The sequence below is a fragment of the Nocardia transvalensis NBRC 15921 genome, assembly GCF_000308875.1.
Classification (GTDB): Bacteria; Actinomycetota; Actinomycetes; order Mycobacteriales; family Mycobacteriaceae; genus Nocardia; species Nocardia transvalensis.
This window is the reverse complement of sequence record NZ_BAGL01000028.1, coordinates 1-56,327: the sequence shown is the minus strand read 5'-3', so window position 1 is coordinate 56,327 and position 56,327 is coordinate 1. Positions and strand designations below refer to the sequence as shown.

The window sequence follows — 56,327 nt, the reverse complement described above, 5'->3', positions numbered from 1 at the left end:
GACCATGACGCGCGTGCGAAGAGCGACGTTTCGCAGCGCGTCGTCGACCACGGCATCGGGCGCCGGACGCGGCACCGCCGGCGGCGGGGTGATCGTCGGCAATTCGTAGGCCGGATTGGTCGGCATGTGGCCATCGGCGTGCGCCCACGCATAGAAGACACACAAGCTGGACCGGTACGACGCCCGCGTCGACGGTGCCCAGTCATGCTGTGCCATCCACGTTCTTAGGTGGGCCTTGGTAATCTCGAAGGGATCAGTCCTCGGATGATCGACGGCGAATCTCCGCAAGTGGTAAATGCGGAGGTAACGGGTGGTTTTCGGCCTCCCCGCCGCCCGCAGGATTTCCTCGAACTGATAGATCGGGCCGACCCATTGCGCGGGTACGGCCAACATATGGCTACCTCTACGGCTCATGGGTACCGGTTCTAGTTGATGCGACAACCGGCGATTGGTTGAATTCGGAAATTTCGCCATTGTTTTCCATTCAAATGGGGATGGATACCGACCGGTCGCGAAACACAACGGCGTGTTTCCAGATGGAATATCAGGTAACGCGGCGAGTATTACACTGTAAGAGTCCGACCTTAACGGGAAATTGACGGCATCAGATCGTGAAATTGATGGCCATTCCGCACCGCGGGCACGTGATCGACGGCTCGACAACGGCCGCCCTCACGCGAAGCCCTCGATCCACCTGCGGGCCTCGGCGACGGTGCGCATCCCGACACCGGCTATCGCCTCGAGGTGCGCCAGCGCGACGGCGACGGGCATGCTGCCGGTGATGCCGTGCTCGGCCTCGGCGGCGGTGTCGGGGTGCTTGCGCAGGTCGCTGCTCATCGACGCCATCGCACGGGCGACGGCCTGGCCGTCGCTGTCGTCGTCGAGTTCGGCCAGGGCGCGGGCCTTGCACCAGGCGATGTGCTCGGCGCGAGTGGTCACGGCTGGGCCTCCTGTCGTTCGGCGCGCACGGCCCGCCAGTCGGTCGTTACGCCGCAGGTTCTCGGGGGCAGGTCCGGTGATACCGGCTGGCTGTGCGCGGTGAGACCGGTCAGCCACTGCGTGCGTGCGATGTCGTGATGCTCGTCGCACGCGAACACCATGAGGTCCAGGGAGCCGTACAGGCTGCCGTCTCGCGGGCTGTAGCCCTCGACGCAGTGCGTCGCGTCGCGGTCGCAGACGCGGTCCGGCGGCACGCGTTGCGCGTCGCGGGCGCGGCGTTGCGCGCGGTAGTGGTCGTTGGCCGCGTCGAGTTCGCCGGCCGCCTCGTCGAGCAAGGCTTTCGCGGCGGCGATCTTCCGCTGCGCCGCCGACCGGGCCGCGGCGGCGACCGCGGGCAGCCGGCCCTCGCCGGGATCCCAGCTTTCGTGCAGCCAGTCGACCGCGTCGCCGAGTTCCCGCCGCGCGTCGGCGACGCGACCGCGGGCGTTGAGGAACAGGGCGGCCTGTTTCGGCAGCGGCAGCGGCCCGGGAATGTGGTTCACGACTCCTCCAACGGTCGGTGCCAGACCTGCACGAGCAGGAATGGATCGATCCGCCCGAAATACCACCTGCGGTGGTCGGTGTGGTCGGTCTGATCGAGGCCGAGCGCGTCGCGCCACTGCACGGCGACCGTCGCCGGGTCGGCGTGCTCGACCGGAGAGACGTAGGCGACGACCGCCAGCGAGCCCTGGTGCTCGCGCGAGCGGTCGGGCCCGCAGGTCCACGACAGCGGCGGCAGCTGCGGCGCGAGACCGTTCATGTAGGTCCCTGCCGCGTCGGAGACGCTGCGGAAGAAGCTGAACCAGTCGAACGCAGCCTGCGCCGGCGGCGCGGCGGTCACCGCGCCGCTCCATTGCGATGCCACGACCGGAGCACGACCCGAGAACCCGGGTAGTGCGTCTGGTGATTTCCGGTGTGCTTGGTGCGGCGGTCGCAATCCCACCGCAGGCCGCGCTCGTCGGTGTCGGTGCTGCGGCAGGTGCGCTTGGTCGTGGTCATTCGCCCGGCCTGTCGTCGGAGGTGATCGGGGTGATTTCCACGGTGTCGCGGAACGCCTGGAAATGCGCGGCGGCGTCCATGGCCACGTACCGCATGTCCGGGACCAGGTCGTTGCCGTCACCCCATCCGGTCGGTGTGTAGTAGGGCAGGCCGGTGACGGCGTAGGTGTCGGCGAACTGGTCGTCTTCGGCGACGGCCACGATCAGCGGCAGGTCGCCGGGGAACGAGGCGAGCGCGTCGCGGGCCTGCGCCACGGTGCACGCGACCCCGGCCGCCGGCGGATCCGGCATCAGCACCGCCAGCAGCTCCGCGACCAGGCGCCGCGCGCCGCCATCGCGGAGCCGGAGCATGTTCCCGGGGGAACCGAACTGGACCACGATCTCCCCGCTGGCCGTGCGCCGGCGGGCGGTGATCTTGCCGGTCGAGATCGGGTCGGAGACGACAACGAGGTTGGCTTCGTCGACCGGTGCCGGATCGACCGCCGGCCTTGCCTCGGGCGGCGTCGCGGCCGTCATGCCGTCGCCCCGGTCGGCACGGACACGAGCAGGGGCCGCCGACTGCGGTCCGGATAGCGGCGTGATGTACGCTGTACGTTGTTTCGCAGAGTGCGCAGGTCAGAGACTCGAGACTCTAAATCAGCGGGTTCGGGGTTCGAGTCCCTGATGGCGCACCCTCACTGAGGCCCTGGCGAATATGTTGCCGGGGCTTTCTCAATTCTACCGGCCACTGCCGGATTCTCCGATGCTTCACGGAGTGTCGTGAATGATTCGGGCCAGGCGTGGCGGGGCGAGATGTGCTATCGCGCAACGGGGCCCGCGTATGCTGCGGGCTCGCGGTGTTGTTTCGTCGAATGCGGCTCGTCGGGTGGGTTCAGCTGAGGGCGCATCCGAACAGTGCGTTTTGGAGCAGGCGGGGAGGTCCGGGCCGGCGGGTGGCGGAAGTGGTGGCGGGTTTCGTACCAGTAGGTGGCTGCTACGCAGGCCCATCCGGCGAAGGCGGCGATGGCGGGGACACCGGCGATCAGGATCAGCAGGGTGGTCATCGCGGTCAGGCGGGCCGGGTGGGGGTCAGGGCGCCGTCCATGACCTCGGTCCACCAGTGGTCCAGGGGGCTGGGGTCGGGCCAGCGTACTGCTTGTGTGTCCGCGGAATCGGTTGCGGGAGTTGGTATGTGGTCCACGGCCGAGGTGTGGTTCAGGGGGGTGGGTGATGGTGTGATCACGATGGTCCTCGAACGTCATCGGGCGAAGGGGCCGGGTGAGCCCGGAAGCATTCGTGCCGACCGGGCTCACCCGCGGATAGGAAGAGTCTGAACTCGGACGTCTGAACTCGGTGTCTGCTATAGGCATCACCTCGCTCTGCCGCCGGCGTACCGCCGCGGCCGCGCCGGGTCAGGCGCTGATCGCGTGCTGGTTGTCGTGGCGGCTGATCTCGATCTTGCGGGGCTTGGCCTTTTCCGCGACCGGGATGACCAGGCGCAGGACGCCGTCGCGGTAGTCGGCGCGGATGGCGTCGGTGTCGAGGTTCTCCCCCAGGAACAGCTGACGGCTGAAGACCCCGCGGGGGCGTTCGGCCGCGATCATCGTCCGCTCGGAGTCCAGCTTCGGGCGGGCGGCACGCACGGTCACGACGTTGCGTTCGATGTCCAGGTCGAGGGACTCCGGGTCGATGCCGGGCAGGTCGAGTTCGACGAAGAAATTGTCGCCCTCGCGCCAGGCGTCCATCGGCATCGCCACCGGGCGCGCCGGCGTGCCGAACACCTGCTGCGTCAAGCGATCCAGGTCCCGGAACGGATCGGTGCGCATCAACATGGTCGCCACCTCCACTCACTCCATTCTCATTCGATCGGAACTCAGATAACCTCTGTCATCTGACTTAGATCTGTTTTAGCACTCGACTGAGGAGAGTGCAAGCAGTGTGCTGAGGTAATCTGGCATCACGAGAGAGGAACGCAGATGCTGCCTGATCGAGACGACAACTCGCCCGGTCATCGGCCCGGCCCTGCGCAGGCGGTGTACGGGATCTCGGTGGCCGCGGAGCTGGCCGGGATGGGAGCGCACTCGCTGCGCCTGTACGAGGACCACGGGCTGGTCACCCCGGCCCGCAGTGCCGGGGGAACCCGCCGCTACAGCGACGACGACCTGGCGCGGCTCGCGCGTATCGCCGCCCTCACCGGGCAGGGGATCAACCTCGCCGCGATCGCGCGCATCCTCGACCTCGAGGACACCAACACCGCACTACGCGACAGGAACGCCGCGCTCACGGCCGAACGCGACCAACTCCGCGACCAGCGCGATCCCTCATGACCGGCAGCCCGGCTCGGACAATCCAGGGTTACCAGGGTGTGTTCCATTCCCGGGAGACCTCGGGTGGGTCGTCGACCGGGGGCAACGGTGCGGGTGTACGGGTGACGGGCCAACCGGCGGCACGAGCGAGGGCGGCGAAGCGGATGGCGTTGTGGACGGCCGCGCCGCCGGGGTCGTTGTTGAAGTAGACGTACACGTCGCGGCTCACGTCCCAGGTTTCGCCGAGGCGGCGCACCCAGTCGGCGAGAACGTCCTCGTCGTAGCACGGCCACGGCGTGCCGGTGCCCTCGTGGAAGCGCAGGTAGCCCCACTCCGCCGTGCGCCACAGCGGAGTGACGGGCCGGTCCAGCCGGTCCGCCCAGCACAGCGCCGCGCCACGCTCCGCCAGCACGGCGCGCACGTCGCCGGTCCACCAGCTCTCGTGGCGCGGCTCCACCACCACGCGCACATCCGCCGGGATCAGCCGCAGCACGGCCGACAGACGGTCCGGTGCGGCGGACAGGTTGGGCGGGAGCTGAATCAGCAACGGGCCCAGCTTGTTTCCGAGTCCGCGCGCCGCGTCGAGCATGCGCTCGAGCGGTATCTCGGGGTCGAGCAGCCGCCGATGATGGGTGAGCACGCGGCTCGCCTTCACCGCCATGACGAAGTCGTCCGGGGTGCGGGTGCGCCAGCCCTCGAAGGTCGTGCGCGCCATCGGGCGGTAGAAGGCGGCGTTCAACTCCACCGTGGCGAACGCGCCCGCATAATGCTCCAGCCACCGCCGCTGCGCGACGCCCTTCGGATAGAACACCCCGCGCCAGTCCGCGTACTGCCATCCCGACGTGCCGATGATGATCGCCATACCCGCGGCCTTCCCGCCCCAGCCCGCCGCAATCTCACCCGTCACGCCTAGGGGGGCACCGAAAGGATCTCGGTCGCCGTCGTTTGTGGCCGGGGGCGCCGGGTACGGCGTCGATGATGGCCATCAGCCCGGCCATCCCTGCCGACCAGGAGATATCAACCATGGCAGCACAACGCATCGACAGCACCGCGGACGTCGTCGGCTTTCTGCTGGACCAGCACAACCGGATTCGTCACCTGTTCGCCGAAACCGCCGAGGCGGCAACGCCGGAGGAGCGGGAGCAGAAGTTCTACGAGCTGCGCCGGCTACTGGCGGTCCACGAGACCGCCGAGGAGGAGATCGTTCATCCGCGGGCCCGCCGCGAGATCGACAACGGCGAGGCCATCGTGGACGCCCGGCTACAAGAGGAGAACAAGGCCAAGAAGGCCTTGTCCGAACTCGACGATATGGACGTGTCCTCCCCCGAGTTCGGGGTGAAACTGGCCGCCCTGCGTGACGCCGTGCTCAACCACGCCGGCCACGAGGAGAACGAGGAGTTCGAGCAGCTGCGCACGCAGCTCCCGCAGGACGACCTCGAGCGCATGCGCGCCGTCGTCGAATTCGCCGAGAAGACTGCCCCTACTCGCCCGCACCCGGGCGTCGAGTCCGTGGCGGCGAACATGTTCGCGGGCCCGTTCGCCGCGGTTCTCGACCGCGTCAAGGACGCGATCACCAAACCGAGTCACTGACAGCGCATCCGGCGTCGTCGTCACCGGACGGGTTACCCGCCGGGGAGCCCGCATTCGAGGAGGAGGAATAGGGGTCGGGTGAAATTCTCTGTCCACCAGGGGTTTTCGCAGAACTGCTCGGGAGTGGGGTGAGGTTCGCGGAGGGTGGTGAGGGTGAAGCCCGCCGAGGTGATCATGGCTACGTGGGTTTCGAGGGAGTGGAAGGTTTGGATCGAGGGTGCCGGAGAGAGGGTGCCCGCGACGTTGAATCGCTGCTCCACAGTTCGAGTGCCGAAGTAGGCGTCGACGGAGAAGGAGGCGTCGCCCGCGGGGGTGCGGGCGACGCGGGCGGCGTAGAAGCAGGGGTGCATGCTCAGCAGGAGTAGGCGGCCGGGACGGGTCAGGACGCGCAAGCGGCGGGCGCGCCGCTACGGGTGGGGATGGAGGCCCTCGCGGACCTCGGTGAGGGTGCGGGTGAGCAGCTGGCGGAGTTGGGCGGTCATACGGGTGGAGTCGGTGGGTTTGGCGGTGACGGTGCGGTCGCCGAAGGTGGCGTAGCGGCCGTCGTCGGCGAAATCGATGACCTGGAAGTCCTTGCGGCCCTGGATATGACGGTTGTCGGGGCTTCCCCAGGGGTAGACGGCGATGTGGACGGTGGCGGTGGTCGGGCGGTCGAAGAACCGGGAGTACTGCTCCTTCGGGCCGATCACCCAGGGATCACGGATGTGCGGGTCGGGGCGGTTCAGGTCTTCGACCGGAATGGACAGGGGCTTCCCTTGTCCGGCAGCGCATTTGGGGAGCGCGGCGACCACGGCGGCCGCGACACGGTCCGCCGGGACGAGCAGCAGATGAACGTCGCCGCCGACCGTGTCGTCGGAGCCGGGTTCTTGGACCGCGACGGCCCCGAAGCGGTCACGCACGGCCCCGTGGACCCGGATCCTGCGTTCGTGGTTACGACCGTGGAATCCGGCCACCTCGACGCGGGCCTCCGGCGCGAGCAGCGTCGTGACGGCGCTCTCCAGGTCCTCGTTCAGCTGGGACAGCACGACGCGAGCCGTATCGCTTCGAGTGCGGACCACCTCTTCCCAGGTGCTCTCGGTGACGAAGCGGTGCACCAGGGGGTACGGCAGCACGTCTCGTCCGGTGGAGTCCCACAGCACCCGGAACTCGACGGCGCGGAACCGCCACCGTCTGCCTCCGCTCATTCGCCCAGCACCGGAGGCACGGTCTTGGGCAGCGTGGGCAGGCCGGTCAGCTCGTCGCCGTGTTCCTGGGTGATGAGGTAGTCGGGAATGCCCTTGGTGCGCTCTTCCTCCTCCTCGCCCTTGCCGCGGCCCGCGGCGCCCGCGCCCATGCCGGGCATGCCCGCGGTCCCGGCGCGGCCCGCGGCCGTGCCCACGCGCGCCCCGACACCGGCCCCGGCTCCCGGCTGGGCGGCGAAGGGCGCACTACTGCCCACGCCGCCGGGCACGCCCGAACCCGCGCCCCCTGTGCCACCGCCGATTCCGCCGGACCCGCCACCGACTCCGGAGCCACCGACACCGCGCGGCACGGACGACCCGGCGGCATTCGGATCGAGACCGGACGGCGTCGTCGCGGACGACGGATCGGTGCGCGTCTGATCCCCGGAATTCCCGCTCCCCTGCTGCTGGCTCGAATCCGGCGAATTCGACTGCGAATTATCGGAATTCGGGTTCTGGGTGCCGGAATTCTCGTCACCGGGCTTCGGCGTCTGATCGCCGCCGGAGGTGTTGGGACCACCGGACCCGTTCGGGCCGCCCGGCTCGTCGCCGCCCGGCTTCCTGGCGGTGGCGGCTGGTCGCCGCCAGGGACGGGGGGCTTCTGCTCGTTCGGCTTGGGGATCACCGGAACGTTCGTATCGCTCTCGTGCACGACCGGGGCGTAGACCGTCTTCAGCACACGTTTCGCCTCGGTGTAGGCGTTGTAGTAGGCGGAGTCGTCGTTCTTCCAATGACGCCCGGCCATCCAGTGCCGGAAGTTGTCGATGCCCGTCCGGTGCTCGGGCACGTGCGGCACAAGGTCTTTCGTGGGCTCGAGGCCCGTGCGCAGTTCGGAGAGCTTGTTACTCGTCAGCGCGGCGGCCTTGGCGACCTGGGAGGCCTGCGTCGTGTAATCGGTGACCGCCTGCGCGGCGGCCGTGCGCGACTCGCCGCGCCAGATGCCCTCGTCGGTGGCCTTCGCCATGGCCTGCTGGAACGTCTGCAGCGAGGTCGTCTCGTTGACGCCGATCTTGCGCCACGCCTCGATCAGGTCGCCGACCGCCTTCAGGTCGATCTTGTCGACCTTCGTGCGCAGCGCGGCCAGATCGTGCTGTTCGAAATTGTCGGTGGTATGCACGGACTGCGGCCGGAAGGCGCCGTCGTAGCCGATCCGGCCGGCGTCGCCGCGGACGGAGTCGCGCTGCCGGTTGTACCTGTCCTGCACCGTCGCCGGGCTGGTCGCGTCGGGGATCTCCTCGCCGGCCATCCAGCTCGTCAAGGAATGCCCGATCTGCGAGGCGACGGTGCCGAAGTTCGGAATTCCCATATAAGAAGACGACACTGCCCTACCCCCCTTGGATCAGATCTTGCCGTACGACTCTCTGACCTTACCAAACAGGCCTCGCATCACAGTTTGACCTGCTCTTCGAGGCTCGAGTAATCTCGAGCCAGTGGCTACGAAGGACGGCGCCCGAGCCAGGCGTCACTACGGCGGTCGCACCGCCGAGGAACGGGCCGGACAGCGGCGAGCACGGTTGCTCGAGGCGGCACTCGAGCTGTACGGCACTCAGGGATTTTCGGCCACCAGTATCGAGCAGTTATGTTCCGCGGCAAGCATTTCCACGCGCAGTTTCTACGAGGAGATGGGCAGCCAGGAGAATCTGCTCATCGCCCTGGCCGACGACATCACCGGCCGCGCGGCCGCCGCGGCGCTCGCCGGACTCGGCGAGACGGCCGATCTCCCGCTGGCCGAGCGCATCGCCCGCGGGTTCCGCGCCTATCTGCAGATCACCTGCCGCACACCGCAATCCGCGCGGGTCTGCTACGTCGAGGTGGTCGGGGTCAGCAGCACCGTCGAGGAGTGGCGCGGCGAGTGGCGGGCGCGCATGGGCACGCTGTTGCAGCGCGAGGCCGAGCGCGCGGTATCCCACGGCGACGCCCGCGCGCGGGACTACCGATTGTTCTCGATCGCGGTGATCGGCGCGGTGAACTCGCTGGCACAGGAGCTGGCCCGCGGCGACCGGGATCCGGCCGCGACCCTGACCCTCGACGAGATCTGCGACGAGATAAGCACTTTCGTTCGTGGTGGGGTCGCCTGATTCCGGCCAAAAGCATGCCGGAAAATAGGAGGGACCATGCCGGAAAATGGGAGGGACCATGCCGGAAAATGGGAAGGACCCGTGCCGGAAAATGGAAGGACCGCCACGGACTAGGCTCGACCCCACCCTCCGATACGAGTCCGCCATGACCGATTACGCACACACCGACCATGCCTCGAAGGGCCGCGCCGACAAGGCGCGGCGCTTGGCGGCCTATATCTGGCAGCGCGGGATCAGCGGCGCGGACCTGCTCGCCCTGACCGCGGCAGGCCGCCGCAAGCTCGCCCGCGCCGCCGACACCAATCCGCCCAGCACCGACGAGACCTGGGCGATGGTCGCTCGTCTGCTCGACGAGAAGGACGCCTGGGCGGCGCGGCATCCGGACCATCCGGAGGCGCGGCGCGCTCACCTCGACGAGAAGATCCTGTGGGTGAAACCACCGGTCACACCGTGGATGCCGCCCGCGCACCCTTGACAGCAAGAAATGAACGGGGTTTCACTTCTTGATGTGACCCCCGACTACGAGCACCACTCCGGCACCCGCCCGGCGGCCTGGCGTGAGGACGCGACCGCCGGCACCGACTCGCCGTACGCGAATCTGCCCGCACCGGACACCGACATCGCCTACCGCACGCTGACCTACGAGGTGACCGGTCGCATCGCGCGGATCACCTTCGACCGTCCCGACCGCGGCAACGCGATCACGGCCGACACCCCGATCGAACTCGCGCACGCGGTCGAGCGCGCGGATCTGGACCCGCGCGTGCACGTCATGGTGGTGTCCGGGCGCGGCAAGGGCTTCTGCGGCGGTTACGACCTGTCGATCTTCGCCGAGGGCGGCCTCTCCCCCACGGCCTCGGCGCAGCCCACGGCGGGGACCGTGCTGGATCCGGAGGTCCAGGCGCGCAACCACAATCCGTGGGGCACCTGGGATCCCATGGTCGACTACCAGATGATGAGCCGGTTCAACCGCGGCTTCTCCAGCCTGCTGCACGCGAACAAGCCCACCGTGGCCAAGCTGCACGGCTTCGCGGTCGCGGGCGGGACCGATATCGCGCTGTTCGCCGATCAGATCATCTGCGCGGACGACACCAAGATCGGATATCCGCCCACGCGGGTGTGGGGCATTCCGGCGGCCGGCATGTGGGCGCACCGGCTGGGCGATCAGCGCGCCAAGCGGCTGCTGTTCACCGGCGACTGCCTGACCGGGAAGCAGGCCGCGGAATGGGGCCTGGCCGTGGAGTCCTGCCCCGCCGAGGACCTCGACGAGCGCACCGAGCAGCTCCTGCACCGGATCTCGCAGATGCCGGTCAATCAGCTGATCATGGCGAAGCTGGCCCTCAACAGCGCGCTGCTGGCGCAGGGGGTGGTGAATTCGGGGATGGTCAGCACGGTGTTCGACGGGATCTCGCGGCATACGCGCGAGGGCTACGCCTTCCAGTTGCGTTCCGCCACTGCCGGTTTCCGCGAGGCCGTGCGGGAGAGGGACGAGCCGTTCGGCGATTGGAAGCGGGCGCAGTTCGAGGAGGGGACGGGGGAATAGTCCTCGTTTTCCGGCGCGGAAAAAGGAGGAGGCGGTGCCGGAGAGGGCGGCGATGTGATTCAGATGTCCCCGAGGGTCGTAGTGCGCTCGGCCGTGGCCGCCACCCTGTCGGCCAGGGATCGCACTGCCTTCGCCTCAACTTCAGTCATGCCATCGATAAATAAGTGCCGGACCAGCTCGACGTGGTTCGGGGCCGCCTTCTCCAAGGCTCGGCGGCCCGGCCCGCTCAGGCGGACCAGGATTCCGCGGGCGTCGTCGGCGGCGGGTTCCCGGGTGACCAGGCCGCGTTTGTCCATGCGCGCCAGATGCTTCGACAGGCGGCTCTTGTCCCAGCAGATCTCGGCGGCCAGGTCCCGGGCCCGCAGGCAGCCGTCCTGCGCCGCGGACAGGGCCACCAGGATCTCGTAGTCGGGCATCGACAGGCCGTCGCGCGCCAGTCCGGCGGCCATCGCCGCGTCCAGGCGCTGCCGCATCCGGATAAACGCCGACCAGGTCTGCTGTTCCTCGTCGCCCAGCCATCGCACCATGGGAATGATCCTAGTCAGAGTTTGGTTGACATGGACACCAACCCGCCGAGGAGGTCCCCATGCCCGCCGTCACCGTCGACAACATCCTCGTACTCCCGCGGCTGCCGCGGCCCGACGAGACCCTGCGGCAGCGCGCGGTCCGGAGCGTCACCACCGCACACCGCCAGCGCGAGGGCGCGGGCTTCGAGGTGCGGCGACCGTTCCCGAGCCCGGAGCTGCGCACCGCCGACCCGTTCATCCTGCTCGATCAGATGGGCCCGGTCGCCTACGAGCCGTACGAGGCCAAGGGCGCGCCCTGGCACCCCCACCGCGGCTTCGAGACCGTCACCTACATGCTCGACGGCACGATGGTGCACCACGACTCCAACGACGGCGGCGGCACCATCGGCGAGGGCGACACCCAGTGGATGACGGCCGGGTCCGGCATCCTGCACGACGAGCTGCCCGCCGAGGAGCTGGTGATCTCCGGCGGCGTCTTCCACGGCGTCCAGCTGTGGGTGAACCTGCCGCGCGCGCTGAAGATGGCGCCCCCGCGCTACCAGGACCTGCGCGCGAGCGAGCTGACGCTGGTGAGTTCTCACGACGGCGGCGCGCTGGTGCGCATCATCGCCGGCGAGGTCGGCGGCTTCGAGGGCCCCGGATCCACGTACACCCCGATCTCCTACGCCCACGCCTCGATCAGCCCCGGCGGACGCCTGGAAACAGGCTGGCCGCAACAGTTCTCGTCGATGGCCTACGTGCTGGCCGGCAGCGGCAGCGCGGGCGCGGAGGGCCGCCCGCTGGCCGAAGGGCAGCTCGCGGTGTTCGGTCCCGGCGACGCCATCACCGTGACCGCCGACAACCGCCAGGACACCCCGTCCGGCGACCTGGAAGTACTGCTGCTGGGCGGCGAGCCGATCCGCGAGCCGGTCATCCAGTACGGGCCGTTCGTGATGAACTCGAAGAGCGAAATCATCGAGGCCATCGAGGATTTCGAGGCCGGGCGGATGGGCCGGATCCCCGCCGAGCATTTGGTGGGCAAGAGGCTCGGTGAGTAGATTTCACAAGCGGCTCTCGGCCTCCCGTTTGACAAGAGCCCGGGCCATCAGAACAGTAGACTCGGCGGTTCCCGGCTCTGCTACCGCGGGGAGTGCGGCCGGCCCGTCGTAGTCAACCCCTTAGACATCGAGGAATACATGAACGTTCGCAGGCTAGTAGTGACCGCCAGCGCGGGACTGATCACCCTCGCGGCTCCGATCACTCTCTCTGCTCCGGCCTCCGCAGACGGTTTCGTCCCCTCCGGCTCGGCCGGAACCGGCTCGTCGGGTATCGACGACGCCATCGGCGCCACCGGATCGGCGGGCCTGGCCCAGACCGGTTCGGCGGGCGGCACCTTCAAGAACTGCGACGAGGCCCGCGCCGCGGGTCGTGCGCCGCTGTTCCGCGGCGAGCCGGGCTACTCGCCCCACCTGGACCCCGACGGCACCGGAATGGCCTGCCCGACCGTCTGATCGGTCCCGAGAACACCGACACCCGGTGTGGCATCGCGCCACACCGGGTGTCGTGTATTCGGGCTCAGCGGCGGAAGATCCGGAGCAGCAGCAGCAAGAAGACCAGCACGCCCGCGCCGATCAAGCTGTACTTCACCTTCGGCTCGCTGACCTTCGCGACCACCGCCTGCTTGGTGTTGTCGGCGATCCGCTGCGGATCCGCCCGCACCGCGAGCTCGTCGAGTGTGTTCGCGAGCCGGTTGCGCGCGGCTTCGATCTCCCGCTCGATGCTCTCGGTTTCCTTCGCCACGTTTGTCTCCTGAAGTTCTGTTCGTCGGTCGGCGTGCGTCGCTAGGGGACGAGTCTATCGGTCGCCGGGATACCGCCGCCGTTGTCACAGGCGTCGGTTACCGTGGCTGGCTATGACCGAGAACCGACTCAGTCCCGGCGACACCGCGCCGGTGTTCACCCTCCCCGATGCCGACGGCAAGGACGTATCCCTCGCCGACTACCGCGGCCGGAAGGTGATCGTCTACTTCTACCCCGCCGCCAGCACGCCGGGGTGCACCAAACAGGCCTGCGACTTCCGCGACAGCCTGGCCGAACTCGACGGCGCCGGCATCGACGTCGTCGGCATCTCCCCCGACAAGCCCGCGAAGCTGGCCAAGTTCCGCGACAACGAGAAGCTCACCTTCCCGCTGCTGTCGGATCCCGACCGCGAGGTGCTCGGCGAGTGGGGCGCCTACGGCGAGAAGACCATGTACGGCAAGAAGATCACCGGCGTGATCCGCTCCACCTTCCTGGTGGACGAGCAGGGCAAGATCGAGCTGGCCCAGTACAACGTCCGGGCGACCGGCCACGTGGCCAAGCTGCGGCGCGACCTGTCGGTGTAGGAGAGACGAGAACGGCCCGGGACGCGATGTCCCGGGCCGTCGGCATGCTCACGGTCAGACGCGCGGCACCATCAGCGCCGCCCACTGGACCATCATCCGCCAGTGGTTCTCCCACCACTGGCCGAATTCGGCGGTACCGACCGCCGGGGGCACCGGCTCGCCCGGGAACAGCAACGAACTGTCGGGCGACCCGACGGGCACGGTCGGGGCCGGGACCACCGAACTCGGAGCCGCCGGTGCCACCTCCGCGTCGGTCTGCTTCACCAACTGCTGCGGATGCCCGGAATCCTCGGCGTCGGAATCGAATCCGCGGATTCCCGACCACTGCGGCCCCCAGCTCACGGCGGAGGGGTCGAGGGTGACCACATCGGTGGACGCCTCCTCCGCGGGCGCCGCCTGATCCGACGCGCCGGGTTCCGTGCCGTGCTGTTCCGCGGACTGGCGGCCCGGCGCCGCGACGGCCGCCGGGAAGGCCCTGTGGGTCTGGGCCGCGATGCGGGCATCGGTCAGCGTCGGCGCGGATTCCGTCCGCGACTTGCCGGACGCCTGATAGACGCCGCCGACCACCAAACCGCCCGCCAGCACGCTCGCCGCCGCGAATACCGCCGTGGTGGCGTGCGACCGCCGGGAACGCCCGCCCGTCGCGACCACGCTCGCCTCCTCGGGCTGCGCCACCAGTGCCGCGCCCAGGGCCGAGCCCGCCACCGCGACCTTGCACGGGACGACCGAGGCCCCGAATCCCTTGCCGAGCGCCGCGGTGACCGCCGGGTCGCCCGCCGCGGAACCGATCAGCACCACCGCGTCGGGGCTGACGCCGGCCGCCTCGAACTGGTCCCACGCGGCGGTGACCGCCGGGCGCATCGTCTCCGGAGTCACCGTTCCGGCCGTGGTGAGACCCGCGACCACCCGGACACGGTCCGGGGAGATCAGCGAGAAACCCTGATAGCCGGGCACGACCTCGCAGATCACCAGGTGCTCGAACCCGTCGACCCAGCTCATCGCGCGGGCCAGCGCCAGGTGCGCGGATTTGGCCGAGACCAGCGAGGCCGTGCGCCACGACGTCGACGCGAGGCCGGTGACGACGGCGCGGCGCTCGCCGGAATCGCGATAGGTGACCGCGGCCCCGGCGATCTCGTAGTCGGCGCCGATCTCGGCCTCGAGGTCGTCCAGCACGGTTTCCACCGCTCGGGCCAGGCCCCGCGGGTCGTCACCGGGGATCCGCTGGGTCCGCTGGTGCAGGATGCGCTCGGGCAGGTGGCCCGCCCCGCCGAGGAGAGCCACCGCCCGCACGGCGCCGCGCTCTGTGGACACGCCGAATGTCACCACTAATCGAGCCACCACTGGTCAGCCTTCCGACATATAAGGGGACGCATACTCGGTTATGTGTTCGTCACCACACCGAGCACCGGATGGGTTATGAACCGGAGGCAAACCCGAACCCGACGGCGGCGCCGCGTGTCATCAGCGTGTCGGTACCGTTAGCCTGGGTAGGTGGTGGAAGCGCGCACGGCAGCGAGGTCGAACCGACGTGCGGACCCCGCATTGGAATTACAGGACGACCCGCAAGAGCTCATGCCGCGGCGCCGTCCCACCCAGGAACGCAGTAAACGCAAGTTCGACGCCCTGTTGCAGGCATCCCGGGAACTTCTGGTCGAGGTCGGTTTCGAATCGTTCACCTGCGAGGAAGTGGCCGCCCGGGCCGAGGTGCCGATCGGCACGCTGTATCAGTTCTTCGCGAACAAGTACGTCATCGTGTGCGAACTCAACCGGCAGGATCTGGTGGCGGTCTCGCGCGAGCTGGCCGACTTCCACGGCGAGATCCCGTCGATGGACTGGCTGCGGCACATGAACAAGCTCGTCGATCATCTCGCCGATCTGTGGATGACCGATCCGTCGCGGCGCGAGGTGTGGCTGGCGATGCAGTCCACCCCGTCCACGCGGGCCACCGGCGCCATCCACGAGAAGGAGTTCGCCGAGGTGGTACAGCAGATGCTGCGCCCCCTGATGCCCCGCACGCCCCGCGCCCGCCGCTCGATGATGGCGCAGGTCCTGGTGCACGTGGTCTATTCGATGATGAACTTCTCGGTCCAGGACGGCCTCAGCCACGAGGCCGCCGTCGCCGAGCTGAAGCGGCTGATGGTGGCGTATCTCCTGGTGGCGGAGAAGGATTCGCGTAGTGGGGGGCAGGGGGAGGAGTAGGCCCCGGCCAAAAGCATGCCGGGGCAACAAAGGTTCTCGTTTCCGGCACGCTTTTGGCCGGAATCCCCAGCGCTGTCAGGACTCGATGAGGTCGGCTAACTCGCCCGGATCCTCCAGCACCACCATCGCCGCCGCCGTGTCCCCATCGTGAGTCAACGACAGGTGGACCCGGACTCGGGGGAGGAATTCGGCGGCGAGGCCGTGGAGTTTGATGCTGGGGCGGCCCCAGGCGTCGTTGACGACCTCGATGAGCGGGTAGGGGTTGTCGCCGATCTGCGGGCTGCGGGCGAAGCGCGAGGAGGCCCACGCCTTGAGCACGGCCTCCTTGGCCGCCCAGCGCGCCGCGTAGCTGCGCGACGGGTCGGTGCCCTTGCTCTCGCAGTAGCGCCGCTCCCCCGCGGTGAAGCTCTCCCGGAGCATGGTGGTCCCGGCCTGCTTCAGCTGCTCGGCGAAGTCGGAAATGGTCACCAGGTCCAGCCCGATCCCCAAGATGGTCACAGTGTCGCAACTCCTCACTCGTCGATTCGCACGGAACATACCAGCGCGATGCCCGATTTCCGGGGACAACGGGACAATGCGCTGGGCAAGCGCCATACGACGAAACCGCTGCCGCGCATACTTCCTTGCGCGGCAGCGGTTTTCATCGGATTACGTTACCGGCAGGCGGGACCGCCGTCGGCGACGTAGGTACCGTCGGCCGCCAGCCGTGCCCGCTCCGACAGAAGCATGTCGGCTTCCAGCTGGCGGATCTGCGGCGCGGGGGTGCCGTCCGCACCCAGGCGGCGGTCGGCCGGGCGCTCGTACAGCGGGGCGCCGCCGCACATGGCCTCGGTGAACCGCTGGCGGCCGTTCAGCTGCCGCTCCTCGGCCCGGCGCAGGTACTCCTCGCGCCGCTGCGGGTCGATGGCCTGGACGAAGGCCTGCGGGTGCACGATCGCCAGCAGGCCGGACACGTGGCCGAAGCCGAGCGAGGTGACCAGACCGGCCTTGAGCGCGAACCGATCTCCGAACCGCAGCGGTTCGCGCGCCCACACCAGGTGCGGGTACTCCCGCATCTTCTCGTCCACACAGTCCAGGCTGCGGTTCGGCGGGATCACGCCCTGCTCCAGCACCTGGCACAGGCCGATCAGCTGGAAGGCCGCCGCGCCGCCCTTGGCGTGCCCGGTGAGCGACTTCTGCGACACCACGAACAGCGGGGCGCCGTCGGTGCGGCCCAGCGCGCCCGCGAGCCGCTCGTGCAGCTCCGACTCGTTGGGATCGTTTGCGGCCGTGGAGGTGTCGTGCTTGGACACCACCGCCACGTCGTCCGGAGTCACGCCCAGCTTGCGCAGTTCGGCCGCCAGCTTCGACTCCGCGCCACCGCGCCCGGCGCCCAGCGCGCCCAGGCCCGGAGCCGGAATCGAGGTGTGCACGCCGTCGGCGAAGGACTGCGCGTAGGCGACCACGCCCAGCACCGGCAGGCCCATCTCCACCGCGATATCGCCGCGAGCCAGCAGAACCGTTCCGCCGCCCTGGGATTCGACGAATCCGCCGCGCCGGCGGTCGTTGGCCCGGGAGAAGTAGCGGTCGCTGATGCCCTTGGCGCTCATCGCCGCCGAATCCGCGGTGGCCGACATGTCACCGAAGCCGACGATGCCCTCGATACCGAGATCGTCGTATCCGCCGGCGACCACGACCTCGGCCTTGCCGAGACGGATCTTGTCGACGCCCTCCTCGACCGACACCGCCGCCGTGGCGCACGCCGCGACCGGGTGGATCATCCCGCCGTAGCTGCCCACGTAGGACTGGACCACGTGCGCCAGCGCCACATTCGGCAGCGCCTCCTGCAGGATGTCGTTGGCCCGCGGCTCGCCCAGCAGGTTGTCGATGTACAGCGAGCGCATCGAGGACATGCCGCCCATGCCGGTGCCCTGGGTGTTGGCCACCAGCGAGGGGTGCACCCAGCTCATCAGCTCGGCGGGGCTGAAGCCCGAGGACAGGAACGCGTCCACGGTGCAGACGATGTTCCACAGCGCGACCCGGTCGATCGAACCCGCCATATCCGCCGAGATGCCCCACTTGGTGGGATCCCAGCCCGACGGGATCTGGCCGCCGACGGTCCGCGACAGCGACGCCTTACGCGGCACCCGGATCTCGGTGCCCGCCTGGCGAGTTACCTGCCAGTCGCCCGACTCGGGGACCGGCGTGATGACCGTGTGGTCGGGGTCGGCGGCGTAGAACGCCCGCGCCTCGGCCTCGCTGGTCACCACGAACGACAGGTCCTTGTCCAGGAACACCGACGTGAGCAGCGGCGAGGTGTTGTCGACCATGGCGCCGTCGTCGCCGTAGCGGCGCACGCCGCAGCGCTCGACCACCGTGTCGTGGTAGCGGTCGGCCACCTCCGACTCGTCCACGTACTCACCGGATTCGGTGTCGTACCAGCCCGGCTTGGGCTCGTTCTCCCAGGTGACCAGGCCCGTGGTCCACGCCAGCTCGAGCACGCCGGCCGCCGACAGCTCGTCGGAGACCTCCATCTCGAAGCGGGTGCGCGCCGAACCGTACGGGCCGAGCTCACCGGCGCCCACGATCACGACCATATCGGCGAGATCGGCTGTCACCGAACCCCATTCGGGCACCGGCAGCGCCGAGGTCTGCGTCGGCGGGGCGGGCAGCGCCGCGATGGTCCGCCCGGCGGGCTCGGCGTCGTCGGCGACGGCCTCGGCCTGCTCGGCCTCCTTGGCCAGCGCGGGCAGGTCCAGCTTGGCCCGGGCCAGGCCGCCGGTCAGGTCGATCTCCTCCGGACCGGTCGCGGTCGCGAGACGGGCCCGGCTGGTGCACCACTTGAGCAGTTCGTCGGCGATCTCGCCGGTGGACCAGGTCTGGACACCGGCCTTCTCGACCGCCGCGACCAGCGGGTCGTTGTGGCCCATCAGCCCGGTGCCGCGCACCCAGCCGATCAGCGCGTGCACCAGGGTGACCCGCTGCGACCACGACTTCTCCACGCGCCACTTGGCGACGACCGCGTCCAGCGCGGCCTTGGACTCGCCGTAGGCGCCGTCACCGCCGAAGATGCCGCGGTTGGGCGAACCCGGCAGCACCACATGGAGTTTCGCGTCCACGTCGTGGTCGGCGCCGATACCCGACAGCCCGCCGATGAGCCGTTCCACCGACCACAGCAGGACCCGCATCTCCATCTCGGCGCGGGCGCCGGCGTCGGCCAGATCGCCCGCGACGCGCGGGGCCGCGAACGGCATCAGCAGCGTCGGGGTCAGCGCGGGCTTGACGAGCACCTTCGCGCCGCCGGCGTTGTCGGTCTGCTCGTTGCCCACCCAGTCGATCAGGGCGTCGACGTCCTGGTAGGAGGCCATATTGGCGGGCACCACCCACAGCGCCGCGCCGTGGCGGGCGTTGTCGCGGTAGAGCTGCTTGTAGAACGCCAGGCGGGTGTCGTCGAGCTTCGAGGTCGTGACGACCACCGTCGCGCCGCCGCCGAGCAGCCGCCCGGCGGCCGCCGACGCGATGGAACCCTTACTGGCGCCGGTGATCACGGCGACATCCGAGGACCAGGCCCCGGCCTGCTCGCTGTCCAGCGCCGCCTCGGCGATCCGCTGGTAGACACCGGCGAGCACCGAGCGGGCTTCGGCCATCGCGCGCTGCCGCCACCAGTTCGCCTGCGCCGCAACGGCTTCCCCGGCGCCGATGTAGCCCTCGACCGGCAGTTCGTCCAGCCCGGTGTCACCGGCGAGCCACAGGCGCGCCAGATCCTCGCGGGCGGTGGCCCAGCGGTCGTCGATCAGCACCGCCTTGCGGCCGTCGAACGCCGGGGCGACCAGACGCGGCCAGTCCGAACCGAGTTCGGCCGACACCAGGTCCACCAGGGAGTCCTCGGTCGTCTCGGGGGCGGAGACCTTCTCGTCGAGGCCCAGCTGCTCCAGCACGACCCGGGCCGCGGTGGCCAGCACGCCGTCGCGGCCGGTGATCTGCTCGGTGAATTCGCCCAGTGCGGCGGCGTCGACGGTGGCGCCACCGCCACCACCGGCGGCGGGCAGCGAGACGCTGACTCCGCGCCGGGCCGCCACCGACTGCACGGCGGCATCGATCGCGGCGTCCACCGCGGCGCCGTCGCCGAGCGCGCCGGATACCAGGCCGCCGAGGTCGCCACCGCGCACGCTGGCGCCCTCGCGGGTGCCGAGGGACACCTCGGCCGTCACGTGGTGCGCCCAGCCGTCGCCGAGCTCCCAGACCTTCTTGACGCGGTCGGTGATCGCCGCCGGGCGCTTGCCCGAGGGCCCGAACACCTTGCGCAGGTGGTCGCCGACCGCGTCCGACAGCACCGAGCCGAACGGCTTGTAGGTGCGGGCCAGCCGCTCGACGGTCGCCGAGAGCGCGCCCATATCGGCGTCGGCGGCGCCGTCGATGGCGCCCAGCGACAGCTCCGAGCCGAGGTCGACCAGGAGTTGGTTACGCCGCGAGGAGACCCCGTCGCACAGGCCCTCGATGGTGTCCACCGGGCCGATCTGGTCCAGCCGCAGCTTGGTCCACAGGGCGATGAGCACCCGGGTGGCGTCGGCGGCGGTGAAGGGGATGTCGTCGGGGCGGGGACCACCGGAGGCCGGGGCCGGAGCCGGGGCAGCGGCCGCGGGGGCAGCGGCCGCGGCGGCCGGAGCCGCTTCTGCCACAACCTCTTCCGGCTCCTCCTCCGGCGCCGGATCAGTATCGGTGGAGTACACCACGCCGGCCTCGCGCTCGATATTGAGCACCTCGACCTTGGCGGTGGCGAACTGCGGCAGCTTGAGCGTGTTGGTCGCCAGGTTCGCGACGGTCGGGGTGGCGGCCAGGCCGATCTCGACGAACCGCTCGACCGCGAGCCCGCCCTCGGCCGGATCGCCGAACAGCAGGTCCTGGGTCTCGATCCAGCGCACCGGGCTGGCGAACTGCCAGGCCAGCAGTTCGATCAGGACGACCCGGCACAGCTCGGTCGGACGCGCCGACCAGTCGTCCCAGTTCTCCAGCACCCGCGCCAGCGGCTCCGACGGCACCAGATCGGCGATCTCGGCGATGAAGTCGCGCTCCAGCGAGAACGGCCGCGGCACCAGGTTCGGAATGTAGCGTCCGGCAAGGATTTCCGGATGCAGGTTCTCCGGCAGCAGATCCTCGAGCTTGTGCCGGAACTCCGGCACGCCCTTGCGCAGCACGGTGGAGTGGAACGGCACGTCGATGCCGGGCACCAGCACGAAGGCCCGCTTACCGCCGAATTCCGCACGGCGGCGCTCGATTTCGGCCTCCAGCTCCTCCAGGCCCTTGACCGTGCCGGCGATCGCGTACTGCGAGCCGCGCAGGTTCAGGTTGACGACCTCCAGGAATTCTCCGGCACGCGCTCCGACCTCCGCGACGAAGTCGATGACCTCGGCGTCGGGCAGCCCGATCTGCGACGGACGGATGGCGGCCATCCGGTAGTCGCTGCGGCCCTTGGCATCCCGCGGCACCAGCTCGTGCATCGCCGAACCGCGCTGGAACACCACCTCCAGCACCGCCTCGAGCGGCAGCACTCCGGCGACCGCGGCCAGCGCGTTGTACTCGCCGACCGAATGCCCGGCCAGCATCGCGCCCTCGACGAACGCCCCGGCCTCCCGCAGTTCGGCCACCTGGGCGACGCCCAGGGTCGCCATGGCGACCTGGGTGAACTGGGTCAGGTGCAGAACACCCTGCGGGTGACGGTATTCCACGCCGCGCGCCTTGAGGTAGGTCGGGTTGTCCCGGACCACGGCGAGGATGGAGAAGCCCAGGGTCTCGCGGGTGTGCTTGTCCGCGCGGTCCCAGACCTCCTTGGCCGCCTTCGACCGGGACCGGGCGTCCAGGCCCATCCCCTTGGACTGGATGCCCTGGCCGGGGAAGGCGTACACGGTGCGCGGCGCGGCCACCCGGCCGGTCGCGGTCATCACCAGGTCACCGGCCGCGCGGCAGGACACCTCGACGATCTCGCTGCCCTGGTCGACGGCGACGCGCTCGACGCGCACGTCGATCTGCGCGCCCGGGCGCACCATGCCGAGGAAGCGGGTGGTCCACGCGGTCAGAGACCGTGCGGGAACCGGGGATTCGGGGTCCACCGCCGACACCGCGTGCTGCGCGGCGGCCGAGAGCCACATGCCGTGCACGATCGGGCTGCCGAGTCCGGCGAGCCGGGCGGCGTTGTCGCTGGTGTGGATCGGGTTGTGATCGCCGGAGACCGCGGCGAACGCGGCCATGGCGCGCGGGGCGACCATGGTGAGGTCGCGGCGGCGACGCCGGGGGGTGTCGGTGGCGTTCTCGGAGACGGCGCCCGCGGCCCGCGGCGGATCGGTCAGCTCGCCCTCGCCGGTGCGGCCGCGAATGGCGAAGCGCTCCACCAGCGTCGCCACGGTCGGGGTGTCGAGTCCGTGGTCGCGCATGACGCCGACGGTGACGCTCACCTCGACGACGCGGCCCAGGTCGGTGTCGAGAACCGGGCCCGATTCGGCGCGCACGGTGAGAACCGCCGCGCTGTCGGGCAATTCGCCGGTGAGCCGGATGCGGTGGTCCAGGTGGACCAGGTCGAGCATGCCCTCGATGACACTGCCGCCGTCGGCCGCCCGGGTGGCGCCCAGGACCGCGAAGACAGCCGGCCAGCAGGCGCCTACGAGCACGTCCGGCACCGAGCGGCCGATGGTGCTCAGCGTGGCCGGGAGTCCGGATCCGGTGACTCCGGCGTGGTCGGCGATCATATCCGGGGTCCAGGCCAGGTTCACGTGCGCGACATGGGCGTCGCCGGCGGACTTGACCTCCGGCAGCGACTTCCCGGCGGCGACGGCCAGCAGCGCCGACATGGCGGCTTCGGCGTCGTCCTCGGTGATCACCGGGGCGCCGCCGTTGTAGACCGACTGCGGCACGGTCATGCGGATGCGCACAGTCTCGCGGCCCAGCAGCGGCACCGACAGTTCGACGTAGGCGGTGTCGGCGTCGGGTCCGTCGGTGGCACTCAGCGTGGCGCCGGTCGGCGGGTGCACCGAACCCTTGCCGTTCATGGTCCACTCGCCGAGGTCGCCGAGCCGGTGGATCGGGTTGATCGTGGTGCGCCCGGCCCACTGCACGTCCGGCGCGGCCAGCACGACATCGATCGCGCCCGCGGCCACCTCGACGCGGCGGCGGCCCTGGACCGCCTTCGGGGTCACGCCGTCACGCATCAGCGCGAAGGCGGTGTTCTGCTCGAACCGGTCGAGCAGTTCGCCGACCGGCTCGTCCACGCGGGTGATGCCGGCGACGGCGACGGTGCCCGGAATGACGCACACCTGGTCGGCGGAGTAGCGCGGATCGTGGGCCTGCCACAGCGAATCCGACCGCCACCAGCGCCGCACGTCCTGATCGACGACCGGCACGAAGTTCACCGGCTTGCCGGGGGTCTTGCACAGCGAGACGAAGAACGGCACGTCGGCCGGGTGCAGCACGGTCTCGGCGGCGGCCGGGTACTGCTCCTTCAGCGTGCAGATCGCCCGCACCGGCTGCTCGAAGACGGCGTCCTCGGCGAACAGGGTCGCGATCTCGCCGCGGTCGGCCGGGTTGAGCCGGGATTCGGTGCGGCGCATCATCTCCGCGAACCGGTCGCGCCAGGTGATGTCGAGCCACACCGAGCGGGTGGCGTCGGTGATGGCGTCGCCGAGGTCGCTGCCGCAGTCGAAGTCCTTGCGGCGGTCGAGGCCGACCGCGAGTTCGACGTAGCGCTCCAGCCACTCCAGGTAGGTCATGGTGGCGACGTCGCCGAAATACGGCTTGGCGGTGCTGTCGAGGGCCGCGATGATCTCCTCGCGGCGCTCGGCCACGGCGTCGGCGTCGCCGGCGACCTCGTCCAGCAGGCGGCCCGTGCGCGAGGCCGAGTTGTCGATCTCGTGGATGTCGGCGCCCAATTGGCTACGGCCGGAGGCCATTCCGCCGGTCGCGGTGCCCGCGCCGACCCAGTCGGGGGTGCCGGGGGTGTCGACCAGCAGCTGCTTCACCTCGGGCGCGGTGGTGGCCTCGAGGGTCGCCATCGCGGCGGTGCCGACCAGCACGCCGTCCAGCGGCATCGACGGATAGCCGTGCGCCGCCGACCATTCGCCGGTCAGGTACTCGGTGGAGCGCTCGGGCGTGCCGATGCCGCCGCCGACGCAGACCACCACGTTGGCGCGGTTGCGCAGTTCGGCGTAGGTCTCGAGCAGCAGGTCGTCGAGGTCCTCCCAGGAGTGGTGGCCACCGGCGCGGCCGCCCTCGATGTGCATGATGACCTGGTAGTCCGGCACCGCGTCGGCGATGCGCAGCACGGCGCGGATCTGCGCGACGGTGCCGGGCTTGAACGCGACATGGGTGATGCCGACCTCGCTCAGCTCCTCGATCAGCGCCACGGCCTCGTCGAGTTCCGGGATGCCCGCGGTGACGATCACGCCGTCGAACGGGGCTCCGGCCGAGCGGGCCCGCTGCACCAGCCGCTTGCCGCCCAGCTGCAGCTTCCACAGGTACGGGTCGAGGAACAGCGAGTTGAACTGCACGGTGCGGCCCGGGTGCAGCAGCGTCTTCAGCTCGGCGACGCGATCGGCGAAGATCTGCTCGGTCACCTGGCCGCCGCCGGCGAGTTCGGCCCAGTGGCCCGCATTCGCCGCGGCCGCAACGATTTTGGCGTCGACCGTGGTGGGGGTCATACCCGCCAGCAGGATCGGCGAGCGGCCGGTGAGGCGGGTGAACGCGGTCTCGACGCCGACCCGGCCATTGGGCAGGCGCACCGGCTGGGGCGCGAACGACGACCACGCCGGCGCGACCTCGGGTGCGGCGCCGGGAGTGAACAGGCTGCGCTGGCCGGGGCGGGTGGCGGCCGGAACGGCGCCCACGCCGGTGCCCTTCAGCGAGCCCTGGGTGAGGCGGGTCAGCAGGTCGCCGGGGCCCAGGTCGAGGATCCAGTGCGCACCGGCGTCCACGACCTCCTCGACGATGTGCACCCAGTCGACCGGGTCGACCAGGATCTCGCGGGTCAGGCGCGCGGCCACGGCGGTATCGATGCCGCACTGCTCGGCCCACGTGGTCACCAGGTCCACGGTGTCGGCCAGCGCCGGGTGGTGGAAGGCCACCTCGACCTGGATGTCCTCGAAGACGGGGGCGAACACCGCGCCGCCGCGCTTCTTCGCCTCGCGGTCGCGGGTCTGCTCGTCGTGGATCTCCGCGCAGCGCCGGCGCACCCGGTCCAGCTGGGACACCGTGCCGGACAGCACGACCCGGCGGCGGCCGTTGCGAATCGACACCGCCGCGGCCACATTCGGGTCGACGCCCTGCGCGACCTCGGCCACCACGGCCCGCAACTGCTCCGGGTCGACGTTGGACACCGCCACCATCGGCGACTTCTCGCCCACCGGGATCAGCCCGCGGCGGCGCGCCACCAGAGTGGCCGCGGCGCCGATCAATTGGGCCAGCGCGAGCAGTTCGGCGTCGCGGGCGCCGTGCGCCTCGGCCGCCTGCGCGGCCAGCAGGCCCTGCGAGTGGCCGACGACCGCGACGGGCGCGTGCTCGGCCGGGTCCAGCCCCTGCAAGCGCAGCGCCCGCAGCGCCGCCGCCTGCGCGAGGAAGACGCCGGGCATGGAGATCGCGGCCGAGCGCAGCACCTGCTCCGGCGGCGCGGCCGAGACCTCGTCCTGGTCCGGGTCGGCAAGGTCGTCCTCCAGCATCCAGCCGATCGGGTCGAAGCCCATCGGCCGCACGACCAGCAGCTGCGCCGCCACCGGTTCCAGCGTGTCCGCGGCCTCGTTCACCAGAGCGGTCAGCTCCGGCTCCAGCGCGCTGTCGCGTCCGATCTCCTCCAGCTCACCCAGCCATTGCGCGCCCTGCCCACCGAAGGCCAGTGCATACGTCTCCCCGGCCAGCAGCCGGTCGAGCAGTGACGACTTGATCGCCGAATCCGAAGCTCCCCCAACAATCTTGGCGCTCGATCCGGTCTCGGTGCTCTCGTTGATCGTCAAGACGTTCGACTTCCTTACTCGTGGCGGCCGGTCCCTCGTGGGGGCCGCTGTCCATGCGCAGGTGTCCCTCGCCCCTGAGGACCTGATGAAACCCGAGGATCGCACAAATCATGAGGAAAGCCTCACGTTTGTCGGCCGCCCCCTACGACTACCGCCGAGTATTTCGGTACTGACGTACAAGAACAATCCGAAACATGACTCTCCCTCATGTTTGAAGCCGCTGGTCCGGCCGGTTACACCCCTGTAGGAAAGTTGAGGGTTCCTCACATTGCCCGTTATCTAATTGTTATAATTGCAGGTGGGGTTACTCGTGGGTACGAAACGCCCACGGGGAACTTCATGATGTCGGTCAAGCCCGGTAGAGTTTGGACGGTCGTACCAGCACGCGCGAGTGGCGGAATTGGCAGACGCGCTGGATTTAGGTTCCAGTGTCCTCGGACGTGGGGGTTCAAGTCCCCCCTCGCGCACAGATACCCGGCAGATCCGCCGGGTTTGCGTGCCGCACCGCATCGTGATCAGGCCGGCACGGCCGAGATTGATTGCTTCTGTCCTGGTCGGGCAATAATAGGTCCGTGAAATCTGCTGCCGGGCCAGGTCCGGCTGATTGTTCGCCCGTACCGACGGCGGGATCGGGGGACGCGCCCGCTGCGGTGGGTAGTTTCAGGTTCTGGTTCGGCACGCAGCGGTGGGAGTGGTCGGCCGAGGTGTACCGGATGCACGGGTACACCCCGGGGCAGGTCGAGCCGACCACCGAACTCGTGCTCTCGCACAAGCATCCCGACGATCGTGATCACGTCGCCGAGCTGATCACGCGTTCGGTGGCCGAGGGTGAACCGTTCTCGAGCAAGCACCGGTTCCTGGACACCGCGGGCTGCGAGCACACGGTGATGGTGGTCGCCGACCGGATCCTCGACGAGGACGGCGCCGCGATCGGCACCAGCGGCTACTACGTCGACCTCACCGATACCCTCGACGCCGCCGAGCAAGCCGTCGTCGCGACGGTGCTGCCCGATGTGATCGCCAACCGCGCGGTGATCGAGCAGGCCAAGGGCGTGTTGATGCGCATGTACGGCATCACCGCCGAGCAGGCGTTCAAGGTGCTGGTCTGGCGCTCGCAGGAGACCAACACCAAACTGCGCGCCATCGCCGCGCAGGTGCTCCGCGATCTGCCGTCCGTCCCGGCCCCGCCCCGGGAGACCGTCGGTGCCTTCGACCACCTCCTGCTCACCGGCCACCTGCGCATCCCACCCGAAGACCGCTGACAGGGCCGGCACAACAACGCCGCCGGGCACATTCCGCCCGACGGCGTCACCTTCACCGTGCCGGCGGACGAGGGGCGGGCTGGAACAGTTCGACGAAGTTTCCGGACGGATCGGCGAGCAGGATCTGTTGTCCGCCAGGGCCGTTGAGGATGTCGTTGCGGAAGGCGACGCCGGCCGCGCGCAGCCGCGCGACGTCGGCGGCGAGGTCGTCGACGACCAGTTGCAGCCGATTCCAGCCCCCGGGTCCGGGGACGGCGCCGTCGGGCATCGGCCGCGCCGCGGAACTCCCGGGCCCGGCCAGCAGCAGCTGTAGCGGGCCGCGCACCACCGCGGCGAAGGCCGGGGAGGCGTCGAAGTCGACGGCGAATCCGAGATGGGCGGTGTAGAACTCGACCGCCGCGGCCACGTCGTCGACGAGGTAGCGGATGCGGGCGAGTTCGGACGGTGCGGTCGTGGTCATGGCCGGATCTCCTTGTTACTGACCGAGGGAAAGGGCGGGAACCCGAGACGGGTGTCGAGTTCGGTTGCGAGACTGCGGAATCGCGCATATGTGGCGCGGTCGGTGTCGCCGGTGGCGGCCGGATCGGGCAGGCTCCAATGTGTCGCGACGGCGCGGCCGTGGTCGCGCGGCACCTCACGAACCTTGTCGCACAACGTGATCACGCAGTCGAAGCGCCGGTCGGCGACGGCGTCCAGCGGCCGCGGTCGTTGCGCGCCCAGGTCGATGCCGTAGTCCTCGCGCAGCACTCGGACCGCGTTCGGATGAATCCGCGGTTTGGGATGGCTGCCCGCGCTCGCGACCCGGATATCGGTCACGCGGTGCCGCAACAGTGCCTCCGCCATCGGCGAGCGGGCACTGTTACCGGTGCACAGGAACAGCACCGAACACCTCGCGGGCCATTCGCGCGGACCGGGAGCCAACGCCGGATGCAAGGCGGAGGCCGCCTCTCCGAACGCGGCCGCGCACCGGGAGAGGTCGAGGTGGTAATAGCTGTCGCGGCCGTCGAAACTGCTGCGGCGCGCGCCGACCAGCCCCGCCGAACGCAGCAACCGCAGGTGATACGACACCAGGTTCTGCGGTTCCCCCACCGCAGCCACCAGCTCCCGCACGCGGCGATCGCTCGCGGCCAGCTCGGTCATCAACGCCCACCGCAGCGGATGCGACGCCATCCGCATCAGCAACGGGACCGGATCTGTCGTTCCCACCTTCCCGAGATTACATCAAAATGGTTTGATGTATATACCTCGATCGCCTCTCAGGAGCACACTCATGCCCGAATCCGCCCCCGCGCTGCGACGTCGGCTCGGCGTATTCGACGCGGTGGTGATCGGGCTCGGCTCGATGATCGGCGCCGGAATCTTCGCCGCCCTCGCGCCCGCCGCGGCCGCCGCGGGGTCGGGATTGCTGATCGGTGTGGCGGTGGCGGGAGTCGTCGCCTACTGCAACGCCACCTCCTCCGCACGGCTCGCCGCCCGATATCCGGCGTCCGGCGGCGCCTACGTCTACGGGCGCGAACGCCTCGGCGAGTTCTGGGGATACCTCGCCGGATGGTCCTTCGTGGTCGGCAAAACCGCTTCTTGCGCGGCCATGGCGCTGACGGTCGGCTCCTACCTGTGGCCCGCGCACACGCACGCCGTCGCCGTCGCCGCCGTCGTGGCGGTGACCGCGGTCGACTACTTCGGTGTGCACAAATCAGCACTGGTGACCCGGATCATCGTCGCGGTGGTACTCGCCGTCCTCATCGCGGTCGTCGCCACCGCGTTCGGCGCACACACCGCCGACCCGGCACGCCTGGCCGTCGGCTCGGACATCACGCCGCACGGCGTGCTGCAAGCCGCCGCGCTGTTGTTCTTCGCCTTCGCCGGATACGCCCGGATCGCCACCCTCGGTGAAGAGGTCCGCGACCCCGCGCGCACCATCCCCCGCGCCGTCCCGCTCGCCCTGGGCATCACCCTGATCGTCTACACCCTCGTCGCGGTCGCGGCACTCACCGTCCTCGGTCCGCACGAACTCGCCCGTGCCACAGCACCATTGGCCGACCTGGTCCGCACCGCCGGATTTCCCGGCCTGGCACCGGTCGTGCGCGCCGCGGCCGCACTCGCCGCTCTCGGAGCACTGCTCGCACTCGTCCTCGGCGTTTCGCGCACGACCCTCGCCATGGCCCGCGACCGGCATCTGCCTCACGCCCTGGCCGCGATCCACCCACGCTTCGGCGTGCCCCACCGCGCCGAACTCGCGGTCGGTGTGATCGTCGCCGCGCTCGCGGCCACCGCCGACCTGCGCGGCGCCATCGGGTTCTCCTCGTTCGGCGTCCTGGCCTACTACGCCATCGCCAACGCCTCCACCTGGACCCTCGCTCCCGGCCGGCGCGTCATTCCCGTTGCCGGGGCACTCGGTTGCCTCGCCCTGGCCTTCGCCCTCCCCCGCGCCTCCGTCATCACCGGCGCCGCGGTCCTCGCGCTCGGGGCACTCGTCTACGTCGCGCGCCTGTCCGAGCGTCGGGCCGTGCGGAATTCGTAGGCGTCGGTCTGTCCACGGAGGCCACCGAAAAAACGGGTGGCGCGCGACTGCGGCCGTTGCTATCTTTTCGGAGGCCGTGCCGGAGAACGAGGAGGTGGTACCCGTGAACGCAGTATCGACATGGGTGCTCCCCTCAGGGGTCACGGTCGGGCGCTAGGTCGTCCGGGAGCGCCGTCCAACAGCACTCCCGAAAGGCACGACCGTGCAATTCATTTCCGAACAGCGCTTCGACGACGGCGTCCTCGAACGCGAATTCACCCTCGGCGAGATTCCCGGCATCCTGTGGACGCCCGGATCCGCATCCGAACCGGCACCGCTGGTCCTGATCAGCCCTCCCCCTCTCGGGCTGCGCAAGTCGTATCCGCGCCTGCTGGCCCGAGCCCGGCATTCCGTAGCGGAGGGCTACGCCGTGGCCGCCATCGAGCTGCCCTGGAGCGGTGACCGGCCGCGTTCGGCCGCCGCCGATGAGGCCCTCGCCGACCTGCACCGGGCGCTGGCGGCCGGCGGGCCGGTCGATGACGAGATCGTCGACCGGCTCATCCTCCCGCTCGTCGACAAGGCGGTCCCGGAATGGCAGGCGACCCTGGACGCCCTGCTCGCGCTGCCCGAGATCGGCGGCCCGGTCGGCTACTCGGGCGGGGTGATCTCCATCGGCGCCCGGCTGGCGGTCGTCGAGCCGCGCATCGCGGCCGCCGTTCTGTTCGCCGGGAGTTTCGTGCCTCGCGCCATACTCGAGGAGGCCCGGCAGGTCACCATTCCGCTGCTGGTCCTGTTGCAGTGGGACGACGAGGGAAACGACCGGCAGCAGGCCCTGGACCTGTACGACGCCTTCGGCTCCAAGGAGAAGACGTTGTACGCCAATATGGGCGGGCACACCGGCGTCCCGCGGTTCGCCGGGGAGGAAGCGAGCCGATTCTTCGCCAGGCACCTGAACTGAGGCCGGGCCGTCAGGCCGGCAGACACTAGGCGAAGTCGGCCAGGATGCCGCTACCCGACTCGTGCCGCCGCGTTCTCGTTCCGTGCCCGCAGCAGCGCGGGCCGATGCTTGCCGTCGGAGAACCAGTGGTGCGAGCCGGGCTTGCGCGCCTCGGTCGCCAGGTGCTTGATACCCGCCTCGCAGGCGAATTCCTTCAGCTTCTTGCCCGCGAGCCCGCTGAAATACAGCCGCATCGCGGTCTCGTCCTTGTGGCCGAGCTGGTAGATCCCGGCGTCCCGGCCGAAGCTGAGGCACATGGCCGGGAAGGCCAGGTCGATCGGCGTCGGCCGCTCACCCGCGATCCGATCCAGCACCGTGTCGGCGGCGTGGGCGCCCAAGCAGTACGCGGTGTAGGCGCTCATCCGGAACGGCAGATCCGACGGCGCCGACGAATCTCCCGCCGCGACAATCCGCTCGTCATCGATGCTGGTCAATGTTTCGTCGGTGAGCAGCCGCCCCGCGGCGTCCGTGGACAGTCCGCTGCGAACGGCCAGATCCGGCACACCGAAGCCCGCGGCCCAGATGGTGACCTGGCTCGCCAGCGTGCGGCCGTCGCCGAGTTCCACCGCGTCTCTCGTCACCGCCACGACCGGCGCGTCCGGCTCCTCCACGACGGCGACCCCGAGCCGAGTGAGGTACTTACGGGCGGTGCGCCGAGCTTTCGGGTGCAGATAGGGGCCCAGCGGACCGCCACACACCAAGGTCACCTCACGTCCCTGCTCGGCCAGCTCCGCCGCGGTCTCGATACCGGTCGGGCCACCCCCGATCACGGTGACCGCCGCTGCCGGAGGCGTATCGAACAACACCGACCGCAGGCGCTGAGCCGCCTCCAATGTCGCCACCGGATAGGCGAATTCGGCCATCCCCGGCACTCGCGGGCCCGGGACGCCGCTGCCTGCGGCGTAGACCAGGTAGTCATAGCCGATACTGCCGCCCTCCGCCAGTGTCACCGTCCGCGCGGCCGGATCGATCGCCATCACGCTGTCGACAACCAACTCGACGCCCTCGGCCAGCACGTCCCGGAAGTCGACGACCGCGTCATGGGTGCCACCCACCAGCTGATGCAGCCGCAACCGCGGGACGAAGACCGGACGCGGATTGATCACGGTGACCGCCACGTCGCCGCGCCGCGTCAGCCGGTTGGCCGCCATCACTCCGGCATACCCGCCGCCGATCACGACCACGTCGATAGTGCTGTTCATGGTGTCTCTCCTTCGTTCAGAGGGTTCGTGCACAAGACACCGCAGCCACGTCATTCATGACACGTTGTGACGCAGCTCACCGCGAATGCCGGTCACCAGGATTCGATCAGCGGGGCATCGTGCTCGTGCCGGCGCCACTGCTCGGTGACGCGGCCCAGTCGGCGGGGGGCGGCGATGCTGCGCATGCCCGCGATCTTGCCGTCGCGGATCTCCAGGACCGCGACGCCGACGACCCGGTCGTCGAGCGCGGCGAGTACGGCCGGACAGCCGTTGACCACGACGGCATGGATCGACGGCGAGCCACCGACGAGCCGCCGCTTGGCCGGAGACGGTGCGAACCCGGCCCGCACCACGCTCGCGATCCGTTGCGGGGTCGAGTACCGGATCAGCTTCTCGGCCAACCCGCCGAGGCCGTCGGAGACAGCGGTCGCGTCGTCGGTCAGCAGCGCCACCAATCGTTCGGTCCGGCCGGAGGCTGCGGCGGCGATGAAGGCGTCGACGATCCGGCGCGCGGAGGCACGGTCGATGTCGATCGCGTTGCGGCCGACGGTAATCCGGCGCCGGGCTCGGTGGGCGTGTTGCTGGCTCGCGGACTCGGTGATGTCCAGGATGTCGGCGATCTCGGCGTGGCTGTACGAAAACGCTTCGCGCAGAACATAAACGGCCCGTTCGATCGGCGACAGGCGCTCCATGAGGGTCAGCACCGCCAGCGTCACCGATTCGCGCTGTTCGACGGTATCGGCGGGCCCCAGCATCGGGTCGCCGTCGAGGAGTGGTTCGGGCATCCAGGCCCCGGCCGCCCGTTCGCGCCGCGCCGTTGCCGAACGGAGCCGGTCGAGCGCCAGATTGGTGACGATCTTGGTCAGCCAGGCCTCGGGCACCTCGACGTATTCCCGGTCGGCGGCCTGCCACCGCAGGAACGCGTCCTGCACCGTGTCCTCGGCGTCGGCGGCCGAGCCGAGTAGGCGGTAGGCGATCGCGGCCAGCCGATTCCGGCTGGCCTCGAAACGCGCCACGGTGGCAGTGTCCATGCGCGGACCTTATCCGGCGACCAATTCGGTCGAGCGCGCCGCGGTTGTCGCCGCGCGGTACTTGCGGTCCAGCTTTCCGAAGGTCGGATGGCTGATGGCCCAGCCGCTGGTCGCCACGATCGCCGACTTGACCCGCGCCGCGGGCCGGCCGCGCAGGGCCCCGGGTTTCGCGCACGCGTCGCCGTCGACCAGCTGGAAGAGCCCGTCTCTCCGTCCGAGGCTGATGTGGTTGCCGACATAGGACAGCGCGGTAGCCTCGACCTTGCGCCCGGTCAGGTCCCCGATGATCGCAGCCGTCGCCTGGCGGCCGGTGAACCCCGCGGAGGCACAGGACATCGGCAACGGCCGACCGTTGTCACCGACGACGAAAACACTGTCACCGGCGACGTAGACATCCGGGTGCGAGAGCGACCGCATCTGCCGGTCGGTCTCGATCCGGCCGTCGGGTCCCACCCGGAGGCCACTCGCGGCGGCGATCGGAGACGCGGCGAAGCCGGCCGCCCACACGGTCGCGTCGGAGACGAAGGCGGTGCCGTCGGCAGCGATCGCCTCCGCCGCCTCGACGCGCTCGATGCCGGTGTGCTCGTGGACGGCGATATCGAGTCGGTCGAAGGCACGCCGCAGGTGCCGACGGGCCTTCGGGCCCAGCCAGCCGCCCAGTTCACCGCTGGTGGCGAGGCTGACCCGTAGTCCCGGGCGGGCTTCGGCGATCTCGGTGGCGGCCTCGATCGCGGTCAGGTTGCCGCCCACCACCAGCACCGCCCCGCTCTCGCCCAGCTCATCGAGGCGCGCGCGCAGGCGCAGTGCGGACGGTCGCGCCGCCACGGGGAAAGCGTGCTCGGTGACACCCGGAACGCCGTGGTCGGCGGCGGTGCTGCCGAGCGCGTAGAGCAGGGTGTCGTATTCGAGCCGGTCGACGCTCCCACCGTCGGCGACCGTGACGGTCCGGCGCTCGACGTCCACCTCGGTCACCCGCGCCACCCGCAGCCGTATTCCGGTGCCCGCGAACACCTCTGCCAGCGGCCGGTGACGAAGGTCGTGCCCCGCGGCAAGCTGATGCAAGCGCATGCGCTCGACGAAATCGGATTCGGCGTTGACGACGGTGATCTCGAAGTCGTCGGGGTGGAGCCGGCGGGCCAGGTACCCGGCGGAGAAAGCTCCTGCGTATCCGGCCCCGAGAACGACGATGCGGTGCTTCATGGTTCGCTCCTGTCTGGTTCGCGTGCCCCCTGAACGAGACAGCCCCCGAATCCCTGACAGGCTTAGCCAGTGACGTGGGTCACGGTGATGACTCGTCGGGTGGCTCGCGGGACTTCTGACCCGGCGCTCTCGCCGCTGACCGCGTCAAGTTCCGGTGGCGGCCGCGCCGCCTTCTTTGCCGTCGCCGACCGCGAGGTGGCTGATGCCGAGCTTCTCGGCGAACAGGTGGCGCTGCACGATCCAGCCCGCGACCGACAACGCGATCCACGCGACGGCCGCCAGGAATTCCTGCCAGCCTGCCTCCGGCGATCGCAGGAACGCCAGGTGGTCGTTCATCCGGCCTAAGCCGCTCAGGACCATGCTCGCGCCGCCGATCGAGGTGAGCCACAACAGCGCACGCGCGCGGAACCTGTCGGCCAGAAACGCGCCCGCCACGCACACCGCCAGGATCACGATCATGCTCAACGCCCAGTTCTTGTCTCCCGGCTGCAACACCGCGGCCAGTTTGGCGCCCGCCATGGAACCGGTCAGACCACCGATCACATACGCCGCGAACTTGAACACCAGCGCCGTCACCACCCACGACGACACGGCGCCGACCAAGCCGAACAGCACCAGCACCGAGAACGACGGATTGAACAGATCCGCGACCAGCCAGCCGACACCGAACCCGATCGCCAGAATCCCGAGGTGCACCGACCGGATCCCGTAGAAGCACATCAGCGCTCCGACCAGCGCGACGACAATACCGTTCATCAGCACCCTTCCGAGCGGAACCGCCACCGCGACCGCCGGCGGCCATATGGTCGTGAAAGTCTCCGCCGGGACGGCGCCGGTGTATTCACCCCGGCAGGGTGAGATCGGCGATCACGCCTCCGCGGGGCCCGACAACCGGACCCTGGCCTGGGCGTAAGCGGCCAGCGTGGATTCGCCGAGGGTCGGGGTCGCGGGGAAGAACTCCAGCCGGACCCCGTGCCCGGCCAGGAGCCGATCGGTCCACGACTCGTAGATCCGCCGGTCCACGCCGCTGAGATACAGTCGCCCGCCGGCCTGCTCGACGGGTCGCGCGTAGTCGCCGACGACCGCGAAGAAGGTGGCGTTCAACGTGGTCCGCCCGCGCAGCCGCAGGATCACCACCGGCGACCGTGCCGTCCCCGGATCCGGCAGCCGCGCCTGCAGCGTGCGCGCGCCCGCGTAGAACAGGCTGCCGTACACGTCGAGGATGACGATCTCGTTGTCGGACAACCGTTTCGGCGCCTCGTCCTCCACCAGGCGGTCGCCGTCGACCCGCAGCCGCACCACCTTCAGATCGACCGCCTCGCGATTGAGCTGCATCAGCAGGGACAGCACCACACCCGCGCCCACCGCGACGGTCACGGGCAGCAGCAATGTCGCCAGAAACGTCACCACCAGCGCGATCCGCGAGATCATGCCGCTGCTCCAGATCGCGGTGATCCGATCCCGATCGACCGAGCCGACGGCGGCCACGATCAGCACCGCGGCCAGCGTCGGCATCGGCACCTTCCCCACCAGCCCCGCGAACGCGGCCAGGATCGCGAGCATCCACAGCCCCGAACAGAGTGCCGCCCACCGGGTCCGGGCCCCGGCGGCCTTGTTCAGGGCGGTCTCCCCCATCGCCCCGCCCACCGGCATGCCCCGGAACAGCGCCGAGCCGATATTGCCGATGCCCTGGGCGGCGAAGTCGCGGTTCGCCGCCGACCGCGTGCCGTCCGGATTCGGCACCGACTCGGCCACGCCCGCGCCCTGTACCAGCACGATCACCGCCACCGCCAAGGCACCGGTGACCAGCGACGGCGACAGCACCGTCGGATCCGGCAAACCCGGCACGGGGATTCCGGCCGGAATCTCGCCGACATCGGACACCCTGGCCACCGAATCCCAGCCCAGCGCCGCCACGAGAACGGTCGGCGCCACCAGCGCGGCGACCGAGGCGAACAACCGCAGCCGGGTGCGTTCCAGGCCCACCATCAACGCCACCGCGACCGCGCCCACCACCAGCGACGGCATATCGATGTCCCCCGGACGGGTCAGCACGCGCACGGCCTTCAGCACCGCCGTCGCACCGTGCTGCTCGGCGCCGGCGAAATCACCCAACTGCCCGAATACGATGTTCGCCGCGATCCCGAGCAGGAATCCGGTCATCACCGAATGCGAGACGAACCGGGTGTACCGGCCCAGCCGCAACACCGCGGCGACGATCATCACCGCGCCCGCGAGCAGCGTCAGCAGCGTCACCGCCGCGGCCCGATCGTCCGGGGAGACCGCCGTCAGCGCCGATCCGGTCGCCAGCGCCGAGGCATTGGTCGTGGTCACCAGCATCAGCCGGGTGCTGGTGGTGAACCCGCCGAACAGCGGCCCGGCCATGCTCGCGTACAGCCCGTGCACCGGGCTGACCCCGGCCAGCACCCCCGCGGCCATGCCGTCGGGCACGCTGCCGACCGCGCCGGGCAGGCCCGCGATCACGTCCGACCGGCGCGGACGCTCCCTCGGCCGCAGCCGCCGGGCCAGGCGCAGCACAGGCGGCCCGGAGCCGCTCGGACGCGGGTGCCGACGGTCGGGCGTCACAGTCGGGCCGCCGAGATCAGGTCCGCGAGCGCCGAGTAGCAGGCCGGATGGCGCCCGCCGCCGGGCCTTGCCGCATCGGATGGTTGTCCGGGGAGGTTGGCATATCCGGCTCCTTCCGTGCACCGACCCTGTCGCACTCGGCGCGGAAACTCATCACCCGCTCGAGGTGAGCGCCGTCCTGGGTCGGCACACGCTGACGAATGTCAGGGGCAGTTCCGCTTCGGGGGCGAAAGCGGGCCGGTCACCGCGGCGACCTGCGGGTCACGCCGCGACGGCGGCCCCGGGGTGTGAGCACCGCGGTCGGTCCCGGGCGCGCCGCGGCGATTTCGGATTCGAGCAGGGGCGCGATCAGCCGGGCCGTCATGGCGATGATCTCGTGGCGCTGCTGCTCGGTCTCGGCGAGCGCGGCGCGCATGACCGCGGCGAAACTGGTGTTGACGATGACGAACGCCATCAGCTCGTAGTGACGGTCGTCGCCGGGGCCGAGGGTCTGGATGATCAGGACCTTGACCAGTATCCGCAGGCGCGGTTCGAACGCGGGAATGATGGTGTCGTGGTAGTGGACCGCGGCCACCAGCTCCCGCACGAGTGCCGCGTTCTCGGCGAGTTCGTCGGTGATGGCGCCCAGAATGCCGGTGAGCGTCTCGATGACCGGTTTGTCGGCGACACCGTAAACCCGTTCGGTGAAACGAGCCTCCGCGTTGCCGAGCAGCCGCTCGAGTAGCTCGTCGACCATGACCGAGCGGTCCTCGAAATACCGGTACACCGTGCCGATACTGACTCCCGCCTCGGCGGCGATCCGGTTGGTCGAGGTATTCAGCACACCACGCTGCGCGAACACCCGCGCGGCAGTGTCGAGAATGTGCGCACGAGTCGCCTTCGCCCGCTCCTGCGACGGCCGCCGCCGCTGCGGCACAGGTTCTACCGGCAACCCCCACCTCCCGTGTCCTCCAACGCTCCGACGACGAACAGCTCATCGCAGCAGTTACATGGTAGATGTGACCGGGCTGCACACCATCATCACCGACGCCCTCCGGTACATGCCTCAGGCTCGGGAAGCCGACCCGTCGATTCCGTTCGCCGAGGACACCCGGCACGCCTCCTACGATCCCCACAGGCCGCGCAGGCGTTCGGCGCGGAAGGCGCGTTCGCCGATTCGCGGCGTGCCTTCGGGTGGCGTGGACGGTGGTGTCGCGGCACACTGCCGCCCACGCCGGATATCGACGGTAATCTCCCCGTCCGCACTTCGGAAACAGTAAATAACTAGCTACCTACAAGGTTCGGTTGTGGGTAGCATGCCGCGCATGTTCCATTCGCCCCTCTCGCCCGCCGAGGAGCCGCTGGATTCGCGGCGGCTGCAGCAATTTCTCTGTGTGGCGGAGCATTCCGGGTTCAGCCGGGCCGCCGAGCGGTTGCACCTGAGCCAGCAGGCGCTCAGTAGCTCGGTGGCCAAACTGGAGGCGCAGCTGGGTGTCAGCCTGTTCGACCGCACCGGGCGGCAGGTGCGCCTCACCCCGGCGGGGGAAGCCCTGCGAGACGGGGCGTCGGTGCTGCTGGCGGCGGGGCAGACGCTCGCCCGCCAGGTGCGCGATGCCGCTGCCGCGCAACGGCGTCCGTTCGTCGTCGCCCACACCCCGGCCGTCACGGCCGAGGAAGTGCACGGCCTGCTCGAACCCGTGCGCCGCGGGATGCCCGACGTCTCGGTCACGGCCGTACAGATATTCCCGTCCGACCTCGAATCGGCCGTCGTGTGCGGCACCGTCGACCTGGCCCTGCGGCGCGGAACCACCGTTCCGGCCACACTGGCCGCGGCGGTGATCGCCTACCACCCGCTGCGTGTCGCCGTGGCGCACGGCCATCGCCTCGCCGGCCACCGCACCGTCGCCCTCCGCGAATTGCGCGACGAGCGGTTCGTCGTCTGGGCCCCGCCGGGAACGTCGTTCTACACCGACTTCATCCTGAGCACCTGCCGCCGTGCGGGTTTCGAACCGGCCCTGGTGGTGAATCGGATTCAGGGCACGACACCGGCCACCGCCGTCCTCGACTACCCCGACGCGGTCGCCTTCGTCACCGCGCCACCCGGCGCCGCACTCGGCGGGGCGGTGACGGTCATCGATATCGAGGACCCGCCACTGGCGCCGGTGCAGGCGGTATGGCTCCCCCACACCAGATCGACCATCCGAGACCTGCTCACCACGGGCGACAATCCGCGCACACCCTCGGCAAACAACCAATAATGGTGGAAACCCCATAAAGTTCTGTTTCACATTTGTGAGTACCACTCCTAGCGTCGGACTCGGAAGATCTCCGATCCGACGAGAGGGACTCTCATATGAACAACGTGTTGGCGGGCAAGTCGGCGGTCGTGGCCGCAGGTGCGAAGAACCTCGGTGGCCTGATCAGCACCTCGCTGGCCGAGCGGGGCGCGAACGTGCTGGTGCACTACAACAGCGCGAGCACCGAGGCCGACGCCGACAAGACCGTGGCCGCCATCGAGGCCGCGGGCGGCAAGGCCACCACATTCCAGGCCGACCTGACCGTTCCGGCGAACGTTCGGCAGCTGTTCGACGCCGCGGTCGAGGCGTTCGGCTCGGTCGATATCGCGATCAACACCGTGGGCAAGGTGCTGCGCAAGCCGATCGTGGAAACCTCAGAGGCCGAATACGATTCGATGTTCGACATCAATTCCAAAGCCGCCTACTTCTTCCTGCAGGAGGCCGGTAAGCGGCTGAACGACGGCGGCAGGATCGTCACCGTGGTGACCGCGCTGCTGGCGGCGTTCACCGACGGCTACTCCACCTACGCCGGCGCCAAGGCGCCGGTCGAGCACTTCACCCGGGCGGCGGCGAAAGAGTTCGCCGCACGCGGCATCTCGGTCAACAATGTCGCGCCCGGCCCGATGGACACCCCGTTCTTCTACCCGCAGGAGACCCCGGAGCGAGTCGAGTTCCACAAGTCCCAGGCCATGGGCGGCCGCCTGACGCGGATCGAGGACATCGCTCCCCTGGTGGAATTCCTGGTCACCGACGGTGGTTGGATCACCGGCCAGACCATCTTCGCCAACGGCGGCTACACAACCCGCTGACCCGGCCGAGTCGAGGGTGTGGCGCCGCCGTCCGGAGTTTCGCTGATCGGCTCGTACCGTTCGCTTTTCGGACAGTGGGCGCCTTTTGCCGCTCCCGGGACCGGGTAAGTGACACGCATGCGACCGACATCCGATCTCACAGGGAGCGAAGGTTCGGCCATGACCACCGGCACCCCACCCTCGACGGCACAGCGTTCCCGCCGCGGCCACGACTCCTACGACGGCCTCGAGCCCCTGTTCGCCGAACTCGCCGAACTGGATACGGCCGACCCGCGATACCGGCAGCTGCGCGAGGACATCATCATGCGCGGCCTGCCGCTGGCCGAACACATCGCGCGCCGATTCTCCGGCCGCGGCATGGATTACGACGATCTGCTGCAGGTCGCCCGGATGGGCCTGGTCGGCGCGGTCAACCGGTTCGACCATCGCCACGGCGCGACCTTCGTGGGCTTCGCCGTGCCCACCGTGATGGGCGAGGTCCGCCGCCACTTCCGCGACCAGGGCTGGGCCCTGCGCGTCCCGCGCGCACTCAAGGACCTGCGGTTGCGCATCACCGCCGTCACCCCCGACCTCGCCCAGCGGCTCGGCCGGATGCCCACCGCGCGGGATCTGGCCGACGCGCTCGACGTCGACCGCGAGGACATCACCCAGGCGCTGGTCGCCGCCGACAGCTTCCGCACCGAATCACTCGATTCGCCCGCCGAATCCGGCGAGCAGCGCACCCCGCTCGCCGACTCCCTCGGCGAGGTGGAACCGTGTTACGCACTGCTGGAGGACGCGATCTCGATACGGCCCCTCCTCGCTGCGCTCCCCGACCGCGAGCGCACCATCCTCATCGAACGATTCTTCGCCGGCCGCAGCCAAGCCGACATCGGCAAGGAGTTCGGCGTCTCCCAGATGCAGATCCACCGCATCATCAAACGCACCCTCGACACCCTGCGCGAACAGGTCCTCGCCGACGCCCCGCAAGCCGCCTGACTACTCGGCCACCGCCACCGGGGTTTTGCCGGAGTCGGGCATCCCGGTGTAGTCGGGCAGGTCGACGCCGTTGATCGCGCGGCCGAGCAGTTCCGCGAACCATTCGCTCGCGAAATCGGGCATCGGCTCGGGGTCCGTGCCGGGGACGGCACGGGTGCGGGCGTTCAGGCGACCGATTTCTTGGTTGGCCTCGACGTACGGGCGCATCCGCGTCTCGTAGCGGGCGAAACCGATGGCGGGGTCCCAACCGGCGGCGGCCAGTTCGCCGGCCAGCACGTAGGCGCCGACCAGGGCCAGCCCGGTGCCCTGTCCGGACATCGGCGACGAACTGAACGCCGCGTCCCCGAGCAGCCCGACCCGTCCGTCCGACCAGCTGTCCATCACCACCTGGGCGACCTGGTCGAGGTAGAAGTCCGGGGTGTCGTCCAGGTGCGCGAGGATGTCCGGGGTCGACCAGCCCAGGCCCGTGATCCGCTCGCGCAGCAGGACTTTCTGGGCCTCGATGTCGCGGTAGTCGACGTCGAAATCGGCCGAGGCGAAGTAGAACATGGCCATCGCCCGGGTCGCGTCCTGGATGGGTCGCAGCAGGACCGAGCGCCCGGACTCGTGATCTTGGTGCTCGAACAGCCAGCGGTCCAGCCCGAACTCGTTGGGCACGCTGTAGAAGGCCAGCACCTGGCCGAGGTGGTGGAGGAACCGCTCGTGCGGCCCGAAGACCATCGCGCGCAGCGCCGAATGCAGCCCGTCGGCCCCGATCACGAGGTCGAAGCGCCGCCGGTCGCCGCCCGCGAAGACCACGTCGACGCCGTCCGCGTCCTGGGTGAGTTCGGCGATGCGGTCGCCGAAGAGGTACTCGACGTCGGCGCGGGTGTCGTCGTACAGGACTCGCGCGAGATCTCCGCGCAGGATCTCGATATCCGCGATGAACCCGTCGCCACCGTCGTCCTCGGCGCGGAAGGTCTCCAGCACCTTCCCGTCCGCGTCCACGGTGTACGCGCCGGCGGTATCGGTGCACGCCGCGCGCACCGCCGCGTCCAGGCCCATGCGCGCGATGACCTCCTTGGCCACCCCGCGCGCGTCCACCGCCTGCCCGCCGGGACGCAGTTCGGGGGCCCGCTCCACCACGGTCACCTCGGCTCCCCATCGGTGCAGCCAGTGGGCCAGCGCGGGCCCCGCGACGCTCGCCCCCGCTACCAAAACCCTGATACCGCTCACTGCCCGCGCCTCTCGCTCACCCGGATCTCTTCCGGATCGTCCGATCTTCCTCGACCCACCGCTGCCGGTGTGTTCAGAGGTATCGACGGCGGACGCTCACGGAATTCATCGGTGCCGGTGCGCGATACGACCGCCGAGTACACCCGGGTGAACCGGCCGGCGCCGGATTTGCTGGAGAATGCCTAGTTTTCGGGCTGTTCACACAAACGCGTCACCCAGGTAACAGCACGGCCCGACCCTCCCAGAAGGCCCGTTTTCGGGCTGTGCGCACCGGCACCGGTAGCGCAGGTACGGGAGAAAGTACGGAGTCACATGAAGATTCGGAAATTCGCCGCCACGTCCGTTCTGCTCGTCGCGGGTCTGGCCGCATCCGCCGGAACGGTGAGCGCCGCGCCGGCCGCCACCGAGCAGGGCGGCTCCGCGCCCGTTATCCATTGGAACGCCGACGTTGTCGGGAAGTCGATCGTCCTCACCACCGATGGCGGCTCCCTCGCGGCGCGCGACAACCAGTTCGTGGTGCTGGATCCCGCCGGCACGGTGATCGGCGGACTACCGCTGGCGTATCGGATGGACGGCCTCGAGTATCCCGTCGCGGCCACGATCGACGGAAACACCGCGACGCTCACGCCGAGCACCGACGCCGCCGACGCGCATCCGGTGGATATGCCGCTGCAATTCGTCGACGCCCAGGCCGATTTCGACTCCGCGCTGTCCGCCGCGGGCACCCAGTTCGGTCTCGCGACGGGTGTCGGCACGCTGCTCGGCGGCCTCGTCGGCCTGGTCGGTGGATGCATTCTCGGCGCTATCACCGTGGGGGCGCTCACCGCCCCGATCTTCTTCGCGGGCGCGCCCGGCGGCTGTATCGCCGGCGCGAGTGTCGGTGTCGCGATCGGCGCGGCGGGCGGCTCGCTCCTCGTCGGCGTCCCGGTCGGGATCGCGAGCGTGGTCGGGTTCTTCCAGCGGCTCAACACCCCCGCGCCCGCCAACTGATTCCGGAATCCACCGCCACCTCTCCGACGGCTGCCGCGCCGGAGAGGTGGCGGTGGTCATTTCCGGGTGTGTTCGGCGTCGGCCCGCGCGGGCGTGGTCTCCGGCCCGGTCCACGCGGCGAGCAGCCGCAGGGCGTTCTCCGACGCCGAGCCCGCCTCCGCGGTGTAGATGCACAGCGTCTGATCGGGATCGCCTGGTAGCGAGACGCTTTCGTAGTCGATGGTGAGATCGCCGACGAGAGGGTGGTGGTAGCGCTTGCTGCCGTGACTGCGTTCGCGGACGTTGTGGTCGGCCCACCAGCGCCGGAACTCCGGGCTCTTGACGGCGAGTTCGCCGACGAGTTCGGCCAGCAGCGGGTCGTCTGGATGACGACCGGCGTCCAGGCGCAGCACCCCGACATTGTCCCGGGCGACCTCCTCCCAATCGAGGTACAGCTCGCGGGCGGACTCGTCGAGGAAGGTGTAGCGCACCAGGTTCCGGTCCCGGGGCGGGAGCGCCTCGAAGTCGGTGATCAGCGCCCGGGCCAGACGGTTGGCGGCGAGGATGTCCATGCGACGGCCGAAGACGAAGGCGGGCGTCACGTCGTCGAGCGTCTCGAGAATGCGGCGCACCCCGGGGCGGACCCGCTGCACGCGCGCCGGAGCGCGCCGCCGGGCACGCCGCGGATTCGCCCGCGCGATCTGGAACAGATAGGAACGCTCGACCTCGTCCAGGCGCAGGGCACGAGCCACGGCATCGAGGACCTCGTCGGAGACGTTCAGCGTGCGTCCCTGTTCGAGGCGGCTGTAATAGTCCACGCTGACCCCGGCGAGCTGAGCAACCTCTTCGCGGCGCAGCCCCGGCACCCGGCGTACGCCGCCGGTTCCACCGATCCGCAGGTCATCGACGTTCAGGCGCGCGCGGCGGGTGCGCAAGAACTCCTTCAGCTCGGCATTGTGCTCCATGGATCCAGTTTGACGCCCGCGGCCGCCTCGCATCGCGGCGAAGGTCGGTCTGCTGGACCCAGGTTCGCCGGACCTAGGTCGAGCAGGACGCATTCAGGCCGTTCGAGGGCCCCGATCCCGCTGTTGTATCGGATACGCGGCACTTACCGCCGCGGACGACACACAGGAGAGATCACACCCATGACCACGCACAACACCACCTCCCTCGCCGGCCGCGTCGCCGTGGTGACCGGCGCCTCCAGCGGCATCGGCGCCGCGACCGCCAAGCGGCTGGCCGCGTCCGGTGCGGCGGTGGCCCTCGTCGCGCGCCGGGCCGAGCGGCTCGAACTCCTGGTCGAGGAGATCGAACAGGCGGGCGGGACGGCGCTGGCCCTGACCGTCGATGTCACCGACGCGCAGGCCCTGCGCACCGCGGCCGAGCGGGTGGCCACCGAACTCGGCACCGTCGATCTGCTGTTCAACAACGCGGGTGTCATGCTGCCCGCGCCCGTCGAGGAACTGCCCGTCGAGCAGTGGCAGCGGCAGATCGATCTGAACGTGACGGGCCTGATGAACGCCATCGGCGCGTTCGTGCCGCAGCTGATCGCCGCGGCCGCGGACAAGGGCGTGGCCGACCTGGTCAACACGTCCTCGATCGCCGCGCAGAACCTGTTCCCGAATTTCGCGGTGTACTCGGGCACCAAGGCCTACGTGACGCACCTGTCGCGCACCCTGCGCGCGGAACTCGGCGCCAAGGACGTCCGCGTCTCCGCCATCGAGCCGGGCATCGTCGGCACGGAGTTGCAGAGCCACGTCACCGACGCCGGCGCCCAGGACTGGCTCGAGGGTTCGAAACAGGAGATGACCTGGCTCGACCCGGAGGATGTCGCCGAGGCCGTCGACTTCCTGGCGTCCCGGCCCGCACACGTGAACCTGCAGCAGATCACGATCATGCCGACCCGGCAGCCGTCGTAGCCGGCCCGGCGCTACCGGGCCTCGGTCACGAGTTCCGCGCAGCGTTCGCCGACGAGCATCACGGTGATGTTCGGGTTCACCGTGGTGTGCTCGGGGAAGATCGAGGCGTCGGCGACGCGCAGGCCGTCGATGCCCTTGACCCGCAGTTCCGGATCGAGGGGGCTCATCGGATCGTCGGCGGCGCCCATCCGGACAGTGCCCACCGGGTGGTAGACGGTGTTGTGGGTGCGGCGGATGTAGTCGGCCAGTTCGGCGTCGGAGCGCGTGTCCGGGCCGGGGTACAGTTCGCGGGCGATCCAGTCGGAAAGCGGTGCGGCAGCGGCGATCTCGCGGGCCTTGCGGAGACCGGCGATCATCACGCGCAGGTCGTGGCCCTCGGGATCGGTGAAGTAGCGCGGGTCGACGCGCGGCTTGTCGCGGAAGTCGCGGGAGCGCAGCCGGACGGTGCCGCGCGAGCGGGCGTGGGTGACATTCGGTGTGAGACAGAAGGTTTCGGAGGCCGTCGGATACCCCTGGCGCAGGGTGTGCATATCGAACGGCACGCTGCCGTAGTGCATCATCAGGTCCGGCCGGTCGAGCCCGTCGACGGTCGGGGTGAAGATTCCGATCTCCCACCACTGGGTCGAGCTACGTACCATTCGCCGCGTCGTCTCGAATCCGATGACACCCTCGGGGTGGTCCTGGAGGTGAGCGCCGACGCCCGGCGAGTCGGCCAGCACGTCGATTCCGTTCTCGCGCAGGTGATCCGCCGGTCCGATGCCCGACAGCATGAGCAACTTCGGCGAGTCGATCGCGCCGGCGGAGACGATGACCTCGCGTCCCGCCGAGATCCGGGTGGCGCGTCCGAACGCGTTGTCGGTGATGTCGACCCCGACCGCTCGCCCGCCTTCCACGACGATCCGCTTGGCCCACGATCCTGTCCGGAGGGTGAGGTTGGGCCGGTCCAGATGCGGATGCAGGTAACTCACCGACGAGGACGCGCGCGTGCCGTCGGCGCGGCGATTGATCTGGAAGAAGTTGGCGCCGTTGACAACCGTGCTCCCCGAGTTGAATTCGACGCGCGGAATCCCGACGGCCTCGCAGGCGTCGAGCACGGCGACCCCGCACGGATCCTCCGGCGGCACCGTCATGATGTGGACGGGGCCGTTGTGGCCGTGGTGGTCGCCGGGGCCGTCGTTGGTCTCGATCCGCGGATACAGCCGGTACATCGAATCCGAACCCCATCCGGCACAGCCGTGGTCACGCTCCCAGGAATCGAGATCCTCGCGCGGCGCCCAGAACGCGATGCAGCTGTTGTGCGACGAGCAGCCGCCGAGCACCTTCGCGCGGGCATGGCGCATGAACGAATTGCCGTTCTCCTGCGGCTCGATCGGGTAGTCCCAGTCGTAGCCCGACTCGAGCAGCTCCATCCAGCGGTCCAGCCGCAGGACGGCCTCGTCGCCGACATCGGTCGGCCCGGCCTCAAGCAGGCAGACGGTCACCGACGGATCCTCCGACAGCCGGGAGGCGACGGCCGCGCCCGCGGATCCGCCGCCGACGATCACGTAGTCGTACTCGGTCACTGTCACTCCCCTCGCTCGGCGAACCAGCCGGTGACGCCCGGCCGGAGATTCTCGTAGACGTGTTTGGCCTCGCGGTATTCGTGCAGACCCGACGGACCCAGTTCGCGGCCGACGCCGGAGTGGCCGTAGCCGCCCCACTCGGCCTGCGGCAGGTAGGGGCCGAAGTCGTTGACCCACACCGTGCCGTGCCGCAGCCGCGCGGCGATACGGCGGGCGCGCGCGGCATCGGACGACCACACCGCGCCGGCCAGCCCGTACTCGGTGTCGTTGGCGATGGTCACCGCCTCGTCCTCGGTGGTGAACGTCTCGACGGTGACGGTCGGCCCGAACGCCTCGTCGTGCACGCACGCCATATCGCGGGTGGCGTGGTCGATGACGGTCGGCAGATAGAAGTAGCCGTCGTCGAGGCTGCCCGAGCCGTGGTCGCCGGTCGCGAACGCGCCGCCGGTGCGGATGACGGCCCCGTCGGCGCGGGCCCGCTCGACGTAGGCGTGCACCTTGTCCCGGTGCGCGGCGGAGATGAGCGGCCCGGTCTCGGTGCCCTCGGCGAAGGGCAGCCCGAGCCGGATCCCCTCGGCCCGGCGCACCAGCTCGTCGACGAAACGATCGTGTGCCGACGCCTCGACGACGAGCCGCGCCCCGGCCGAACACACCTGGCCGGAGTGCAGGAACGCCGCGTTCAAGGCGTTGTCGACGGCGGCGGCCAGCCGCTCGGGAGTATCGCAGGCGTCGGCGAAGACGACATTCGGATTCTTCCCGCCGAGTTCGAGGGCCACCTTCTTCACCGTCGCCGCCGCCTCGCGGGCGATGACCCTGCCGGTGACCAGGCCGCCGGTGAACGAAACGAGATCGACATCCGGATGCGCCGACAACGGCGCACCGGCGGTCGCGCCCGCACCGAGGACGAGGTTCGCCACGCCCGGCGGCACGCCGAGATCGTGCAGCACCGACAGCAGCAGGATCGCCGTATGCGGCGTCAGCTCCGCCGGTTTGAGGACGAAGGTGTTGCCCGCGGCCAGCGCCGGCGCCACCTTCCACGCCGCCTGCAACAGCGGGTAGTTCCACGGCGTGATGAGCCCGCAGACGCCGACCGGCTCGTACACGATTCGCGAGTCGACGTCGGGAGAACCGGCGTCGACGACGCGCCCGGCGTCCTCGGCGGCCAGCTTGCCGAAGTAGCGGAAGCAGTTCGCGATATCGGACATGTCGATATCCGACTCGTACGGGCGCTTGCCGGTGTCGAGGGTTTCGGCGCGGACGAATTCGTCGCGGCGGGCGTCGATCGCGCCCGCGACCCGCAGCAGCAGGTCGCCGCGCTCCGCAGCGGAGGTCTGCCGCCAGGGTCCGCCGTCGAAGGCGCGGCGGGCGGCGGCGATGGCCGCCCCGGTGTCGGCGGCGCTCGCCTCGGCGACGATGCCGACGACGGAATTGTCCGCGGGACAACGGATCTCGCGAGTCTCGCCGGATTCGGCGGGGCGCCAGGCGCCGTCGATGTAGAGCGTGTCACTCCTACTCATGCGGGTGTCCCTTCGGGGTCGCTGTCGGTGACTTCGGCATCCGATTCCGGCTCGTAGTGGTCGTGCGCCGAGCGCCGCAGGTGCAGGTAGGCGAGGTGGCGCTCGTACTGGTCGAGGACGTCGCCGATGATCTGCTCGCGGCTGTAACCGTTGAGCGAGTAGCCCTGCGAGCCCTCGGCGAGGTACACCTCGCAGCGGAAATAGCGATCGGCGGAGCGCTGCGCGAGTACGGCGTAGGTCGGCGTCGGCGCCGAGACCGGCCACACGCAGTATTCGAAGCGCGGCTCGCTCGCCTGGTCGACGACGAGGGTCGGCGACGGCATGCCCTCGCTGCGCCCGGATTCGTCCACGGTCGCGGTGTATCCCGTCCGGGTGAATTCGTCGGCGACCTCGCGCAGCGCCGGGATCACGGTGTTCGTGACGAACCTCCGCGTCGCCGCCGGACCGGGGTACTGCGTGGTGGCGAGCAGTCTGCGCCGCCAACCGCCCTGCCCGGCCGGGCCGCGCCCAACCGCGATCGCCTTCGGCAGCGTCGTGCGGTAGCTGTCGAGTTTGTAGGACTCGTTGTGCAGGGAACGCAGCAGCGCGAACCCGATGAGGCACAGGATGAACGAGAACGGCAGTCCCATGATGATGGTGGCGTTCTGCAACGTCGTGATGGATCCGCCCGCGCCGGCGAACAGCATCGACAGCGTGAGCACGCCGATCGCCGCGGACCAGAAGATGCGCGTGCTGGTCGCGCAGTCGGCCATCGGGTCGGGCAACCGGGAGGTGAAGTTGCCCATCACGAGCGATCCCGAATCCGCGCTGGTCACGTAGAACAGCAGCCCGGTGAAGGTGGCGATGCCGAGCAGCAGCGGTGCGCCGGGATACTTCTCGAGCAACGAGTAGAAGCCGACCTCGGCCCGCTCGGCCGTCGTCTCGGCGAACCCCTTGTCGGTCCGGGCGACGTCCAGCGCGCTGTTGCCGAAGATCGAGATCCACAGCACGATGAAACTGAACGGCACCACGAGCACGCCGAAGATGAACTGCCGCAGGGTGCGTCCGCGGGAGATGCGCGCGAGGAACAGGCCGACGAACGGCGCCCAGGCCACCCACCACGCCCAGAAGAACAGCGTCCAGGAGTCGAGCCAGGTGGTCGGCCGGTTGGCCGTCTCCGGATTGCGGTCCCAGGCGAAGGTGTCGAGCGTGCGGTCGAGGAAGGTAGAGAGGTAGTCGCCGGCGTTCTGCGCGATCCCGTTGAGCAGGAAGTCCGTCCGGCCCGCGACCAGGATGTAGACCAGCAGCGCGATCGCCATGATGACGTTGAGCTCCGACAACCGGCGGATGCCCTTGTCCACGCCCGTCGTCGCCGAGACGGTGGTGATGGCGATCGACAGCGCGATGAGCCCGATCTGGGCGGCCTTGCCCAGCGGGACGCCGAACATCTCGTGCAGGCCGTAGTTGAGCTGCACCACGCCGATGCCGAGCGAGGTAGCGATGCCGAAGATGGTGCCGAGCACCGCCGCGACGTCGATCGCGTCGCCCCACCGCCCGTTCACCCGCTTGCCGACGATCGGGGAGAGCGCCGCGCGGATGGTGAGCGGCAGGCCGCGCCGGAACGCGAAGTAGGCGAGCGCGCCGCCCATGAGCGCGTACATCGCCCAGCCGGTGATGCCGTAGTGGAAGATCGTCCAGGTCACGGCCTCCCGGGCCGCGTCGTCGGTCTCGGCCGGGCCGCGCGGCGGTTTCACGTAGTTGTAGGCGGGCTCCGCCACCGAGAAGAACATCAGGTCGATGCCGATCCCGGCGGCGAACAGCATGGCGGTCCAGGTGAACAGGCTGTATTCGGGGCGGGACTCCTCCGGACCCAGACGGTAGCGGCCGTACCGGCTGGCGCCGAGGAATACGACGAGCCCGACGATGAACGTCCCGAGCACGAAGTACCACCAGCCGAACCAGGTGGAGATGAAGGTCTTGACCTCGCCGACGACGTTCTCGGCCCCGTCCGGCGAGGCGAGCGCCCAGAGGGCGAAGGCGAGGACGATCCCGGCGGCCGCGCAGAACACCGGCTTGTTGACGGATACCCGACCCGCGGTGTCCGCGCCGACAGGTTCCGAGTGGGTGTCGCCATGGTCCCGAGGATTACCGGCCCCGCTCATGAGGACGCACGCTAGTCGCATCCCACCGCTCTCCGTCCGAGGCGACGGTCAACGCGGGTCGTGTCCCCGCCTCGGCCGTGCGTGGCTGGGACAGCATGCCGACCCTGTCGCTCGAACGCCGAAGGCGAGGACCATGGAGAAATGGATGTCGTGGATATCGGGTACGCCGAACGGGCCCGCGAGTCGCTGGACCGCGCGAAGGCCTTCGCCGCGTCGGCGCGATACAGAGTCGATGCCGATCGCGTATCCCAGGGCATGGCGCGGGAATCCACGCGCCGCGCCGGAGAACATCAGCGAAATACCGCTGCCCGAATCGTGAAGCTACGCGCCTCACAGGAGGCGCTCCTCCGGCAACTGGACACCCCGCCGCGCCGCGTAGGTATCCCTCCGGCGGATCGACGACTCAGGGGACGCGGGCGGTCACGGCCAGAGGTAGACGCCCAGCAGTGCCGCCCAGAGCACCACGAGCCACGCGTCGGTGGCGGTCCGCAGCCAGCGCGGGGCATGGCGCACCTCCATGAAGTACCGGATGATCAGGCGGGATTTGATCGCGCCGAGGACCACGATGGCCGCGACGAGTTCCTTGCTCAGCGAGGCGGCGGCCTGGGTGTGCCCGGGCGTGAGCTGCCAGGCCAGCAGGGTGATGGCGGCGAGGGCGGCCCACACGTAGATAACGACACGCTTGTCACGCGCGAATCGTGTTGCGGGCGTGGGTATTTGGGACATCCGAAGTCACCTCATGAGATAGAGAACGGCGAAGATGACGATCCACAGCAGGTCGATCATGTGCCAGTACAACGCGCCCTGCTCGGCGATGCCGATCTGTTTCGAGACCGGGGCCGCCGGGTCGCGCAGCCGGAGGAAGACGATGCCCAGAATCAACAGCCCCAGCAGCAGATGCGCCAGATGGATGCCGGTCAGCACGAAGTAGAAGCTGAAGAATTCCTCGGCGACGGTGTGGCCGCCGACGATCGCGTGGCGCCATTCGTACGTCTTCAGCGCGGCGAAGAGGACGCCGCACGCGCCGGCGGCCAGGACGAGCCGGCGCGCCGCGGGCAGTTCTCGCTGCCGCACCGAGATGACGGCCAGCGCGACGAACATCGAACTCGTCAGCAGGACAAGGGTATTGGTGACGCCGATGCCCATGCTCAGGTGCCGCTGCGCGGCGGCGAACCGCTCGGGTGACGCGGCGCGGAAGACCATGTAGGCGACGAAGTAGCTGCCGAAGAAGAACAGATCGCCCAGGACCATCACCCACATGTGGATGTCGCCGGGCATATGCGTGGGCCGGGCAGCCTGCGTGGGAGCCGGATCCCGTTCGGACACGGTCATCGGGTGGCCTCCGCGCTGTAGAGGGGCGGTGTCGCGGAGGTCTCCGCGCGGGCCGCGGTCCGCATGATCAGCAGCAGGCACCCCACCCACAGCCCGAACACGACGATGGCGATATAGAAGGTGATCAGCCCGTTCCAGGCGAACGCGCCGGAGTGGAACACCCACATCTGCGTCGCCAGCACCTCGGTGACGATCTGCCACACCGAGATGTAGGCGAACCACTTGGGAAAGATCTGGTTGCGGTCGTAGAGGATCGCGATCGCCAGCACGGCGTAGGCGGCGGTGAAACACCCCAGGGATCCGTTGTAGGACAGCATGCCCAGGTCGTAGAGCATGTGCAGGATCCCGGGGTCGCGATCGGGGCGGAAGGTCGCGGTGAGCCAGCAGACCAGCAGCAGATGGAATCCCGGAATCGCGCCGACGCCCATCGCGGCGATATAGGCATAGGCCAGCAGCGGCCCCGAGGACATGCGTTTCATGAAGTAGCCGACGATGCCGTTGGAGATCGCCGCGCCGCCCGCGAGGATCAGCAATGCGGCGAATCCGAACTGGATGCCCCAGTGATGCTTGTCGAACCACTGCGCGACCTGCATATCGGTCACGTCGGGGCGGGGCGGGGGCGTCGCCCGGCCCAGGAACACCACCCCGATCGACAGCAGGCCGTAGAACACGGCGAAGGCCCAGTAGGTGATCCAGACATCCGGGCGGGCCTTCCCGGTGGGGGCCGCGGTCACGACGCGGCCGTTTCCTCGCGGGCCTGGCGTCGCATCGCGGCGCGCACCACGACGAACATCACGCCCACGAACAGCGCGAACGCGCCGTTGCGCAGCCAGAAGGAAAGGAATCCGTCCCACGCCAGCGGTCCGTCCCGGAATACCGACGCACCGGCCGACGGGACCATGGCCACGGCCGTCAGCAGCGAGTACGGCGCGACCCACTTCGGAAATACCGGGCGCACCGGATCGTCGTAGTACACCGCCAGGGCCAGCAGGACGAACTGCGCCACCACCATCCCGATCGGCGCGATGAAGATGATCCAGGCCATGTCGTTGAGCGTCTGCGTGAGCTCCGGATCGCGGTCGGGGCGGAACGCGGCCACGGCGAAGAAGATGTTCGACAGCGCGAACAGCGTCACCCCGGCCACGATCGCGGTGAGGTACGAGAACGCGAAGATCCGGCTCTGCCCCCGCATCCGCAGCATCTGCCCCAGGATCAGCACGAAGAACGGCACGATCATGACGCCGCACAGGTTGAACCCGACCTGGCTGAACCGCATCAGCGGGGTGTTGTCCGCGTAGAACCGGGCCACCTCGGCCGCGGTCATGGTCGGTGACATCGGCGGGACGAAGCCCGGGAACGTCACGAACAGCGCCAGCAGCGCCAGGCCGACCACCGGGGTCGACCACAGAATCGCCTGCTGCGCGCGGAGATTCGTATCCGCCGCGCGCTCCTCGTCGTCTTCGGTGAGTACCTGCATGCCGTTTCCTCTCGCCTCGGATGCGCGCACCACCGGAAGAGTCGCATTAAAACTGACGGTAGTCAATAAAGTCGCTGCGGTAGAGTCGCAGACATGAAGGCAGTTTCGGCGGAAATAGGAGATGACGGTAGTCAGAAAAGAGCCGTGCCGGTGCGCGCCCGCTCACGAGCCAGCCGGGACTCGATCGTGCGGGCGGCGATGGCGCTGTGGCGCACCAAGGGCTTCGCCGAGACGACCGTGACCGATATCTGCAAGGCGGCCGGCGTGTCGAAAGCGTTGTTCTACGTGTACTTCTCACGCCGCGAGGAGGTACTGCTCGAGGCCGAGGTCTTCACCATGCGCGACGCGCACGCCGCCGCCGAGGCCGTGACCACCGGCCCCTACGAACTCCGCGACGTCCTCGCCGCGGTCATCGACACCCTGGTGCAGCGGACGCGCCGCTATCCCCCGGAACTCGTCTTCGAAACCGTCCTGGAGACCTACCGGATCGAACGCCGCGCACTGGCGGACGGCGCCACCGAGGCCGACCTCGCCTACCTGTTCCTCACCCCCTTCCGCCAGGCCCAGCGCGACGGCAAACTCCGCGCCGACGCCGACATCACCCACCTGGCCCGCCTGGCCCAGACACTCGTCGCCGACGGCATCCGCTCCTGGTCCGCCGCGGGCTTCGTCCCGGCCTCCCCCACCGAGCCCCTCGCCACCGAGATCGACATCATCCTCGAGGCCGTGGACCGGCCGCGGTGATCGGTCGCATGACATTCGTCATGGCCGGCCGATGACGAACGGTCTGGGCGCCTTGCCTGCGGTGACCATACTGTCGATGCGGAGACCGAATCCGTCAGTTCAGGAGCCGCACATGAGCACCGTCGCACCCTCGCCCGGGATGGACCGCAAAGCCCTTGCCCGCCAACTGCTTCGCGATGTGGGGCTGCCGATGGCGGCCTATTACGGGCTGCACGCGGCGGGGGCGAGCGATCTGGTCGCCCTGGGGGCCGGGACCGTGCTGTCGGGCGCGTTCGTGATCGCCGAGATCGTGCGCAAGCGGCGGCTGGATCCGTTCGCCGCGGTGATCCTGGCGAGCTTCGCGCTCGGCCTCGCGCTGACCTTCGCCTCCGGCGACGCCCGTTTCGTGGTCGCCAAGGACTCCTTCACCACCGCGCTGATCGGCGCGGCCTTCCTGCTCAGCGCGCTGGCCGGGAAACCGCTGATCTACGTGAGCGCCCAGCGCGGCATGTCCGAGGACGGCGCCGCCGCCTTCCGCGAGCGGTACCGCACCACTCCGGGGATGCGGCGCGTCCTCGGCGCCCTGAGCATCATCTGGGGCGGCGGCCTGTGCCTGGAGGCCGCGCTCCGGGTGGTGCTCGTCTACCGCCTGCCCATCCCCACCATGGTCTGGCTGTCCAACGTCATGATGGCGATCACCTTCGGCATCCTGATCGCCGTCACCATGGTGGTGGTCCGCCGCGCCCGCGCTCGAAGCGTACGGACCGAGGCCCCCGCAGAGCCCACTTCGGTAGCGGCGCAATAGATCCGGTGCGGCGCGGGCCATACGTGCCCCGCATTCCCGTCGCCGCACGGCAACCCGTCGTCAGGCCCGCGGGGTGCGACCCAGGTAGCGGAGGAGGCGGTCGACGGCGGTGTCGGCCGGCTCCGCGTCGACGATCGCGGCGTAGGCGCCCCACTGGCGGAGAGGTTCGACCAAACCCGTTGCGGCGGTGAGGAGATGGGTCGCGATCTCGTCGTCGAGGGGCGACGGCTGCCCGGTCGCGATCGCGATGTCCCAGGCGTGGACGGCGGCGTCGAGGGCGCACATGACGGCGGCGACCGGGGTGGGCAGGGCGCCGTGCGGGAGCGGGGTGGGGACGGACTCGGTGTCGTCGGCGACCGTGGACCAGGCGGTGGCGGTCTCCTCGAGGGCCGTGGCGATCAGGTCGGCGGCGCTGCCGTCGAGGGCGCCGGACGGGGCGAACGGGTCGTAGTCGGGACCGGTGCCGACGCCGAGGAACTTCGCGTACGCGCGCTGGTCGCCGGCGGCGTGCTGGACCACCTGCGTCACGGTCCAGTCCGAGCACGGGGTCGGCAGCTGCCACTGGTCTGCGCCGATTCCGGCGACCGCCTCGGCCAGCGCCCGATGCGAGGCGGCGAGGACGTCGCGCCACACAGGAGCGAGGGTGGCGGCGGGGTCGGCGGCGGTCTGCGAGGAGGTGTTCATTGTCGTGCCTTTCGGTGGTTCTCGGTGCGTTGAACTCAGACTATGGGTCCATTAGGCTGGTTTTCTTCCTAATTTTCGAGGCGACCGGAACGAGTTGATTGCGACCTCCACCACAACGAGAACGCTCCGCCTGCTCTCCCTGTTGCAGGACCGCACGCACACCGGTCGCGAACTGGCCGAGCGGCTCGGCGTCACCGATCGCACGCTGCGCCAGGACATCGCCCGCCTGCGCGAACTCGGCTATCCGGTGCATGCCGAGCGCGGCGCGATCGGCGGCTATCGGCTGGGCCAGGGAAAGACGATGCCGCCGCTGCTGCTCGACGACGACGAGGCGGTCGCCGTCGCCGTCGCGATCGGACTGGCCGAGGACGGGTCCACCGGTATCGCCGATATCGACGAGAACGTCGCGCGGGCGCTGGCCAAATTGGAGCGCATTCTGCCGAAACGGTTGCAGCACAAGGTGACCGCGCTCCGCAGCAGCACCGAGATCGGCCCGGCGACAACCGGGTCGCGCGAGCCGGACGCACCGGTACCGGCCGGGACCCTGACGACGCTCGCGGCCGGCGTGCGCGGCACCCGGGTCCTGCTCGTCGACGGCGGGCGCACCGAGCCGTATCGGCTCGTCAACTGGCAGCGGCGCTGGTACCTGGTCGCCTACGACCTCGAAAACCATTCCTGGCGTGCGCTTCCCGTCGCCGCCCTGCGGGAGGTCGAGCCGACCGGCCACTACTTCGCCGCACGCCCGCTGCCCGAGGACGATCTGGTCGCCTTCGTCCTGCGCGAAATCGCCACGGCGGGTTGGAAAGTGCACGCCCGCATCACCGTGCTCGCGCCGGCCGAGGTGGTCATCGCCCGGATCAACCCGGCGGTCGGTGTCGTCGAGCCCGTGGACGAACACTCGTGCCACTTGTTCACGGGCGCGGACGCTTTGGAGACCATCGCCGTCTACCTGAGCATGCTCATGATGGACTTCCGCGTCGACAGCCCGCCCGAACTCGTCGACCACATCCGCACACTGGCCCGCCGGTACACCGAGGCCGTCGGCCGCTAGGACCCGCCGCGCCGCCCGCCGAGATGTGTGGCGAAATGCTCCTCGATCGCCCGGTACAGCCGGATCTGGTTCGCGGGGTTGTCGAAACCGTGGCCCTCGTCCTCGGCGACCAGGTATTCCACGGGGATGCCGCGGTCGCGCAGCGAGGCGACGATGTCGTCGGACTGGGCCTGAGGCACGCGAACGTCGTTGGCGCCCTGGGCCACCAGCAGCGGCGTGCGGATCCGGTCGGCCATGCCGAGCGGTGAGCGCGTCAGCATATCGGCCTCCTCGGCCGGGTTGTCGGGATCGCCGACGTAGCGGTACCAGCCGTTGGCGTTGTACGGGCGGGTGAACGGGGGCA

The 56,327-nt window shown here is 69.6% G+C and carries 55 protein-coding genes and 1 tRNA gene (1 of these 56 running past the window's edge); 21 read left to right on the top strand and 35 right to left on the bottom strand.

Going from position 1 to position 56,327, the window contains the following annotated elements:
* The 7 genes from ON41_RS09485 to ON41_RS09460 all read right to left on the bottom strand — a co-directional run.
* A protein-coding gene (locus ON41_RS09485; protein WP_063709860.1) for a tyrosine-type recombinase/integrase crosses the window boundary here: on the bottom strand, window positions 1-393 show its start. The gene continues 441 nt to the left of window position 1, outside the view; only the first 393 of its 834 coding nucleotides appear in the window; it begins with the start codon at window positions 391-393; the stop codon falls past the left edge of the window.
* 279 nt (window positions 394-672) lie between these two features.
* On the bottom strand, window positions 673-939 hold the full coding sequence (locus ON41_RS09480) for a hypothetical protein (protein ID WP_040746972.1): 267 nt from the start codon (window positions 937-939) through the stop codon (window positions 673-675).
* Entirely contained in the window at window positions 936-1,481 is a 546-nt protein-coding gene (locus tag ON41_RS09475) for a hypothetical protein (RefSeq protein WP_040746971.1), read from the bottom strand. The genes ON41_RS09480 and ON41_RS09475 overlap by 4 nt, the downstream gene beginning before the upstream one ends.
* Entirely contained in the window at window positions 1,478-1,819 is a 342-nt protein-coding gene (locus tag ON41_RS09470) for a hypothetical protein (protein WP_040746970.1), read from the bottom strand. The genes ON41_RS09475 and ON41_RS09470 overlap by 4 nt, the downstream gene beginning before the upstream one ends.
* Window positions 1,816-1,977 carry a hypothetical protein gene (locus tag ON41_RS41460; protein ID WP_157185414.1) on the bottom strand — a complete coding sequence of 54 codons (162 nt, stop codon included), beginning with the start codon at window positions 1,975-1,977 and terminating at the stop codon, window positions 1,816-1,818. Before ON41_RS41460 ends, ON41_RS09470 begins: the two co-directional genes overlap by 4 nt.
* Window positions 1,974-2,492: a hypothetical protein gene (locus ON41_RS09465; protein ID WP_040746969.1), complete on the bottom strand. Its 519-nt coding sequence runs from the start codon at window positions 2,490-2,492 to the stop codon at window positions 1,974-1,976. Before ON41_RS09465 ends, ON41_RS41460 begins: the two co-directional genes overlap by 4 nt.
* Window positions 2,493-3,367: 875 nt before the next feature.
* The gene (locus ON41_RS09460; protein ID WP_040746987.1) at window positions 3,368-3,787 is read right to left on the bottom strand and encodes an Hsp20/alpha crystallin family protein; all 420 of its coding nucleotides are present in this window, start codon (window positions 3,785-3,787) and stop codon (window positions 3,368-3,370) included.
* A 147-nt stretch (window positions 3,788-3,934) separates the two neighbouring features.
* Here ON41_RS09460 and ON41_RS09455 point away from each other — a divergent pair, with 147 nt between their 5' ends.
* Entirely contained in the window at window positions 3,935-4,282 is a 348-nt protein-coding gene (locus ON41_RS09455; protein ID WP_373281329.1) for a MerR family transcriptional regulator, read from the top strand.
* 28 nt (window positions 4,283-4,310) lie between these two features.
* Here ON41_RS09455 and ON41_RS09450 read toward each other — a convergent pair whose 3' ends face one another.
* Window positions 4,311-5,123, bottom strand: coding sequence for a DUF72 domain-containing protein (locus ON41_RS09450; protein WP_051161165.1), 813 nt, complete (start codon window positions 5,121-5,123; stop codon window positions 4,311-4,313).
* 161 nt (window positions 5,124-5,284) lie between these two features.
* Here ON41_RS09450 and ON41_RS09445 point away from each other — a divergent pair, with 161 nt between their 5' ends.
* Window positions 5,285-5,851 (top strand): hemerythrin domain-containing protein, encoded by a 567-nt coding sequence (locus tag ON41_RS09445; protein ID WP_040746984.1) that lies wholly within the window; start codon window positions 5,285-5,287, stop codon window positions 5,849-5,851.
* A 32-nt stretch (window positions 5,852-5,883) separates the two neighbouring features.
* Here the strand turns inward: ON41_RS09445 and ON41_RS09440 are convergent, their stop codons facing one another.
* The 3 genes from ON41_RS09440 to ON41_RS43380 are packed head-to-tail and all read right to left on the bottom strand — an operon-like array spanning window position 5,884 to window position 8,377.
* On the bottom strand, window positions 5,884-6,243 hold the full coding sequence (locus ON41_RS09440) for a hypothetical protein (protein WP_051161160.1): 360 nt from the start codon (window positions 6,241-6,243) through the stop codon (window positions 5,884-5,886).
* 15 nt (window positions 6,244-6,258) lie between these two features.
* Window positions 6,259-7,035, bottom strand: coding sequence for an ESX secretion-associated protein EspG (locus ON41_RS09435; RefSeq protein WP_040746968.1), 777 nt, complete (start codon window positions 7,033-7,035; stop codon window positions 6,259-6,261).
* Between the two features lie 46 nt (window positions 7,036-7,081).
* A complete protein-coding gene (locus ON41_RS43380) occupies window positions 7,082-8,377 on the bottom strand; it encodes a hypothetical protein (protein ID WP_157185413.1) in 1,296 nt (431 codons plus the stop codon).
* 124 nt (window positions 8,378-8,501) lie between these two features.
* Between ON41_RS43380 and ON41_RS09420 the strand changes: the two genes are divergently transcribed.
* The 3 genes from ON41_RS09420 (at window position 8,502) to ON41_RS09410 (ending at window position 10,692) form a co-directional block, all read left to right on the top strand.
* On the top strand, window positions 8,502-9,149 hold the full coding sequence (locus ON41_RS09420) for a TetR/AcrR family transcriptional regulator (RefSeq protein ID WP_040746965.1): 648 nt from the start codon (window positions 8,502-8,504) through the stop codon (window positions 9,147-9,149).
* Between the two features lie 145 nt (window positions 9,150-9,294).
* Window positions 9,295-9,624, top strand: a complete 330-nt coding sequence (locus tag ON41_RS09415) for a hypothetical protein (RefSeq protein WP_040746964.1) — start codon at window positions 9,295-9,297, stop codon at window positions 9,622-9,624.
* Window positions 9,625-9,657: 33 nt separating this feature from the next.
* On the top strand, window positions 9,658-10,692 hold the full coding sequence (locus ON41_RS09410) for a crotonase/enoyl-CoA hydratase family protein (protein WP_040746963.1): 1,035 nt from the start codon (window positions 9,658-9,660) through the stop codon (window positions 10,690-10,692).
* A gap of 59 nt (window positions 10,693-10,751) precedes the next feature.
* Here the strand turns inward: ON41_RS09410 and ON41_RS09405 are convergent, their stop codons facing one another.
* Complete coding sequence (locus ON41_RS09405) at window positions 10,752-11,219, bottom strand: MarR family winged helix-turn-helix transcriptional regulator (protein ID WP_040746962.1); 468 nt, start codon at window positions 11,217-11,219, stop codon at window positions 10,752-10,754.
* A 59-nt stretch (window positions 11,220-11,278) separates the two neighbouring features.
* Here ON41_RS09405 and ON41_RS09400 point away from each other — a divergent pair, with 59 nt between their 5' ends.
* Together ON41_RS09400 and ON41_RS09395 are read left to right on the top strand one after the other, a co-directional pair.
* The gene (locus ON41_RS09400) at window positions 11,279-12,256 is read left to right on the top strand and encodes a pirin family protein (protein WP_040746961.1); all 978 of its coding nucleotides are present in this window, start codon (window positions 11,279-11,281) and stop codon (window positions 12,254-12,256) included.
* Between the two features lie 138 nt (window positions 12,257-12,394).
* Window positions 12,395-12,709 carry an excalibur calcium-binding domain-containing protein gene (locus ON41_RS09395; RefSeq protein WP_040746960.1) on the top strand — a complete coding sequence of 105 codons (315 nt, stop codon included), beginning with the start codon at window positions 12,395-12,397 and terminating at the stop codon, window positions 12,707-12,709.
* Between the two features lie 64 nt (window positions 12,710-12,773).
* Here ON41_RS09395 and ON41_RS09390 read toward each other — a convergent pair whose 3' ends face one another.
* On the bottom strand, window positions 12,774-12,998 hold the full coding sequence (locus tag ON41_RS09390; protein WP_040746959.1) for a DUF3618 domain-containing protein: 225 nt from the start codon (window positions 12,996-12,998) through the stop codon (window positions 12,774-12,776).
* A gap of 112 nt (window positions 12,999-13,110) precedes the next feature.
* On the opposite strand from ON41_RS09390, the gene bcp reads away from it, so the two are divergent.
* A complete protein-coding gene (bcp, locus tag ON41_RS09385; protein ID WP_040746958.1) occupies window positions 13,111-13,581 on the top strand; it encodes a thioredoxin-dependent thiol peroxidase in 471 nt (156 codons plus the stop codon).
* A 54-nt stretch (window positions 13,582-13,635) separates the two neighbouring features.
* Here the strand turns inward: bcp and ON41_RS09380 are convergent, their stop codons facing one another.
* Window positions 13,636-14,892, bottom strand: a complete 1,257-nt coding sequence (locus ON41_RS09380; RefSeq protein WP_157185412.1) for a DUF7159 family protein — start codon at window positions 14,890-14,892, stop codon at window positions 13,636-13,638.
* Between the two features lie 261 nt (window positions 14,893-15,153).
* Between ON41_RS09380 and ON41_RS09375 the strand changes: the two genes are divergently transcribed.
* Entirely contained in the window at window positions 15,154-15,780 is a 627-nt protein-coding gene (locus ON41_RS09375; protein ID WP_246461004.1) for a TetR/AcrR family transcriptional regulator, read from the top strand.
* A 75-nt stretch (window positions 15,781-15,855) separates the two neighbouring features.
* Here ON41_RS09375 and acpS read toward each other — a convergent pair whose 3' ends face one another.
* Window positions 15,856-16,278, bottom strand: coding sequence for a holo-ACP synthase AcpS (gene acpS, locus ON41_RS09370; protein ID WP_040746956.1), 423 nt, complete (start codon window positions 16,276-16,278; stop codon window positions 15,856-15,858).
* Between the two features lie 155 nt (window positions 16,279-16,433).
* The gene (locus ON41_RS09365) at window positions 16,434-25,748 is read right to left on the bottom strand and encodes a type I polyketide synthase (RefSeq protein WP_040746955.1); all 9,315 of its coding nucleotides are present in this window, start codon (window positions 25,746-25,748) and stop codon (window positions 16,434-16,436) included.
* Between the two features lie 385 nt (window positions 25,749-26,133).
* Here ON41_RS09365 and ON41_RS09360 point away from each other — a divergent pair.
* Window positions 26,134-26,215: transfer RNA gene (locus tag ON41_RS09360), tRNA-Leu, on the top strand.
* Between the two features lie 183 nt (window positions 26,216-26,398).
* Complete coding sequence (locus tag ON41_RS09355; RefSeq protein WP_246829486.1) at window positions 26,399-27,010, top strand: PAS and ANTAR domain-containing protein; 612 nt, start codon at window positions 26,399-26,401, stop codon at window positions 27,008-27,010.
* A gap of 52 nt (window positions 27,011-27,062) precedes the next feature.
* Here the strand turns inward: ON41_RS09355 and ON41_RS09350 are convergent, their stop codons facing one another.
* Window positions 27,063-27,470: a VOC family protein gene (locus ON41_RS09350; RefSeq protein WP_040746953.1), complete on the bottom strand. Its 408-nt coding sequence runs from the start codon at window positions 27,468-27,470 to the stop codon at window positions 27,063-27,065.
* Window positions 27,467-28,216, bottom strand: coding sequence for an arsenate reductase/protein-tyrosine-phosphatase family protein (locus ON41_RS09345; protein ID WP_246829485.1), 750 nt, complete (start codon window positions 28,214-28,216; stop codon window positions 27,467-27,469). The genes ON41_RS09350 and ON41_RS09345 overlap by 4 nt, the downstream gene beginning before the upstream one ends.
* A 64-nt stretch (window positions 28,217-28,280) precedes the next feature.
* Between ON41_RS09345 and ON41_RS09340 the strand changes: the two genes are divergently transcribed.
* Together ON41_RS09340 and ON41_RS09335 are read left to right on the top strand one after the other, a co-directional pair.
* A complete protein-coding gene (locus tag ON41_RS09340) occupies window positions 28,281-29,531 on the top strand; it encodes an APC family permease (protein ID WP_040746951.1) in 1,251 nt (416 codons plus the stop codon).
* 202 nt (window positions 29,532-29,733) lie between these two features.
* Window positions 29,734-30,468, top strand: coding sequence for a dienelactone hydrolase family protein (locus ON41_RS09335; RefSeq protein WP_040746950.1), 735 nt, complete (start codon window positions 29,734-29,736; stop codon window positions 30,466-30,468).
* Window positions 30,469-30,518: 50 nt separating this feature from the next.
* Here the strand turns inward: ON41_RS09335 and ON41_RS09330 are convergent, their stop codons facing one another.
* The 6 genes from ON41_RS09330 to ON41_RS09305 form a co-directional block, all read right to left on the bottom strand.
* On the bottom strand, window positions 30,519-31,709 hold the full coding sequence (locus ON41_RS09330) for an NAD(P)/FAD-dependent oxidoreductase (protein ID WP_040746949.1): 1,191 nt from the start codon (window positions 31,707-31,709) through the stop codon (window positions 30,519-30,521).
* A gap of 92 nt (window positions 31,710-31,801) precedes the next feature.
* Window positions 31,802-32,740 carry a sigma-70 family RNA polymerase sigma factor gene (locus ON41_RS09325; RefSeq protein WP_040746948.1) on the bottom strand — a complete coding sequence of 313 codons (939 nt, stop codon included), beginning with the start codon at window positions 32,738-32,740 and terminating at the stop codon, window positions 31,802-31,804.
* Window positions 32,741-32,749: 9 nt separating this feature from the next.
* Window positions 32,750-33,940 carry an NAD(P)/FAD-dependent oxidoreductase gene (locus ON41_RS09320; RefSeq protein WP_040746947.1) on the bottom strand — a complete coding sequence of 397 codons (1,191 nt, stop codon included), beginning with the start codon at window positions 33,938-33,940 and terminating at the stop codon, window positions 32,750-32,752.
* Between the two features lie 144 nt (window positions 33,941-34,084).
* Window positions 34,085-34,696, bottom strand: coding sequence for a hypothetical protein (locus tag ON41_RS09315; RefSeq protein WP_040746946.1), 612 nt, complete (start codon window positions 34,694-34,696; stop codon window positions 34,085-34,087).
* 111 nt (window positions 34,697-34,807) lie between these two features.
* Window positions 34,808-36,526 carry a SulP family inorganic anion transporter gene (locus ON41_RS09310; protein ID WP_246829484.1) on the bottom strand — a complete coding sequence of 573 codons (1,719 nt, stop codon included), beginning with the start codon at window positions 36,524-36,526 and terminating at the stop codon, window positions 34,808-34,810.
* Window positions 36,527-36,767: 241 nt separating this feature from the next.
* Entirely contained in the window at window positions 36,768-37,457 is a 690-nt protein-coding gene (locus tag ON41_RS09305) for a TetR/AcrR family transcriptional regulator (protein WP_051161157.1), read from the bottom strand.
* A gap of 373 nt (window positions 37,458-37,830) precedes the next feature.
* On the opposite strand from ON41_RS09305, the gene ON41_RS09300 reads away from it, so the two are divergent.
* The 3 genes from ON41_RS09300 to ON41_RS09290 all read left to right on the top strand — a co-directional run bounded on the left by ON41_RS09300 (window position 37,831) and on the right by ON41_RS09290 (window position 40,589).
* On the top strand, window positions 37,831-38,763 hold the full coding sequence (locus tag ON41_RS09300) for a LysR family transcriptional regulator (RefSeq protein ID WP_085995647.1): 933 nt from the start codon (window positions 37,831-37,833) through the stop codon (window positions 38,761-38,763).
* Between the two features lie 95 nt (window positions 38,764-38,858).
* The gene (locus tag ON41_RS09295) at window positions 38,859-39,611 is read left to right on the top strand and encodes an SDR family oxidoreductase (protein ID WP_040746945.1); all 753 of its coding nucleotides are present in this window, start codon (window positions 38,859-38,861) and stop codon (window positions 39,609-39,611) included.
* A gap of 159 nt (window positions 39,612-39,770) precedes the next feature.
* A complete protein-coding gene (locus tag ON41_RS09290) occupies window positions 39,771-40,589 on the top strand; it encodes a SigB/SigF/SigG family RNA polymerase sigma factor (RefSeq protein WP_040746944.1) in 819 nt (272 codons plus the stop codon).
* Here the strand turns inward: ON41_RS09290 and ON41_RS09285 are convergent, their stop codons facing one another.
* Window positions 40,590-41,804, bottom strand: coding sequence for an FAD-dependent monooxygenase (locus tag ON41_RS09285; RefSeq protein WP_040746943.1), 1,215 nt, complete (start codon window positions 41,802-41,804; stop codon window positions 40,590-40,592).
* Between the two features lie 312 nt (window positions 41,805-42,116).
* On the opposite strand from ON41_RS09285, the gene ON41_RS09280 reads away from it, so the two are divergent.
* Window positions 42,117-42,794, top strand: coding sequence for a DUF8020 domain-containing protein (locus tag ON41_RS09280; protein ID WP_040746942.1), 678 nt, complete (start codon window positions 42,117-42,119; stop codon window positions 42,792-42,794).
* A gap of 56 nt (window positions 42,795-42,850) precedes the next feature.
* On the opposite strand, the gene ON41_RS09275 is transcribed toward ON41_RS09280, so the two are convergent.
* Window positions 42,851-43,738 carry a helix-turn-helix transcriptional regulator gene (locus tag ON41_RS09275; RefSeq protein ID WP_040746941.1) on the bottom strand — a complete coding sequence of 296 codons (888 nt, stop codon included), beginning with the start codon at window positions 43,736-43,738 and terminating at the stop codon, window positions 42,851-42,853.
* A gap of 180 nt (window positions 43,739-43,918) precedes the next feature.
* Between ON41_RS09275 and ON41_RS09270 the strand changes: the two genes are divergently transcribed.
* A complete protein-coding gene (locus tag ON41_RS09270) occupies window positions 43,919-44,692 on the top strand; it encodes an SDR family oxidoreductase (protein ID WP_040746940.1) in 774 nt (257 codons plus the stop codon).
* A gap of 11 nt (window positions 44,693-44,703) precedes the next feature.
* Here the strand turns inward: ON41_RS09270 and ON41_RS09265 are convergent, their stop codons facing one another.
* The 7 genes from ON41_RS09265 to ON41_RS09235 form a co-directional block, all read right to left on the bottom strand.
* A complete protein-coding gene (locus tag ON41_RS09265) occupies window positions 44,704-46,254 on the bottom strand; it encodes a GMC family oxidoreductase (protein WP_040746939.1) in 1,551 nt (516 codons plus the stop codon).
* 2 nt (window positions 46,255-46,256) lie between these two features.
* A complete protein-coding gene (locus ON41_RS09260) occupies window positions 46,257-47,771 on the bottom strand; it encodes an aldehyde dehydrogenase family protein (protein ID WP_040746938.1) in 1,515 nt (504 codons plus the stop codon).
* Window positions 47,768-49,912 carry a choline BCCT transporter BetT gene (gene betT, locus ON41_RS09255; RefSeq protein WP_083905238.1) on the bottom strand — a complete coding sequence of 715 codons (2,145 nt, stop codon included), beginning with the start codon at window positions 49,910-49,912 and terminating at the stop codon, window positions 47,768-47,770. Before betT ends, ON41_RS09260 begins: the two co-directional genes overlap by 4 nt.
* Before the next feature lie 420 nt (window positions 49,913-50,332).
* The gene (locus tag ON41_RS09250) at window positions 50,333-50,638 is read right to left on the bottom strand and encodes a cytochrome C oxidase subunit IV family protein (protein WP_040746937.1); all 306 of its coding nucleotides are present in this window, start codon (window positions 50,636-50,638) and stop codon (window positions 50,333-50,335) included.
* 6 nt (window positions 50,639-50,644) lie between these two features.
* Window positions 50,645-51,244 (bottom strand): cytochrome c oxidase subunit 3, encoded by a 600-nt coding sequence (locus ON41_RS09245; RefSeq protein ID WP_040746936.1) that lies wholly within the window; start codon window positions 51,242-51,244, stop codon window positions 50,645-50,647.
* On the bottom strand, window positions 51,241-51,978 hold the full coding sequence (locus ON41_RS09240; protein ID WP_040746935.1) for a hypothetical protein: 738 nt from the start codon (window positions 51,976-51,978) through the stop codon (window positions 51,241-51,243). Before ON41_RS09240 ends, ON41_RS09245 begins: the two co-directional genes overlap by 4 nt.
* Window positions 51,975-52,721, bottom strand: a complete 747-nt coding sequence (locus ON41_RS09235; RefSeq protein WP_040746934.1) for a hypothetical protein — start codon at window positions 52,719-52,721, stop codon at window positions 51,975-51,977. Before ON41_RS09235 ends, ON41_RS09240 begins: the two co-directional genes overlap by 4 nt.
* 93 nt (window positions 52,722-52,814) lie before the next feature.
* Between ON41_RS09235 and ON41_RS09230 the strand changes: the two genes are divergently transcribed.
* Both ON41_RS09230 and ON41_RS09225 read left to right on the top strand, forming a co-directional pair.
* A complete protein-coding gene (locus tag ON41_RS09230) occupies window positions 52,815-53,465 on the top strand; it encodes a TetR/AcrR family transcriptional regulator (RefSeq protein WP_040746933.1) in 651 nt (216 codons plus the stop codon).
* Window positions 53,466-53,577: 112 nt separating this feature from the next.
* On the top strand, window positions 53,578-54,249 hold the full coding sequence (locus ON41_RS09225; protein WP_051161154.1) for a VC0807 family protein: 672 nt from the start codon (window positions 53,578-53,580) through the stop codon (window positions 54,247-54,249).
* A 60-nt stretch (window positions 54,250-54,309) separates the two neighbouring features.
* On the opposite strand, the gene ON41_RS09220 is transcribed toward ON41_RS09225, so the two are convergent.
* Complete coding sequence (locus ON41_RS09220) at window positions 54,310-54,933, bottom strand: TIGR03086 family metal-binding protein (RefSeq protein ID WP_051161153.1); 624 nt, start codon at window positions 54,931-54,933, stop codon at window positions 54,310-54,312.
* Window positions 54,934-55,027: 94 nt separating this feature from the next.
* Between ON41_RS09220 and ON41_RS09215 the strand changes: the two genes are divergently transcribed.
* On the top strand, window positions 55,028-55,984 hold the full coding sequence (locus tag ON41_RS09215) for a helix-turn-helix transcriptional regulator (RefSeq protein ID WP_085995645.1): 957 nt from the start codon (window positions 55,028-55,030) through the stop codon (window positions 55,982-55,984).
* On the opposite strand, the gene ON41_RS09210 is transcribed toward ON41_RS09215, so the two are convergent.
* A partial coding sequence (locus ON41_RS09210) for an alpha/beta hydrolase family protein (protein WP_040746932.1) occupies window positions 55,981-56,327 on the bottom strand: 347 nt, incomplete at its 5' end. The two genes, ON41_RS09215 and ON41_RS09210, sit on opposite strands and share 4 nt — an antisense overlap.

Bases quoted from the DNA above. Each gene is read 5' to 3' on its own strand.
- ON41_RS41460 (WP_157185414.1), bottom strand. From the start codon at position 1,977: ATGACCACGACCAAGCGCACCTGCCGCAGCACCGACACCGACGAGCGC.
- ON41_RS09465 (WP_040746969.1), bottom strand. From the start codon at position 2,492: ATGACGGCCGCGACGCCGCCCGAGGCAAGGCCGGCGGTCGATCCGGCA.
- ON41_RS09460 (WP_040746987.1), bottom strand. From the start codon at position 3,787: ATGTTGATGCGCACCGATCCGTTCCGGGACCTGGATCGCTTGACGCAG.
- ON41_RS09450 (WP_051161165.1), bottom strand. From the start codon at position 5,123: ATGGCGATCATCATCGGCACGTCGGGATGGCAGTACGCGGACTGGCGC.
- ON41_RS09445 (WP_040746984.1), top strand. From the start codon at position 5,285: ATGGCAGCACAACGCATCGACAGCACCGCGGACGTCGTCGGCTTTCTG.
- ON41_RS09435 (WP_040746968.1), bottom strand. From the start codon at position 7,035: ATGAGCGGAGGCAGACGGTGGCGGTTCCGCGCCGTCGAGTTCCGGGTG.
- ON41_RS43380 (WP_157185413.1), bottom strand. From the start codon at position 8,377: ATGGGAATTCCGAACTTCGGCACCGTCGCCTCGCAGATCGGGCATTCC.
- ON41_RS09415 (WP_040746964.1), top strand. From the start codon at position 9,295: ATGACCGATTACGCACACACCGACCATGCCTCGAAGGGCCGCGCCGAC.
- ON41_RS09405 (WP_040746962.1), bottom strand. From the start codon at position 11,219: ATGGTGCGATGGCTGGGCGACGAGGAACAGCAGACCTGGTCGGCGTTT.
- ON41_RS09400 (WP_040746961.1), top strand. From the start codon at position 11,279: ATGCCCGCCGTCACCGTCGACAACATCCTCGTACTCCCGCGGCTGCCG.
- ON41_RS09395 (WP_040746960.1), top strand. From the start codon at position 12,395: ATGAACGTTCGCAGGCTAGTAGTGACCGCCAGCGCGGGACTGATCACC.
- bcp (WP_040746958.1), top strand. From the start codon at position 13,111: ATGACCGAGAACCGACTCAGTCCCGGCGACACCGCGCCGGTGTTCACC.
- ON41_RS09375 (WP_246461004.1), top strand. From the start codon at position 15,154: ATGCCGCGGCGCCGTCCCACCCAGGAACGCAGTAAACGCAAGTTCGAC.
- ON41_RS09350 (WP_040746953.1), bottom strand. From the start codon at position 27,470: ATGACCACGACCGCACCGTCCGAACTCGCCCGCATCCGCTACCTCGTC.
- ON41_RS09340 (WP_040746951.1), top strand. From the start codon at position 28,281: ATGCCCGAATCCGCCCCCGCGCTGCGACGTCGGCTCGGCGTATTCGAC.
- ON41_RS09330 (WP_040746949.1), bottom strand. From the start codon at position 31,709: ATGAACAGCACTATCGACGTGGTCGTGATCGGCGGCGGGTATGCCGGA.
- ON41_RS09325 (WP_040746948.1), bottom strand. From the start codon at position 32,740: ATGGACACTGCCACCGTGGCGCGTTTCGAGGCCAGCCGGAATCGGCTG.
- ON41_RS09320 (WP_040746947.1), bottom strand. From the start codon at position 33,940: ATGAAGCACCGCATCGTCGTTCTCGGGGCCGGATACGCAGGAGCTTTC.
- ON41_RS09315 (WP_040746946.1), bottom strand. From the start codon at position 34,696: ATGAACGGTATTGTCGTCGCGCTGGTCGGAGCGCTGATGTGCTTCTAC.
- ON41_RS09300 (WP_085995647.1), top strand. From the start codon at position 37,831: ATGTTCCATTCGCCCCTCTCGCCCGCCGAGGAGCCGCTGGATTCGCGG.
- ON41_RS09295 (WP_040746945.1), top strand. From the start codon at position 38,859: ATGAACAACGTGTTGGCGGGCAAGTCGGCGGTCGTGGCCGCAGGTGCG.
- ON41_RS09290 (WP_040746944.1), top strand. From the start codon at position 39,771: ATGACCACCGGCACCCCACCCTCGACGGCACAGCGTTCCCGCCGCGGC.
- ON41_RS09280 (WP_040746942.1), top strand. From the start codon at position 42,117: ATGAAGATTCGGAAATTCGCCGCCACGTCCGTTCTGCTCGTCGCGGGT.
- ON41_RS09275 (WP_040746941.1), bottom strand. From the start codon at position 43,738: ATGGAGCACAATGCCGAGCTGAAGGAGTTCTTGCGCACCCGCCGCGCG.
- ON41_RS09270 (WP_040746940.1), top strand. From the start codon at position 43,919: ATGACCACGCACAACACCACCTCCCTCGCCGGCCGCGTCGCCGTGGTG.
- ON41_RS09260 (WP_040746938.1), bottom strand. From the start codon at position 47,771: ATGAGTAGGAGTGACACGCTCTACATCGACGGCGCCTGGCGCCCCGCC.
- betT (WP_083905238.1), bottom strand. From the start codon at position 49,912: ATGAGCGGGGCCGGTAATCCTCGGGACCATGGCGACACCCACTCGGAA.
- ON41_RS09250 (WP_040746937.1), bottom strand. From the start codon at position 50,638: ATGTCCCAAATACCCACGCCCGCAACACGATTCGCGCGTGACAAGCGT.
- ON41_RS09245 (WP_040746936.1), bottom strand. From the start codon at position 51,244: ATGACCGTGTCCGAACGGGATCCGGCTCCCACGCAGGCTGCCCGGCCC.
- ON41_RS09235 (WP_040746934.1), bottom strand. From the start codon at position 52,721: ATGCAGGTACTCACCGAAGACGACGAGGAGCGCGCGGCGGATACGAAT.
- ON41_RS09230 (WP_040746933.1), top strand. From the start codon at position 52,815: ATGAAGGCAGTTTCGGCGGAAATAGGAGATGACGGTAGTCAGAAAAGA.
- ON41_RS09225 (WP_051161154.1), top strand. From the start codon at position 53,578: ATGAGCACCGTCGCACCCTCGCCCGGGATGGACCGCAAAGCCCTTGCC.
- ON41_RS09220 (WP_051161153.1), bottom strand. From the start codon at position 54,933: ATGAACACCTCCTCGCAGACCGCCGCCGACCCCGCCGCCACCCTCGCT.